The 53,912-nt window shown below is 66.0% G+C and carries 62 protein-coding genes (2 of these 62 cut by a window edge); 17 read left to right on the forward strand and 45 right to left on the reverse strand.

The features are described from left to right. Nucleotides 1-373, forward strand: partial view of a hypothetical protein gene (locus tag ACO2Q5_RS01950; protein WP_423287892.1) — the end only. It extends 413 nt beyond the left edge of the window; 373 of the gene's 786 nt are visible here — the last part of the coding sequence; its start codon lies off the left edge, out of view; it ends in the stop codon at nt 371-373. A gap of 3 nt (nt 374-376) precedes the next feature. Here the strand turns inward: ACO2Q5_RS01950 and ACO2Q5_RS01955 are convergent, their stop codons facing one another. Beyond that, nucleotides 377-1,225 (reverse strand): transglutaminase-like domain-containing protein, encoded by an 849-nt coding sequence (locus ACO2Q5_RS01955; RefSeq protein ID WP_423287893.1) that lies wholly within the window; start codon nt 1,223-1,225, stop codon nt 377-379. A 259-nt stretch (nt 1,226-1,484) separates the two neighbouring features. On the opposite strand from ACO2Q5_RS01955, the gene ACO2Q5_RS01960 reads away from it, so the two are divergent. Then, complete coding sequence (locus ACO2Q5_RS01960) at nt 1,485-3,077, forward strand: DEAD/DEAH box helicase (RefSeq protein ID WP_423287894.1); 1,593 nt, start codon at nt 1,485-1,487, stop codon at nt 3,075-3,077. Between the two features lie 78 nt (nt 3,078-3,155). Here ACO2Q5_RS01960 and ACO2Q5_RS01965 read toward each other — a convergent pair whose 3' ends face one another. From ACO2Q5_RS01965 to ACO2Q5_RS02095, 27 genes are all read right to left on the reverse strand, one after another. Then, nucleotides 3,156-4,832: a ribonuclease J gene (locus tag ACO2Q5_RS01965; RefSeq protein WP_423287895.1), complete on the reverse strand. Its 1,677-nt coding sequence runs from the start codon at nt 4,830-4,832 to the stop codon at nt 3,156-3,158. Continuing rightward, nucleotides 4,829-5,602, reverse strand: coding sequence for a type III pantothenate kinase (locus tag ACO2Q5_RS01970; RefSeq protein ID WP_423287896.1), 774 nt, complete (start codon nt 5,600-5,602; stop codon nt 4,829-4,831). Before ACO2Q5_RS01970 ends, ACO2Q5_RS01965 begins: the two co-directional genes overlap by 4 nt. Before the next feature lie 12 nt (nt 5,603-5,614). Next, on the reverse strand, nt 5,615-6,352 hold the full coding sequence (locus ACO2Q5_RS01975) for a biotin--[acetyl-CoA-carboxylase] ligase (RefSeq protein ID WP_423287897.1): 738 nt from the start codon (nt 6,350-6,352) through the stop codon (nt 5,615-5,617). After that, nucleotides 6,353-7,789, reverse strand: a complete 1,437-nt coding sequence (nuoN, locus tag ACO2Q5_RS01980) for an NADH-quinone oxidoreductase subunit NuoN (protein ID WP_423287898.1) — start codon at nt 7,787-7,789, stop codon at nt 6,353-6,355. It lies immediately after the preceding gene. A 10-nt stretch (nt 7,790-7,799) separates the two neighbouring features. After that, complete coding sequence (locus ACO2Q5_RS01985; protein WP_423287899.1) at nt 7,800-9,344, reverse strand: NADH-quinone oxidoreductase subunit M; 1,545 nt, start codon at nt 9,342-9,344, stop codon at nt 7,800-7,802. 15 nt (nt 9,345-9,359) lie between these two features. Then, complete coding sequence (gene nuoL, locus ACO2Q5_RS01990) at nt 9,360-11,699, reverse strand: NADH-quinone oxidoreductase subunit L (protein ID WP_423287900.1); 2,340 nt, start codon at nt 11,697-11,699, stop codon at nt 9,360-9,362. Between the two features lie 4 nt (nt 11,700-11,703). Further along, on the reverse strand, nt 11,704-12,009 hold the full coding sequence (gene nuoK, locus ACO2Q5_RS01995) for an NADH-quinone oxidoreductase subunit NuoK (protein ID WP_423287999.1): 306 nt from the start codon (nt 12,007-12,009) through the stop codon (nt 11,704-11,706). 79 nt (nt 12,010-12,088) lie between these two features. Continuing rightward, nucleotides 12,089-12,463, reverse strand: coding sequence for a hypothetical protein (locus tag ACO2Q5_RS02000; RefSeq protein ID WP_423287901.1), 375 nt, complete (start codon nt 12,461-12,463; stop codon nt 12,089-12,091). Nucleotides 12,464-12,466: 3 nt separating this feature from the next. Next, the gene (locus ACO2Q5_RS02005; protein ID WP_423287902.1) at nt 12,467-13,075 is read right to left on the reverse strand and encodes an NADH-quinone oxidoreductase subunit J; all 609 of its coding nucleotides are present in this window, start codon (nt 13,073-13,075) and stop codon (nt 12,467-12,469) included. After that, the gene (locus ACO2Q5_RS02010) at nt 13,072-13,482 is read right to left on the reverse strand and encodes a carboxymuconolactone decarboxylase family protein (RefSeq protein WP_423287903.1); all 411 of its coding nucleotides are present in this window, start codon (nt 13,480-13,482) and stop codon (nt 13,072-13,074) included. The genes ACO2Q5_RS02005 and ACO2Q5_RS02010 overlap by 4 nt, the downstream gene beginning before the upstream one ends. After that, nucleotides 13,479-13,997 carry a hypothetical protein gene (locus ACO2Q5_RS02015; protein WP_423287904.1) on the reverse strand — a complete coding sequence of 173 codons (519 nt, stop codon included), beginning with the start codon at nt 13,995-13,997 and terminating at the stop codon, nt 13,479-13,481. The genes ACO2Q5_RS02010 and ACO2Q5_RS02015 overlap by 4 nt, the downstream gene beginning before the upstream one ends. Nucleotides 13,998-14,021: 24 nt before the next feature. Beyond that, entirely contained in the window at nt 14,022-14,516 is a 495-nt protein-coding gene (nuoI, locus tag ACO2Q5_RS02020) for an NADH-quinone oxidoreductase subunit NuoI (RefSeq protein WP_423287905.1), read from the reverse strand. 2 nt (nt 14,517-14,518) lie between these two features. Further along, nucleotides 14,519-14,734 carry a hypothetical protein gene (locus ACO2Q5_RS02025; RefSeq protein ID WP_423287906.1) on the reverse strand — a complete coding sequence of 72 codons (216 nt, stop codon included), beginning with the start codon at nt 14,732-14,734 and terminating at the stop codon, nt 14,519-14,521. Between the two features lie 2 nt (nt 14,735-14,736). Further along, complete coding sequence (nuoH, locus tag ACO2Q5_RS02030; protein ID WP_423287907.1) at nt 14,737-15,774, reverse strand: NADH-quinone oxidoreductase subunit NuoH; 1,038 nt, start codon at nt 15,772-15,774, stop codon at nt 14,737-14,739. 15 nt (nt 15,775-15,789) lie between these two features. Continuing rightward, nucleotides 15,790-16,191, reverse strand: a complete 402-nt coding sequence (locus ACO2Q5_RS02035) for a hypothetical protein (protein WP_423287908.1) — start codon at nt 16,189-16,191, stop codon at nt 15,790-15,792. 5 nt (nt 16,192-16,196) lie between these two features. Further along, nucleotides 16,197-18,233 carry an NADH-quinone oxidoreductase subunit NuoG gene (nuoG, locus tag ACO2Q5_RS02040; RefSeq protein WP_423287909.1) on the reverse strand — a complete coding sequence of 679 codons (2,037 nt, stop codon included), beginning with the start codon at nt 18,231-18,233 and terminating at the stop codon, nt 16,197-16,199. After that, on the reverse strand, nt 18,230-18,481 hold the full coding sequence (locus tag ACO2Q5_RS02045) for a hypothetical protein (RefSeq protein WP_423287910.1): 252 nt from the start codon (nt 18,479-18,481) through the stop codon (nt 18,230-18,232). Before ACO2Q5_RS02045 ends, nuoG begins: the two co-directional genes overlap by 4 nt. 3 nt (nt 18,482-18,484) lie before the next feature. Beyond that, entirely contained in the window at nt 18,485-18,982 is a 498-nt protein-coding gene (locus ACO2Q5_RS02050) for a DUF3291 domain-containing protein (RefSeq protein ID WP_423287911.1), read from the reverse strand. Continuing rightward, nucleotides 18,979-19,380 (reverse strand): DUF5333 domain-containing protein, encoded by a 402-nt coding sequence (locus ACO2Q5_RS02055; protein ID WP_423287912.1) that lies wholly within the window; start codon nt 19,378-19,380, stop codon nt 18,979-18,981. Before ACO2Q5_RS02055 ends, ACO2Q5_RS02050 begins: the two co-directional genes overlap by 4 nt. Before the next feature lie 154 nt (nt 19,381-19,534). Continuing rightward, nucleotides 19,535-19,945, reverse strand: coding sequence for a hypothetical protein (locus tag ACO2Q5_RS02060; RefSeq protein WP_423287913.1), 411 nt, complete (start codon nt 19,943-19,945; stop codon nt 19,535-19,537). Between the two features lie 2 nt (nt 19,946-19,947). Then, complete coding sequence (gene nuoF, locus ACO2Q5_RS02065) at nt 19,948-21,246, reverse strand: NADH-quinone oxidoreductase subunit NuoF (protein WP_423287914.1); 1,299 nt, start codon at nt 21,244-21,246, stop codon at nt 19,948-19,950. Between the two features lie 12 nt (nt 21,247-21,258). Then, nucleotides 21,259-21,483, reverse strand: coding sequence for a DUF5337 domain-containing protein (locus ACO2Q5_RS02070; protein WP_423287915.1), 225 nt, complete (start codon nt 21,481-21,483; stop codon nt 21,259-21,261). A 9-nt stretch (nt 21,484-21,492) separates the two neighbouring features. Further along, nucleotides 21,493-22,767 carry an NADH-quinone oxidoreductase subunit E gene (locus ACO2Q5_RS02075; protein WP_423287916.1) on the reverse strand — a complete coding sequence of 425 codons (1,275 nt, stop codon included), beginning with the start codon at nt 22,765-22,767 and terminating at the stop codon, nt 21,493-21,495. An 80-nt stretch (nt 22,768-22,847) separates the two neighbouring features. After that, nucleotides 22,848-24,089, reverse strand: a complete 1,242-nt coding sequence (locus ACO2Q5_RS02080; RefSeq protein WP_423287917.1) for an NADH-quinone oxidoreductase subunit D — start codon at nt 24,087-24,089, stop codon at nt 22,848-22,850. A 28-nt stretch (nt 24,090-24,117) separates the two neighbouring features. Beyond that, a complete protein-coding gene (locus tag ACO2Q5_RS02085; protein WP_423287918.1) occupies nt 24,118-24,723 on the reverse strand; it encodes an NADH-quinone oxidoreductase subunit C in 606 nt (201 codons plus the stop codon). 2 nt (nt 24,724-24,725) lie between these two features. Then, nucleotides 24,726-25,274 (reverse strand): NuoB/complex I 20 kDa subunit family protein, encoded by a 549-nt coding sequence (locus tag ACO2Q5_RS02090; protein ID WP_423287919.1) that lies wholly within the window; start codon nt 25,272-25,274, stop codon nt 24,726-24,728. Then, nucleotides 25,265-25,630, reverse strand: a complete 366-nt coding sequence (locus tag ACO2Q5_RS02095) for an NADH-quinone oxidoreductase subunit A (RefSeq protein ID WP_423287920.1) — start codon at nt 25,628-25,630, stop codon at nt 25,265-25,267. Before ACO2Q5_RS02095 ends, ACO2Q5_RS02090 begins: the two co-directional genes overlap by 10 nt. A gap of 341 nt (nt 25,631-25,971) precedes the next feature. On the opposite strand from ACO2Q5_RS02095, the gene ACO2Q5_RS02100 reads away from it, so the two are divergent. Then, the gene (locus tag ACO2Q5_RS02100; RefSeq protein ID WP_423287921.1) at nt 25,972-26,391 is read left to right on the forward strand and encodes a hypothetical protein; all 420 of its coding nucleotides are present in this window, start codon (nt 25,972-25,974) and stop codon (nt 26,389-26,391) included. A gap of 3 nt (nt 26,392-26,394) precedes the next feature. On the opposite strand, the gene ACO2Q5_RS02105 is transcribed toward ACO2Q5_RS02100, so the two are convergent. The 3 genes from ACO2Q5_RS02105 to ACO2Q5_RS02115 are packed head-to-tail and all read right to left on the reverse strand — an operon-like array spanning nt 26,395 to nt 29,288. After that, nucleotides 26,395-26,856 (reverse strand): thermonuclease family protein, encoded by a 462-nt coding sequence (locus tag ACO2Q5_RS02105; RefSeq protein ID WP_423287922.1) that lies wholly within the window; start codon nt 26,854-26,856, stop codon nt 26,395-26,397. After that, nucleotides 26,825-28,060, reverse strand: coding sequence for a DegT/DnrJ/EryC1/StrS family aminotransferase (locus ACO2Q5_RS02110; protein WP_423287923.1), 1,236 nt, complete (start codon nt 28,058-28,060; stop codon nt 26,825-26,827). The genes ACO2Q5_RS02105 and ACO2Q5_RS02110 overlap by 32 nt, the downstream gene beginning before the upstream one ends. 1 nt (nt 28,061) lies before the next feature. After that, nucleotides 28,062-29,288, reverse strand: a complete 1,227-nt coding sequence (locus ACO2Q5_RS02115) for a TCR/Tet family MFS transporter (protein WP_423287924.1) — start codon at nt 29,286-29,288, stop codon at nt 28,062-28,064. A gap of 161 nt (nt 29,289-29,449) precedes the next feature. Here ACO2Q5_RS02115 and ACO2Q5_RS02120 point away from each other — a divergent pair, with 161 nt between their 5' ends. From ACO2Q5_RS02120 to ACO2Q5_RS02130, 3 genes are all read left to right on the forward strand, one after another. Continuing rightward, a complete protein-coding gene (locus tag ACO2Q5_RS02120; protein ID WP_423287925.1) occupies nt 29,450-29,590 on the forward strand; it encodes a hypothetical protein in 141 nt (46 codons plus the stop codon). A 29-nt stretch (nt 29,591-29,619) separates the two neighbouring features. Then, nucleotides 29,620-29,970 (forward strand): hypothetical protein, encoded by a 351-nt coding sequence (locus ACO2Q5_RS02125; protein ID WP_423287926.1) that lies wholly within the window; start codon nt 29,620-29,622, stop codon nt 29,968-29,970. Between the two features lie 133 nt (nt 29,971-30,103). Continuing rightward, nucleotides 30,104-30,466 (forward strand): hypothetical protein, encoded by a 363-nt coding sequence (locus ACO2Q5_RS02130; RefSeq protein WP_423287927.1) that lies wholly within the window; start codon nt 30,104-30,106, stop codon nt 30,464-30,466. A 3-nt stretch (nt 30,467-30,469) separates the two neighbouring features. Here the strand turns inward: ACO2Q5_RS02130 and ACO2Q5_RS02135 are convergent, their stop codons facing one another. Then, nucleotides 30,470-31,141 carry an HAD-IA family hydrolase gene (locus ACO2Q5_RS02135; RefSeq protein WP_423288000.1) on the reverse strand — a complete coding sequence of 224 codons (672 nt, stop codon included), beginning with the start codon at nt 31,139-31,141 and terminating at the stop codon, nt 30,470-30,472. Between the two features lie 88 nt (nt 31,142-31,229). On the opposite strand from ACO2Q5_RS02135, the gene glmU reads away from it, so the two are divergent. From glmU to ACO2Q5_RS02150, 3 genes are read left to right on the forward strand one after another with little or no spacing between them, the layout of a single operon-like run. Then, a complete protein-coding gene (gene glmU, locus ACO2Q5_RS02140) occupies nt 31,230-32,579 on the forward strand; it encodes a bifunctional UDP-N-acetylglucosamine diphosphorylase/glucosamine-1-phosphate N-acetyltransferase GlmU (protein WP_423287928.1) in 1,350 nt (449 codons plus the stop codon). Nucleotides 32,580-32,582: 3 nt separating this feature from the next. Beyond that, on the forward strand, nt 32,583-34,406 hold the full coding sequence (glmS, locus tag ACO2Q5_RS02145; protein WP_423287929.1) for a glutamine--fructose-6-phosphate transaminase (isomerizing): 1,824 nt from the start codon (nt 32,583-32,585) through the stop codon (nt 34,404-34,406). Continuing rightward, on the forward strand, nt 34,403-35,083 hold the full coding sequence (locus ACO2Q5_RS02150) for a DNA alkylation repair protein (protein ID WP_423287930.1): 681 nt from the start codon (nt 34,403-34,405) through the stop codon (nt 35,081-35,083). Before glmS ends, ACO2Q5_RS02150 begins: the two co-directional genes overlap by 4 nt. 137 nt (nt 35,084-35,220) lie before the next feature. On the opposite strand, the gene ACO2Q5_RS02155 is transcribed toward ACO2Q5_RS02150, so the two are convergent. Then, on the reverse strand, nt 35,221-35,682 hold the full coding sequence (locus tag ACO2Q5_RS02155; protein ID WP_423287931.1) for a hypothetical protein: 462 nt from the start codon (nt 35,680-35,682) through the stop codon (nt 35,221-35,223). A gap of 96 nt (nt 35,683-35,778) precedes the next feature. On the opposite strand from ACO2Q5_RS02155, the gene moaA reads away from it, so the two are divergent. Further along, nucleotides 35,779-36,798 (forward strand): GTP 3',8-cyclase MoaA, encoded by a 1,020-nt coding sequence (gene moaA / locus ACO2Q5_RS02160; protein WP_423287932.1) that lies wholly within the window; start codon nt 35,779-35,781, stop codon nt 36,796-36,798. A gap of 286 nt (nt 36,799-37,084) precedes the next feature. On the opposite strand, the gene ACO2Q5_RS02165 is transcribed toward moaA, so the two are convergent. The 4 genes from ACO2Q5_RS02165 to ACO2Q5_RS02180 all read right to left on the reverse strand — a co-directional run bounded on the left by ACO2Q5_RS02165 (nt 37,085) and on the right by ACO2Q5_RS02180 (nt 39,255). Beyond that, nucleotides 37,085-37,255: a hemin uptake protein HemP gene (locus tag ACO2Q5_RS02165; protein WP_423287933.1), complete on the reverse strand. Its 171-nt coding sequence runs from the start codon at nt 37,253-37,255 to the stop codon at nt 37,085-37,087. Next, on the reverse strand, nt 37,252-37,374 hold the full coding sequence (locus ACO2Q5_RS02170; protein ID WP_423287934.1) for a hypothetical protein: 123 nt from the start codon (nt 37,372-37,374) through the stop codon (nt 37,252-37,254). Before ACO2Q5_RS02170 ends, ACO2Q5_RS02165 begins: the two co-directional genes overlap by 4 nt. Before the next feature lie 108 nt (nt 37,375-37,482). Beyond that, complete coding sequence (locus tag ACO2Q5_RS02175) at nt 37,483-38,547, reverse strand: dipeptidase (RefSeq protein ID WP_423287935.1); 1,065 nt, start codon at nt 38,545-38,547, stop codon at nt 37,483-37,485. Between the two features lie 24 nt (nt 38,548-38,571). Continuing rightward, a complete protein-coding gene (locus ACO2Q5_RS02180; RefSeq protein WP_423287936.1) occupies nt 38,572-39,255 on the reverse strand; it encodes an NnrU family protein in 684 nt (227 codons plus the stop codon). A gap of 253 nt (nt 39,256-39,508) precedes the next feature. On the opposite strand from ACO2Q5_RS02180, the gene ACO2Q5_RS02185 reads away from it, so the two are divergent. Together ACO2Q5_RS02185 and ACO2Q5_RS02190 are read left to right on the forward strand one after the other, a co-directional pair. Then, nucleotides 39,509-40,552, forward strand: a complete 1,044-nt coding sequence (locus ACO2Q5_RS02185) for a phosphotransferase (RefSeq protein ID WP_423287937.1) — start codon at nt 39,509-39,511, stop codon at nt 40,550-40,552. A 10-nt stretch (nt 40,553-40,562) separates the two neighbouring features. After that, nucleotides 40,563-41,873, forward strand: a complete 1,311-nt coding sequence (locus ACO2Q5_RS02190) for an aspartate aminotransferase family protein (RefSeq protein ID WP_423287938.1) — start codon at nt 40,563-40,565, stop codon at nt 41,871-41,873. 171 nt (nt 41,874-42,044) lie between these two features. Here the strand turns inward: ACO2Q5_RS02190 and phoB are convergent, their stop codons facing one another. The 6 genes from phoB to ACO2Q5_RS02220 all read right to left on the reverse strand — a co-directional run bounded on the left by phoB (nt 42,045) and on the right by ACO2Q5_RS02220 (nt 48,159). Then, nucleotides 42,045-42,737, reverse strand: coding sequence for a phosphate regulon transcriptional regulator PhoB (phoB, locus tag ACO2Q5_RS02195; protein ID WP_423287939.1), 693 nt, complete (start codon nt 42,735-42,737; stop codon nt 42,045-42,047). Nucleotides 42,738-42,755: 18 nt separating this feature from the next. Beyond that, nucleotides 42,756-43,460, reverse strand: coding sequence for a phosphate signaling complex protein PhoU (gene phoU / locus ACO2Q5_RS02200; RefSeq protein ID WP_423287940.1), 705 nt, complete (start codon nt 43,458-43,460; stop codon nt 42,756-42,758). Between the two features lie 23 nt (nt 43,461-43,483). Continuing rightward, nucleotides 43,484-44,281: a phosphate ABC transporter ATP-binding protein PstB gene (pstB, locus tag ACO2Q5_RS02205; RefSeq protein WP_423288001.1), complete on the reverse strand. Its 798-nt coding sequence runs from the start codon at nt 44,279-44,281 to the stop codon at nt 43,484-43,486. 25 nt (nt 44,282-44,306) lie between these two features. Continuing rightward, nucleotides 44,307-45,656, reverse strand: a complete 1,350-nt coding sequence (gene pstA / locus ACO2Q5_RS02210; RefSeq protein WP_423287941.1) for a phosphate ABC transporter permease PstA — start codon at nt 45,654-45,656, stop codon at nt 44,307-44,309. After that, a complete protein-coding gene (pstC, locus tag ACO2Q5_RS02215; RefSeq protein ID WP_423287942.1) occupies nt 45,653-47,113 on the reverse strand; it encodes a phosphate ABC transporter permease subunit PstC in 1,461 nt (486 codons plus the stop codon). Before pstC ends, pstA begins: the two co-directional genes overlap by 4 nt. 110 nt (nt 47,114-47,223) lie before the next feature. Then, nucleotides 47,224-48,159, reverse strand: a complete 936-nt coding sequence (locus tag ACO2Q5_RS02220; RefSeq protein ID WP_423287943.1) for a ribokinase — start codon at nt 48,157-48,159, stop codon at nt 47,224-47,226. A 146-nt stretch (nt 48,160-48,305) separates the two neighbouring features. Here ACO2Q5_RS02220 and ACO2Q5_RS02225 point away from each other — a divergent pair, with 146 nt between their 5' ends. Next, on the forward strand, nt 48,306-48,662 hold the full coding sequence (locus ACO2Q5_RS02225) for a hypothetical protein (protein WP_423287944.1): 357 nt from the start codon (nt 48,306-48,308) through the stop codon (nt 48,660-48,662). Further along, nucleotides 48,659-48,982: an arsenate reductase family protein gene (locus tag ACO2Q5_RS02230; RefSeq protein WP_423287945.1), complete on the forward strand. Its 324-nt coding sequence runs from the start codon at nt 48,659-48,661 to the stop codon at nt 48,980-48,982. Before ACO2Q5_RS02225 ends, ACO2Q5_RS02230 begins: the two co-directional genes overlap by 4 nt. Before the next feature lie 95 nt (nt 48,983-49,077). Here the strand turns inward: ACO2Q5_RS02230 and ACO2Q5_RS02235 are convergent, their stop codons facing one another. Beyond that, on the reverse strand, nt 49,078-49,284 hold the full coding sequence (locus ACO2Q5_RS02235; RefSeq protein WP_423287946.1) for a cold-shock protein: 207 nt from the start codon (nt 49,282-49,284) through the stop codon (nt 49,078-49,080). Between the two features lie 226 nt (nt 49,285-49,510). Next, a complete protein-coding gene (gene thrS, locus ACO2Q5_RS02240; RefSeq protein ID WP_423287947.1) occupies nt 49,511-51,457 on the reverse strand; it encodes a threonine--tRNA ligase in 1,947 nt (648 codons plus the stop codon). Nucleotides 51,458-51,655: 198 nt separating this feature from the next. Here thrS and ACO2Q5_RS02245 point away from each other — a divergent pair, with 198 nt between their 5' ends. The 3 genes from ACO2Q5_RS02245 to ACO2Q5_RS02255 all read left to right on the forward strand — a co-directional run. Continuing rightward, nucleotides 51,656-52,315 carry a DNA-3-methyladenine glycosylase I gene (locus tag ACO2Q5_RS02245; RefSeq protein WP_423287948.1) on the forward strand — a complete coding sequence of 220 codons (660 nt, stop codon included), beginning with the start codon at nt 51,656-51,658 and terminating at the stop codon, nt 52,313-52,315. Between the two features lie 217 nt (nt 52,316-52,532). Further along, a complete protein-coding gene (locus ACO2Q5_RS02250; protein WP_423287949.1) occupies nt 52,533-53,291 on the forward strand; it encodes an alpha/beta hydrolase in 759 nt (252 codons plus the stop codon). Nucleotides 53,292-53,295: 4 nt separating this feature from the next. Then, nucleotides 53,296-53,912, forward strand: partial view of an alpha/beta hydrolase gene (locus ACO2Q5_RS02255; RefSeq protein ID WP_423287950.1) — the 5' portion only. 352 nt of this gene lie beyond the right edge of the window; only the first 617 of its 969 coding nucleotides appear in the window; its start codon is at nt 53,296-53,298; its stop codon lies beyond the right edge, outside the window.

Here is a 53,912-nt window from a genome sequence, read left to right on the forward strand (position 1 = left end):
GCGGCGCATCGGCCTGTCGATGAATGTGATGTTTTCACTGATGAAACTTTATGAGTTCGAGCGGCTTTATTCCGGCCAGCCCGCCGACCGCGCCTTCGGCCTGCGCCGCACCCGGGAGAACCGGCTGCCGCTGGACATGCCGAATTTCTCGCTCCTGTCGGGGGGGCTGGATGTGAACCTGCTGGCGCCCCTGTGGCAGATGGCGCAGGAGGAACCGGTGGCCGGACCGATCGCCCTGCATCTGCTGAACGCGCTGAACGAGGATCCGGGCAACCTGTTCCGCCGCATCGGCCAGATGCGGGGCGCCCTGACAGAGCGCCGCCGCAACCGGCGCGCCCGCGCCGGGGGAGCCAAAGCCGAGGCCGCCGAATAGCTGTCAGGCGCTTTTCCGCAGCGGGAACGGCACCAGACTGCCCGAGGGCGGGGTTTCCTCGGCAATCACCCGGAACGCGGTCAGCTCATGCGCGCCGAAGCTGGTCAGCATCGGCACATCGGCGGCATCCCGGCCATGCGCCACCACGATTCGCCCGATGCGCCGCGCATTGTTGCGCGGATCGAACGTGTGCCAGCGGCCGTCCATCCAGACCTCGACCCAAGCGGCATAATCCATCGGGTCGGGGTTGTAGGCCACGCCGATGTCGCCCAGATGGCCGTTGATATAGCGCGCGGGGATATTCAGCGCGCGGCACAGGCCAATCATGACGTGGGCAAAGTCGCGGCAGACGCCCTTGCGTTCCTCCAGCGCCTGAAGCGCGGTGCGGGTCGCGCAGGCCTCGCCATAGCCGAATTCGATATGGCCATGCACGAAATCGCAGATCGCCTGCACCGTCTCCCATCCCGGCTCCATCGCACCGAAGAGATCCCAAGCAATTTCGCCCATGGCATCGCTTTCCACATAGCGCGAGGCGCGCAGATACGGCAGCACCTCATGCGGCAAGCTCTCGACCGGGTCGGGGCGGGCGCCGGGGGCCACGGGATCCACTGCGCCGTCATTGCGGATCAGCCCCTCGCCGGCCAGCGTCAACTCTCCCTCCGGGGCCATGAAGCGACGGCAGATGTTGCCATGGTCGTCACGATAGACCGCGGCCGAGGTGACGGGGCTGGACCAGTGGCGTTCCGGCATGATGAGATCGCGCCCATGTTCGGGCCGGGCCGAAACCATGGTCACGACCGGCGCGGGCCGGGCAAAGTTCAGCGTGAAGACATAGCCGTAACGGATGATCATGGCGTTTTTTCCCTGATGGGTCCGCACAAGGCGGAAAAAGGGGGCCGGACGGCCTGAGCCATCGGCCTGTGCAGGGATAACGCGCGAAACCCGCCCCGGTTTCCGCCTGATCTGCCCCAAAACCGGGCAGCGACGTTGACCTTCCGTGAAATTCGCGCTATCGGCGGCCTTATGCCCGCAATCCGGCGGGTTTTCGCCAGGGGCGCCCGACATCGCGTCCCGTGACCCCGCGGCCTGCGGCCGCCACGACTGGACGCTGATGACCAAATTCTCTGACCTTGCCCTTGACCCCCGGGTCCTGCAGGCCATTTCCGAAGCCGGCTACGAGACCCCGACCCCCATTCAGGCCGAAGCCATCCCCGAGGCGCTGAAGGGCCGCGATGTTCTGGGAATCGCCCAGACCGGCACCGGCAAGACGGCCAGCTTTACCCTGCCGATGATCACGCTTCTGGGTCAGGGCCGCGCCCGCGCCCGGATGCCGCGCAGCCTTGTGCTGGCGCCGACGCGGGAACTGGCGGCGCAGGTCGCGGAAAACTTCGATGTCTATGCCAAGCACACCAAGCTGACCAAGGCGCTGCTGATCGGCGGCGTGGCCTTTGGCGAACAGGACAAGCTGATCGACCGCGGCGTCGATGTGCTGATCGCCACCCCCGGCCGCCTGCTGGACCATTTCGAGCGCGGCAAGCTTCTCCTGACCGGCGTTCAGATCATGGTGGTCGATGAGGCCGACCGGATGCTGGACATGGGCTTCATCCCCGATATCGAGCGCATCTTCCAGCTGACCCCGTTCAGCCGGCAGACCATGTTCTATTCGGCCACCATGGCACCCGAGATCGAGCGGATCACCAATACCTTCCTGACCAACCCCGCCCGGATCGAGGTGGCGCGTCAGGCGACGACCAACACCAATATCGAACAGAACCTCGTGTTCTTCACGCCCACGCGGAAGGACCGCACCTTCACCGAAAAGCGCGCTGTGCTGCGAGAGCTGATCCGGGCTGAGGGTGAGGCCTGCACCAATGGCATCGTGTTCTGCAACCGCAAGATGGACGTGGATGTCGTGGCCAAGTCGCTGAAGTCGCACGGCTTCAACGCGGCGCCGATCCATGGCGATCTGGAACAGTCGCAGCGGATGAAGACGCTGGACAGCTTCCGCGACGGCTCGCTCCATATCCTTGTCGCCTCGGATGTGGCGGCGCGCGGGCTGGACATTCCGGCGGTCAGCCATGTGTTCAACTTCGACGTGCCCAGCCATGCCGAAGATTACGTCCACCGCATCGGCCGCACCGGCCGCGCGGGCCGGTCGGGCAAGGCCTTCACCATCTCGACCCCGCATGACGCCAAGCTGCTGGCGGCGGTCGAGGCGCTGGTGAAGATGGAAATCCCCCGCGCCGAAGTGCCCGCAGGCCTGGATCTGGCCAACGCGGGCAGCGACCGGCCGCAGGGCGAACGCTCCGGCAGCTCGCGCAGCGGCAGCAGCAGCTCGCGGTCGCGCGGGCCGAAATCCGCGCCCTACCCGCGCGAGGACCGCAAGCCCCGCGCCGCGGCCGAGGCTGAGGCCCCCGCCCCGGCAGAGGTCCGCGAACGCCCCGAGCCCAAGGAACGGGTTGAGCCGGTCCGTGAACGGAATGAGCGCAGCGCGCCGCCGTCGCGCGAACGGCGCGACGATCACCGTCCGCATCACCATCACCACCGCCGCGATGATGGCCCTTCGGTGGTGGGAATGGGCGACCATGTGCCCGATTTCATGCTGCGCAGCTTCAAGCTGCCCGACCCGACGCCCGCCGACAGCGTCCGCGCCTTCGAAGAAGAGGCCCCGGCCGAACAGCCGGCCCACGCTGAAGAAGAATAAAGGCGCAGATACAGATATTGAAAACGCCGGCCCCGCAGAGGGCCGGCGTTTTGCTTTCCGGTTTGACGGGCCGGGGGTCTACTCGGCCACCAGCCGGCTGACCACCACGGTGACCTCGGGCTTCTTGCCGATCTCTTCGACGGCGACCTGACGGACGATGCGCTTGATCTCGTCCTCCATCTTGTCATCGTCGCGCAACAGCTTGCGGCCCGCGCGGTCCATCCATTCGGTCAGTTCGGTTTCCATGCTTTCGGCCAGCGGGCGCCCGCCAAGGCCGGTCTCGGTCAGGCCCATCATCTCGACCCAGGGCTCGCCCATCGGCTCGTCATTCTCGTCCAGAATGACGGTGGCCAGCACATGCCCGTTCAGCGCCATGCGGATGCGTTCGCGGATCACCCCGTCCAGCGCGCCGATCAGCACGGTGCCATCCAGATAGATGCGGCCGGTCTCCACATGCTCGGCCACCACCGGAACCTCTCCGGTCAGGTCCAGCATCATGCCATTGGTCGCCACCCGGGCGGCGATTCCGGCCTCGGTGGCGATGCGGGCATGTTCCGACAGGTGGCGGTGTTCGCCATGCATCGGGATCAGCATGTCGGGCAGCAAGAGGCGGTGGACATGTTCCAGATCCGGGCGGTTCGCATGGCCCGAGACGTGATAGAGCCCGTCGGTGTCATCCACCACGGTCACGCCCATCTCGGAAAACGAATTCCAGATCCGCAGCACGTCCTTTTCATTCCCCGGGATCACGCGCGAGGAGAACAGGAACGTATCGCCCTCCCGCATCTCGAACCCCAGGTATTTGCCGCGCGACAGCGCCGCCGCCGCCGCCCGGCGTTCGCCTTGCGATCCGGTCACCAGCAGCATCAGGTTGCGGCGCGGGATTTCCAGCGCCTCTTCGGGCGAGACGGTCTTCGGGAAGACTGTCAGCACGCCGGTTTCCTGCGCGACCGACAGCATCCGCTTCATCGACCGGCCCATGACGCAGACCGAACGGTCGGCCGCCACCGCCGCCTCGGCCAGCGTCTTCAGCCGCGCCACATTGGACCCGAAGGTCGTGGCGACGAACATCGACGGGGCGGACTGGATCAGCTGGGTCAGCGGCGCCTGCAATGTGCTTTCCGACCGGCCGGGATGGGTCGAATAGACATTGGTCGAATCGCAGGCCAGCACCTTCACCGGCGCCTCATCCGCCACGCCCTGCCACAAAGCATCATCCCAGCCCTCGCCCACCACCGGATCGCGGTCCAGCTTGAAATCGCCGGTATGGACGATGCGGCCCGCGGGCGTGTCGATGATCAGCGCGGCGCTTTCGGGGATGGAATGGGCCAGGGGCACGAACTGCACCTTGAAGGGCCCCGCCTCCACCACCGCAGGCCGCGCCTCGACCGTGGTGATGGTATCGGCGGGCTGGCCCGCCTCCTCCAGCTTCAGCCGGCCGATGGCGGCGGTGAAGCGGCGGGCATAGACCCGGGCCTTCAGCTTGGGCCAGAGATGGCCAAGGCCGCCGATATGGTCCTCATGCGCATGAGTGATGAAGATCGCGTCCAGCCGGTCGGCGCGTTCTTCCAGCCATGTCATGTCGGGCATGATCAGCTCGACCCCGGGGGCCGAATCCATGTCCGGGAAGGTCACGCCCATATCGACAAGGATCAGCCGTTCCTTCCCCGGCGCGCCATAGCCGTAGACATAGGCATTCATGCCCACCTCGCCCGCGCCGCCAAGGGGAAGATAGATCAGCCGGTCTTTCGTCATGCCAAGTCCTTGTTGAAATCGTTGATCAGGACCAGACCGTGCATGGTCAGATCGTCCTCGATGGAATCGAACAGTTCGGTGTCCTGCGCGAACAGCGGCGCCAGCCCGCCGGTGGCAATGACCTTCATCGGCTGGTTCCGTTCCCGGCGCACCTGACGCACGATCCCCTCGACCAGTCCGATGTACCCCCAATACACGCCGGATTGCATGCAGGCCACCGTATTCGTGCCGATCGCCCGCGCGGGCCGGGTCACATCCACATGCGGCAGAGCGGCCGCCGCCATATGCAGCGCCTCCAGCGACAGGTTCACGCCCGGCGCGATCACACCGCCCACATAGGCGCCGTCGGTGTCCACCACGTCAAAGGTGGTGGCGGTGCCGAAATCGACCACGATCAGATTGCCGCCATGCCGGTCGAAGGCCCCCGCCGCATTGACCAGCCGGTCCGGCCCGACATTCACGCCCTGATCCACCCGCGGCGGATGCGGCAGGCGGCATTCCGGCTTGCCCACCACCAGTGGGCGGCAGTCGAAATAGCGGTTGCAGAGGACACGCAGGTTGAACACCACCCGCGGCACGGTGGAGGAGATGATGGCTTCGGTGATCTCCCCCTCGATCCGCTTCAGCGTCTTCAGCGTGTGAAGCCAGACGAAATACTCATCCGCGGTGCGCTTGTGATCGGTGGCGATGCGCCAAGTTGCGACAAAGCGGTCGCCGTCCCAGATCGAGAACACCGTATTGGTGTTGCCGCAGTCGATGGCCAGAAGCATGGCCTCTCCCCCTCAGAAGAACACATCCGCCGCCGGAATGGCGATCCGGCCCGCCGCAGTGCGCAGGATCAGATTGCCCTCGGCGTCGATGGTTTCGAAAACACCGCTATGGGTTTCCGTACCGGTGCGGGCGCGGATCGTCTGCCCCAGCCGGGCCGCGCGGGTCAGAAAGGCCGAACGCAAGGGCGCGAACCCCTGCAGCCGGAACATCGCCTCCCATCCCGCCATGGCCGGCGCAAGGGCATCCAGAAACACCGCAGGCGGGATCCGCAGGCCGGTTTCGGACCAGAGCGCCACGGGACGCACCGCCCCGTCCTCCACCGCCTCGGCCGGCGGGGCAGAGAACAGGTTGACGCCGATGCCGATGGCCAGCATGTCACCCGTCGCCTCCAGCAGGACGCCCGAGATCTTGCCGCCGTTCATCAGCACGTCATTCGGCCATTTCAGCGCAAAGGCCATTGGCAGGCCGGTCACCGCGACCAAAGCGTCATGCAGCGCCAGCGCCGCCACAAAGCTGCGCAGACCCAGCCGTTGCGGCGGGTCCGCGATGCGTTGGACCAAGGTGCCGTAGAAATTGCCCTTCGGACTGGACCACGGGCGGGCGCGGCGGCCGCGGCCCGCGGTTTGTTCCTCAGCAACGATCCAAAGCGGGCCGGTCAGGTCCGGCGCGCGGCGGAAGGCCTCGGCATTGGTCGAATCCACCGCGGGCAGGAAGATCCGGCCCGCGGCTGTTGCGCCCGGCTCGCTCACTTACCGGACAAGCGCTTCGGCCGCGACCTTGGCCGCAGGTTCGATACCGAAGAGGTTGATCGAGCCGAGGAGCATGATCGCCGCCACCGCCACGAACAGCGCCCATTGCACCGGGGCCATGCGGCTTTGCACCGGCTCCCGCTCTTCACCGAAGTAGATGAAGTAGACGACGCGCAGGTAGTAGAAGGCGCCGATCACCGAAGCCACCGCCCCCGCCACTGCAAGCCAGACCATCCCGGCATCAACCGCGGCGCGCAGAACCGCGAACTTCCCGAAGAAGCCCACGAAGGGCGGCACACCCGCAAGGCTGAAGAACAGCATCAGAAGCGCCATCGCCTTCAGCGGTTCCGTTCGCGAGAACAGGTTCAGGCTGGCAATGTCGGTGACCGGGCGGCCGTCCCGCTCCATCGACAGGATGAAGGCGAAGGTGCCGACATTCATGGTGACGTAGATCGCCATGTAGATCAGCGTCGCCTGCACCCCTTCGGCGGTGCCGGTGGCCAGACCGATCAGCGCATAGCCCATATGGGCGATGGACGAAAACGCCATCAGCCGCTTGATGTCCTTCTGCCCGATCGCCGCCACGGCGCCCAGATACATCGACACCACGGCCAGCGCGGCCAGCACCTGCCCCCATTGCGACGGGATCGTTCCGAAGGCATCCAGCACGACCCGGCCGATCAGCGCCATGGCCGCCACCTTGGGCGCGGTGGCAAAGAAGGCGGTGACGGGCGTGGGGCTGCCTTCATAGACATCCGGCGTCCACATATGGAAGGGCGCGGCGGAAACCTTGAAGGCCAGACCGGCCAGCATGAACACCAGCCCGAACAGCAGGCCCAGAGGCACGCCATCGGTCAAAGTGGTGATGATGCCCGAGAAGAGCGTGGTGCCCGCATAGCCATAGACCAGCGACGCGCCGTAGAGGAGCAGGCCCGAGGACAGCGAGCCCAGCACGAAATACTTCAGACCGGCTTCCGACGACCGCACGCTGTCGCGCCGCATGGCGGCCACGACGTAAAGCGCCAGAGATTGCAGCTCCAGACCCAGATACAGCGCCATCAGATCGCCCGAGGACACCATCATATTCATGCCCAGCACGGCCAGCGTGACCAGAACCGGGAATTCAAAGCGCAGAAGCCCGTAGCGGGTCATGTAATCCTGGCTCATCACCAAAACGGCGGCGGCCGAGACAAGGATGGTCACCTTGCCGAAACGGGCGAACGGATCGTCGATGAACATCCCGCCGAAAGCGGCCCGCTCCCCCTGCCCGGCAAAGCCGATCCAGAGCGCCATGGCGACGAAGACGCCCGCGGTGGCCCACAGAAGCGGCACCGCCACCTTGTCCTTGCCGGTGTAGACGCCGAACATCAGCGCGGCCATCGCGTAAAGCGCAAGGATGACCTCGGGCAGGACGATGTTGAAATCAGCTGCGGTCATGGTCGGGTCCTCAGTGCGTCACGGCGGCAGTTTCCCCGATCACCTCGGGGATGCTGGCGTGGTAATCGGTGATCAGCTGGGCCACCGAAGGCCCGATGATGTCGGTCACAAGGCTGGGATAGACCCCCAGCAGCAGCGTCATGGCGACGAGCGGCGCGAAGATCGCCTTTTCCCGCGCGGTCATGTCGTCGATGGTCTTCAGGCTTTCCTTGATCAGGTCGCCGAAGACAACCCGGCGATAGAGCCACAGCGCATAGGCGGCCGAGAAGATCACGCCCGAGGCTGCGAAAAGCGCAACCCAGGTGTTGGCCTGGAAGATGCCCATGATCGTCAGGAATTCACCGACAAAGCCCGAGGTGCCCGGCAGGCCCACATTCGCCATGGTGAAGAACATGAAGACCAGCGCATAGCGCGGCATCCGGATGACAAGCCCGCCATAGGCGTCGATCTCACGCGTGTGCATCCGGTCGTAGATGACCCCCACGCAAAGGAACAGCGCGCCCGAGATGAAGCCGTGGCTGATCATCTGGAAGATCGCCCCGTCCATGCCCTGCTGGTTCATGGTGAAAAGGCCCATGGTGACATAGCCCATGTGCGCGACCGAGGAATAGGCGATCAGCTTCTTCATGTCGTTCTGCACCAGCGCCACCAGCGAGGTGTAGACGATGGCGATGGCCGACATCCACAGCACCAGCGGCGCCAGAATGTCGCTCGCCACCGGGAACATCGGGATCGAGAAGCGCAGGAAACCGTAGCCCCCCATCTTCAAAAGCACCGCCGCCAGCAGGACCGACCCCGCCGTAGGCGCCTGAACGTGGGCGTCGGGCAACCAGGTGTGCACCGGCCACATCGGCATCTTCACCGCGAAGGAGGCGAAGAAGGCCAGCCACAGCAGCGTCTGCATGCCGCCCAGCACATGGATGCCCAGGACCGAGAAGCTGTCCGAGCCGAAGTTGTGGTTCAGAAGCGCCACGATATCGGTGGTGCCCGCGTCCATATACATGGCGATCATGGCCACCAGCATCAGGACCGAGCCGAGGAAGGTGTAGAGGAAGAACTTGAACGCGGCATAGATCCGGTTCGCACCCCCCCAGATGCCGATGATCAGGAACATCGGGATCAGGCCGGCCTCGAAGAACAGGTAGAAGAGCACCAGATCCAGCGCGCAGAATACGCCGATCATCAGGCTTTCCAGCACGAGGAAGGCGATCATGTATTCCTTGACGCGGGTGTCCACCTCCCAGGTCGACCAGATGACCAAGGGCATCAGGAAGGTGGTCAGCATGACGAACAGGATCGAAATCCCGTCCACGCCCATCTTGTAGTTGAGCCCCATGATCCACGGGGTTTCCACGACGAACTGGAACCCGGTGTTCTGCGGGTCGAACTCGGCCAGCAGGAACAGCGAGGCAAGGAAGGTCGCCAGCGTGGCGAACATGGCCAGCCATTTGGCGCTGCGCTGCGCAGCGGCGTCATTGCCGCGCAGGAACAGGGCCAGAATGGCCGCCGCGACCAGCGGCAGGAAGGTGATGATGGAGAGAAGTTGTTGTGCCATGGATCTCGCGCCCCCTTACTTGGCGCCGCCGAAGAGCGTCATCCAGGTGACGAGGACAACGATCCCCAGCACCATGGCGAAGGCATAGTGGAACAGGTAGCCCGACTGCGCGCGGGCCGCGAGGCGGGTGAAGAAGGGGACAATCCCCATCGCCACCCCGTTTATGGTGCCGTCAATGACCTTTCCGTCGCCGTTCCGCCACAGGAAGCCGCCCAGCCATTTCGCCGGCCGCACGAACAGGAAGTCGTAGATCTCGTCGAAATACCACTTGTTCAGCAGGAAGAGGTAAAGCGGGCGCTGCTGTGCCGCCAGCCGCTTCGGCAGCGAGGGGTTCTTGATGTAGAACAGCCAGGACAGCGCAAAGCCCAGAACCATGGCGACGAAGGGCGAGACTTTCACCCATTTCGGCACCGCATGCGCCGCGGCGATGATGTTCACCGGGGCATGGTGGCCTTCCTCGGCATGGGCCGGGTCGTAATTCAGGCGTTCGTTGACCACGGCCTGCTCCTCGGCGCCATAAGGCAGGATCAGCACGGCGCCCTTGGGCGCGGTATGGGCAGTTTCCCCATGCGCCGCCGGGGCGGGTGCGGCATGACCTTCGGCCGGTGCAGCTTCGGTCGTCACGGCTTCAGCCGGAGCGGCTTCAGCCGGAGCGGCTTCGGCCGTGGCCGGGGCGGTCTCCGCGGTTGCAGGTGCAGCTTCAGTCGTGGCCGCCGCAGTTTCGGCGGGAGCGGCAGGCTCATGATGTTCGGCCGCAGCCTCCATCCCGAACCAGGCGCGCAGCTTGGCCTCATCCCCGAAGAACACATTATACCACAGCATGCCCGAGAACAGCGCGCCCATGGCCAGCACCCCCAGCGGGATCAGCATCACGACCGGGCTTTCATGCGGCTCATGGTGGCCATGGCCGTGATCGTCGTGGCCATGCCCGTGGGCATCGTGACCATGTGCGTCATGGCCGTGGTGATCGTCATGGCCATGCCCGCCCGCCCGGCTGGTGCCGTAGAAGGTCAGGAACATCAGCCGCCACGAATAGAACGAGGTCATCCCCGCGGCGATCACCAGCAGCACGAAGGCATAATTGGACCCGACATAGGCGCTTTCGATCACCGCATCCTTCGACAGGAAGCCGGCAAACCCATAATGCGTCAGCGGGATACCCACGCCGGTGATGGCCAGCGTGCCGATCATCATGGCCCAGAAGGTCAGCGGGATCTTCTTCCGCAGCCCGCCGTAGTTGCGCATGTCCTGTTCGTGGTGGGTGGCATGGATGACCGAGCCCGCGCCAAGGAACAGCATGGCCTTGAAGAAGGCATGCGTGAACAGGTGGAACATCGCCACCGGATAGGCGCCCACGCCCGCAGCCACGAACATGTAGCCCAGCTGCGAACAGGTGGAATAGGCGATCACCCGCTTGATGTCATTCTGCACCAGCCCGACGGTCGCGGCGAAGAAAGCGGTCGTGGCCCCCAGAATGGTGATGAAGGCGGTGGCCGTCGGCGCATATTCATAGATCGGCGACATCCGGCAGACGAGGAAGACGCCCGCGGTCACCATGGTCGCGGCGTGGATCAGCGCCGACACCGGGGTCGGGCCTTCCATCGCATCCGGCAGCCAGGTGTGCAGGATCAGCTGCGCCGATTTCCCCATGGCGCCGATGAACAGCAGGACGCCGATCAGGTTCGCGGCATTCCACTCGGTCCAGAGGAAGGTGACATTGGTCTCCGCCAACCCCGGCGCCGCGCCGAAGATCACGTCGAAATTGATCGAGTCTGTCAGGAAGAACAGCGCGGCGATGCCAAGGACAAAACCGAAGTCGCCCACCCGGTTGACGATGAAGGCCTTCATCGCGGCGGCATTCGCGCTTGGCTTGCGGTAGTAGAAGCCGATCAGCAGATAGGAGGCGACGCCCACGCCTTCCCAGCCGAAGAACATCTGGACGAGGTTGTCCGAGGTGATCAGCATCAGCATAGCGAAGGTGAAGAACGACAGATAGGCGAAGAAGCGTGCCTTGTAATGCTCGCCCTCGTGCCAGTTGTCGTCATGCGCCATGTAGCCGAAGGAATAGAGGTGGACGAGCGCGGAGACCGAGTTCACCACCACCAGCATGATCGCGGTCAGCCGGTCCAGACGGATCGCCCATTCCGTGTTCAGCGAGCCGGATTCGATCCAGCGCAGGATGGTGATGTGCTGCGTCTCGCCGTCGAAACCCAGAAAGATGACCCAGCTCAGCGCCGCGGCCAGAAACACCAGCGCCGTGGTCAAGACCTGCCCGGCCTTTTCGCCGAAGATCCGCCAGCCAAAGCCGCAGAGGATGGCGCCCACAAGGGGGGCAAAGAGGATGATCGTCGCCATCGTGTCAGCCCTTCATCACGTTCACGTCTTCCACGTCGATCGTTCCGCGGTTGCGGAAGAACACGACGAGGATCGCCAGACCGATGGCGGCTTCGGCCGCGGCCACGGTCAGCACGAAAAGGGTGAAGATCTGCCCCGTCAGATCGCCCGCATGGGTCGAAAAGGCGACGAGGTTGATGTTCACCGCAAGCAGCATGAGCTCGATCGACATCAGGATGACGATCACGTTCTTCCGGTTGAGGAAGATCCCGAAGATGCCGATGACGAAAAGGCACGCCGCCACCGTGATGTAATGTTCAATTCCTACCATCATCTGTCCCTCGGGGCCTTGTCGCCCGTTGTCTTTCTTCACCTCCGGGCCGGGGCCCGGACTGGTCATCCCTGCGGCCTCAGCCGCCGTATTTTTCGCAGGCACAGCTTTCATAGGCGGCCTGCCCCTGCGTGATCTTCGCGCCCGCCTCGCGGGCGATACCGGCGATCCGGCCCATCGTATAGCTCTGCCGGCCCTCCAGCGCGCGCCAGACCGGATCCAGCTTTGCGTGGTCGTCATAGGCGATGGTCATCATCAGCCGCTGCCCGCCTCCGCAATCGTCGAGGATGATCCGGTAGTCCTCACCCGCCCAGGGCGCATAGGCCACGAACCCGCCGCCCTGCCAGCCGATGTTGTAATCCCCCACGGCCGCATCATGGCATTCCGGCAGCGGGGTCAGCGCAACCGCCTGCCCCCCCGCAACAACCGAAATGGCCAGAACCGCCGCCCGCATGGATCAGAGCCCCTGCCCCGGTTTCACGTCCTTCAACTCCATCGTCTTGGCCGGGTCGCGCCACATCTGCTGCAGCACGTTCTGCCGCTTGATGTCCTTGCGGTGGCGCAGGGTCAGCAGGATCGCCCCGATCATGGCGACCAAGAGCACAAGACCCGAAGCCTGGAACAGGTAGATATACTTGTCATAGACCAGCATGCCGATGGCACGGGCATTCTCCATCCCCTCGGGCGAGGGCGAGGGGCGCAGGGCCGCCGCTTCGGGGGCCGTGGTCCAGGCGCCAAGGCCGATGGTGATCTGCATGATCAGGACGACCCCGATCAGAAGGCCCAAAGGCGCCGCACGCGCCAGTTCGCCCTTCAGCGCGGCGAAATCCACGTCCAGCATCATGACGACGAACAGGAACAGCACCGCCACCGCGCCGATATAGACGATCATCAAAAGCATGGCGACGAATTCCGCCCCCATCAGCACCATCAGCCCGGCGGCCGACAGGAAGGTCAGGATCAGCCACAGCACCGAATGCACCGGATTGCGGCTGACGGTCACCATCAGGCCCGCAGACACCGTGATGACGGCGAAGACATAGAATGCAAGATCGGCCAGGGTCATCCCTTCGCTTCCTTCTTTTCGTCGAAGACGGACTGGGCCAGTTCCAGCGCCTTCTGCATGGCGGGGAGCCCGCCGAACATGCTCATCTGCCAGATCACCTCGGCGATCTCGCGCTCGCTCGCCCCGGCTTCCAGCGCGTGGCGGACGGTCAGCTTCACCTGCGGCTCTGCCTGGGCGCCCAGGACGGTCAGCCCGGCCAGCGTCACCAGAAGCCGCGTTTTCGCATCCAGACCTTCGCGGTTGAAGGTCTTGCCGAACCACATCTCCATGATGTCGGCCGGCATGGTGGGGAACATCTTGTCGAAGCCCGCGACCTTCATCCCCTCCAGCGCAGGGTTGAAGGCGCGCAGCATCTCCTGCGAGCTTTCCATCATCTGGCTGAACATCCGGGCATAGGTCTCGTTCATTCGGCCCCCCGCAGGCAAAGGTAGAAATTGACATTCTGGAACCCGGCCGTGGCCGAGGTCATGACAAGCGTTTCGCTGCGCTCCTGCCCCGGGGCGGTCTGATACTCGGGCGAGGTGTTCAGAACCACCTCTCCGCCCGCGACCCAGCCCTGCGGACATCCCTCCGCCGCGCGCGCCAGAAGGACGACACCCTGCCCCAGATCGCCCGCACCCGCCACGCCCTGCGGACCCGCCGGGCCGATGGCACCCTGCGGCCCCACCTCACCCTGCGGTCCCTGCGGACCTTCGGGGCCCGCCGCGCCCTGCGGACCCGCGGGACCAATGGCCCCTTGCGGGCCAACGGGACCGGGCCCGCCCTGCGGAGCGGCAGGACCCGCCGGACCGACTGCGCCCACCGGGCCGACAGGACCTTCCGGCCCCGGACCGCCGCGCAGGAAGCCACCGGCAAACAGCGCGACAGACAGCGCAAGCGCGCCGCCCAATGCTCCGAATGCTGCTGACTGAACCTTGCTCATGGCGGGGTCTGATCCGTGCGGGGGTTAGCGGTAAGGCGCGTCGAGTTCGAGGTTGCGGGCGATTTCGGCCTCCCAGCGGGCGCCGTTGTCCAGCAGTTTTTCCTTGGTGTAGAACAACTCTTCCCGGGTTTCGGCCGAGAATTCGAAGTTCGGACCTTCGACGATGGCATCGACCGGGCAGGCCTCTTGGCAGAAGCCGCAATAGATGCATTTCGTCATGTCGATGTCATAGCGCGTGGTGCGGCGGCTGCCGTCTTCACGCGGTTCGGCGTCAATGGTGATGGCCTGCGCCGGGCAGATCGCCTCGCACAGCTTGCAGGCGATGCAGCGTTCCTCACCATTCGGATAGCGGCGCAGCGCATGCTCGCCGCGGAACCGGGGGCTGAGCGGCCCCTTTTCATGCGGATAGTTCACCGTGGGCTTCGGCTTGAAGAAATACTTCATGCCAAGGGCAAAACCCTTGATGAAATCCACCATCAGGAAATAGCGCGTCGCGCGGTTCCAGTCGACGTTGGCCATCATTAAATCCCCAGCTTCCGCTCGATGTGCTCGACGCGCTCATCAATCGAGCGGATGTAGCCGCCCAAGCCGAAAAGCACACCTTCCGTTGACTGGGCACGGGCACCCAGTTCATCGACCTTGGTTTCCAGATCATCAAAGCGCTTGTCGATGCGCCCGAAATCTTCACGGATCAGCCGAAGCTGCTCCAGAATGAGGTTGTCCACATTCTCTGCCACCCTCAGCCCCCCATCGTATAGCGGGCCCAGAAGGCGCCGAGGACTTCGAACTTGGCAAGGAAGGAGACGATAACCACCCAGCCGAGCGACAGCGGCAGGAACACCTTCCAGCCGATCCGCATCAGCTGGTCATAGCGGTAGCGGGGCACGATGGCCTTGACCATGGCGAACATGAAGAACCACGCCCACATCTTGGCGACCATCCACCACCAGCCGTCGGCGATGCCGGGGATGGGCGACAGCCAGCCGCCGAAGAAGAACAGGCTGATCAGCGCGCACATCAGGAAGATGGCGATGTATTCGCCCGCCATGAACAGCAGGTAGGGTGTGGACGAATATTCGACCATGAAGCCGGCGACGAGTTCGGATTCCGCTTCGGGCAGGTCGAAGGGCGGGCGGTTCGTTTCGGCCAAAGCCGAGATGAAGAACAGCACCAGAACCGGGAAATGCGGCAGCCAGTACCAGCCCAGAAGGCCCCAGCCGGTGTCCTGCGCATGGACGATCTGGCTCAGGTTCATCGAGCCGGTCGAAATGATCAGGCCGATGATGATCAGGCCGAGCGATACCTCATAGGAAATCATCTGCGCGGCCGACCGAAGCCCGCCGAGGAAGGCGTATTTCGAGTTCGACCCCCAACCGCCCATGATCACGCCGTAGACTTCCAGCGAGGAGACGGCAAAGACGAACAGGATCGCCACGTTGATGTCGGCCAGCACCCAGCCCTCATCGAAGGGGATCACCGCAAAGGCCAGAAGCGCCAGAACGAAAGACAGCACCGGGGCCAGGAAATAGACGAACTTGTCGACACCGGCCGGGACGACGATTTCCTTCAGCACATATTTCAGCGCATCCGCAAAGGTCTGCAGCAGCCCCCAGGGACCCACCACATTCGGTCCCCGGCGCATCTGCACCGCCGCCCAGATCTTCCGGTCGCCATAGACCATGAAGATCAGCGACCCCATGACGAAACCCGTCACTGCAAGTGTCTGCAGGATCAGGAGAACCGCCGTCCCGAGGCCCGTGCTGAAAAATCCGTCCATTCTCTTTCGTCCCTCTCAGACCGTCGGAATGCGCAGCTCGCCGCAGTCACGCACCGTCACTTCGGCGTCAATGGTCTGCACCCCCCGGGGCAGCGCTGCGGAAATCAGATAGACCGCATCGCCCCGCCAGGTATCGCCGGCCTTGGCCACCTGTGTCCTTACATGCCGCGCAAACCCGGCGCCCCGGATCAGCGCATATTGTGCGGCGGCGCAACGGCCATAGGCCTCGACATCCGCCTCATCCCCCGCGCCCTTCATGGCAACGCGGAAGCTCACCATATCCCCGTCCAGCAGAACCGTCTGGATCCCCAGATATTCGGCCCGTGCCGGTGCTGTTGTCACCTCTGCCTGCGGCGCGCAAGCCCCGACCGCCGCCGAAGCGGAGGCCAGAAGCGCAAGGGCCGCAAGGTGACGCATCCCGGTTACTCCGCCGCCAAGGGCGCGGTCAGCCGCGCCTTGGCCATGGCCGACAGTTCGGCCATCACGGAAGACGCCCGGGCAATCGGGTTGGTCATGTAGAAGTCCTTGATCGCATTGCGGAACGTGGCCTTGCCCGGCGCGCGCAGCTCCAGCGCGGACCAGTCGTTCGCGGCCACTTCGCCCACGGCACCCAGATGCGGATGCGCGGCCACCAGCGCGGCGCGCAGCCCGGGAAGGCTGTCCCACGGCAGCTTGGCCCCCACCTCGGCCGAAAGCGCGCGCAGGATCGCCCAGTTCTCCTTGGCCTCACCCGGGGCAAAGCCCGCGCGGAAGGCCAGTTGCGGGCGGCCTTCGGTGTTCACGAAGAGGCCGTTTTCCTCGGTATAGGCAGCAGCAGGCAGGATCACATCGGCCCGGTTCGCACCACGGTCGCCGTGGCTGCCCTGATAGATGACGAAGGGCGCGGCCACGCCGTCTCGGCTGATCTCAACCTCATCGGCGCCCAGATTGAAGACGACCTGCGCGCCTTCGGTGGCGACGGAAAGCCCACCCTCGGTCACCGCGCCCACATCCATTGCACCCACGCGGCCCGCGGCAGTGTGCAGGACCAGAAGCTTGGCCTGACGCGCTTCGGCAATCGCCATGGCATGGGCCAGAACCGCCTCGCCATCGGCTTCGTTCAGCGCGCCCTGCCCCACGATCACGACACCCGGCTTCTTGTCCGCCGGGGCAGAGCGGGCCAGATCCAGATGCGCCACCAGCGCGGCCCGGTCGGTGCCGAAATGGTGGTAATCATAGGTCAGATCCGCCGCCTCGCCGATCAGGCCGATCTGCGCACCCTGCGCCCAAGCCTTGCGGATGCGGGCGTTCAGAACCGGCGCCTCGACCCGCGGGTTGGTGCCGATCAGCAGGATGCCGCCCGCGCTGTCGATGTCTTCAATCGTCGCGGTGCCGACATAGGCGCTGCGGTTGCCGATGGGCAGACGCGCACCATCGGTGCGGCATTCAACCTTGCCGCCCAGCCCTTCGACCAACAGCTTCAGCGAATAGGCCGCCTCGACCGGGGCCAGATCGCCCACCAGACCGACGACCTTCTTCCCCTTCATGGCGGCGGCGGCCTTTTCCAGCGCCTCGGGCCAGGTCGCGGGACGCAGGCGGCCGTTTTCGCGAATATAGGGCTTGTCCAGCCGCTGGCGGCGCAGACCGTCCCAGATAAAGCGGGTCTTGTCACTGATCCACTCTTCGTTCACGCCGTCATTGTTGCGCGGGATGATCCGCATGACTTCGCGGCCCTTGGTATCGACCCGGATGTTCGAGCCCAAGGCATCCATCACGTCGATGGATTCGGTCTTGGTCAGCTCCCACGGGCGGGCGGTAAAGGCATAGGGCTTCGCCGTCAGGGCGCCCACCGGGCACAGGTCGATGATGTTGCCCTGCAGGTTCGAATCCAGCGTCATGTTCAGATAGCTGGTGATCTCGCTGTCTTCCCCGCGGCCGGTCTGGCCCATCTGGGTGATGCCGGCCACTTCGGTGGTGAAGCGCACACAGCGGGTGCAGGAGATGCAGCGCGTCATCTCGGTCTTGACCAGCGGGCCAAGGTTCAGGTTCTCCGACGCCCGCTTCGGCTCGCGGTAGCGGGAGAAGTCCACGCCATAGGCCATGGCCTGATCCTGCAGGTCGCATTCGCCGCCTTGGTCGCAGATCGGGCAATCCAGCGGGTGGTTGATCAGGAGGAACTCCATAACCCCTTCGCGGGCCTTCTTGACCATGGGCGACTTGGTCTTGACGACCGGCGCCTCACCGTTCGGGCCGGGGCGCAGATCGCGCACCTGCATCGCGCAGCTGGCCGCGGGCTTCGGCGGGCCGCCTACCACCTCGACCAGACACATCCGGCAGTTGCCCGCGATGGACAGGCGTTCGTGATAGCAGAAGCGCGGGATCTCGACCCCGGCGACCTCAGCCGCCTGGATGATCGTCATCGCGCCATCCACCTCGACCTCGATGCCGTCGATGCTGATTTTCTTGAGGTTGCTGCTCATTTCCGCGCCTCCAGTTCCGCAACCCGGCGTTTCAGCGCAAGGATCTCGTCGCGGATTTCGTCAATATCTTCGCCGTGCTTTTCCGTCGAAACCGAAGCCAGACCGGCTACGCCCATGGCCTGCACCATACCTTCGTGCAGTTCTTCCAGTTTGCGTTCGACCCGGGTCAGCCGGTGCCTTGTGTCCTGAGTGTCAGAGCGGATTTCCCGCAGCAGACGCAGCACGACATTGTCTTCGCTCTCGCCCATCCGCTACTCCGCCGCCAACCGGGTGCAGCCATGGGACTTCCACAGCTGCGCGTCTTTCAGATACGACCAGCCGAAGGCGTGATCGCTGTCTCCATTCGCTTCCAGATGCGCCAGCCGTTCCAGCGCCTCGTCCAGCGTCGGTTTGTGCCCCGCGGGCACCCACCACATCACGAAATGCATCCGGCCCAGAACCTGAAACCATTCGGCGCGCCGTTCGTAGAAGGCGCGATGAACGGTATTCCAGACGAAATGCTCCAGCGTTTCCACGCTTTCCCAAACCGTCAGATTAGAGACGAACTGCGGATCGCCGCCGATCTTCGCCTCGGTATTGCCGGTGCCGGGCTCGCCCGAGCCTTCCATCATCCAGACAAAGCCGGGCATGCGCTTGCCCAGACCGTTGACCCGGTCCAGCGCGGCCATGAATTCGGCCACGCGCGGATCGTCGGTCGGCGCCAGCAGGCGCCCGACATTCAGTTCGGCAAGATGGAACCCGGGCGTCATCCCTTGTCCCTCAGCAGATAGCCGATCAGGCTGTTCTTCGCGATTTCGGCCCGGCCCACCTTGCAATGCGCCGCGGCATCGCCTTCGGTCGCCCCGGCTTTCTTCAGCCATTCGGTGGCCTGAGCCTTACCGCGGGCCTTCTCGGTCTTGCTTTCCACGAAAGCGCGGACCTCATCGGCCTTGTAGCCCTTCTTCAGCGCATAATCGCGCAGCTTGATCAGCTCGTTCAGCGCGCGCAGCTTGCGCGGCTCCATCGCGGGGCAGGTATCGGCGATCTTGTCGGCGATGAAGCCCTGCAACAGCACCTGATTGATGTGCTTTTCGGTATTGATCGGTTCCAGCGCCAGCGCAGGCGCGGCCAGGAACATCGAAAGGGCGGCAATCTTCACGGTCTTCATGCGGTTCGCTCCACAGGCTGCTCTCTGCCCGCGCAGACGGGGGCGATCCCCCGTTCCGCCGGGCGTCCGCATCCTGACAGAGCGCGCCGCGCGCCAAAACGCACGGCTTCGTGCATTTCATGTGATCCGCCCGCCTTGTAACCTTTCGTGAGGGTCATGCGCAGGCCCCCGCAAAAACCCAGGCCCGTGCGGCGCGGTCATAGGCGCCAAGCGCCGTCTCGCTGAAACGCCCGCCCGCCGTGGCACAGCCCGCGCGCGCCGCCTTCTTGGCAACTGCGCCCTGATCCTGTGCCAGCGGCACCGCCGCGGTCACCAGAAGCGCCCGGCCCTGAACCGGAAGCGCGCCCTCGGCCGTCAGCCGGGTGCCGGTGCCGCGCGCGCCCATGGCTACACTGTAGGTCTGGCCATCCACCGTCACCACTTCGGGCGGCCGGGGCGCATCGCCCAGACCACTACTGCCGCCCTGCGGCGCCACGCAGCCCGCCAGCGCAAAGGCCGACAGCCCCGCAACCGCGCCAAGGCGCGAGCGGGGGCCACGGGCCGTTGCGGGACGGGCGGCGTGCATCATCACTCCGCCGCCAGCGCCGCCGAGATCCGGCCGGTCTTCTTGGCCTTGATCCGGTCCTCGATCTCATCCCGGAAGTTGCGGATCAGCCCTTGGATGGGCCAGGCCGCCGCATCGCCAAGCGCACAGATCGTGTGGCCCTCGACCTGCTTCGTCACTTCGAACAGCATGTCGATTTCCTCGATCTCGGCCTCACCGGTCACAAGGCGGCTCATCACCCGCATCATCCAGCCGGTGCCTTCGCGGCAGGGCGTGCACTGGCCACAGCTTTCGTGCTTGAAGAACTTGGACAGCCGCCAGATCGCCTTGATGATATCGGTGTTCTGATCCATCACGATCATGCAGGCGGTGCCGAACGAGGATTTCTTCTCGCGCATGCCATCATAGTCCATGATGGCATCTTCGCACATCTCGGCCGTCAGCACCGGGCAGGAGGCGCCGCCGGGAATGACCGCCTTCAGGTTCTTCCAGCCGCCACGCACGCCGCCGCCGTGCCGCTCGATCAGCTCTTTCACGCTGATCGACATGCTTTCCTCAATCACGCAGGGCGCATTCACATGGCCCGACATGGCGAACAGCTTCACGCCCGCGTTGTTCGGACGGCCAAAGCCCGCAAACCATTCCGCGCCGCGGCGCAGGATGGTGGGGGCAACGGCGATGGATTCCACGTTGTTGACCGTGGTCGGGCAGCCATAGAGGCCCGAGCCCGCCGGGAACGGCGGTTTCATCCGCGGCATGCCCTTCTTGCCCTCAAGGCTTTCCAGAAGCGCGGTTTCCTCGCCACAGATATACGCCCCGGCGCCGTGGTGCAGGAAGATGTCGAAATCATAGCCCGACTTGCAGGCGTTGCGGCCGATCAGCCCGGCGTCATAGGCCTCATCAATCGCGGCCTGCAGCGCCTCTTTCTCGCGGATATACTCGCCGCGGATGTAGATATAGGCCGCCACCGCATTCATGGCGAAACCGGCGATCAGGCAGCCTTCGATCAGCGTATGCGGATCGTGGCGCATGATCTCGCGGTCCTTGCAGGTCGCGGGTTCGGATTCGTCGGCGTTCACCACCAGATAGGCCGGGCGCCCGTCCGAGGCCTTGGGCATGAAGGACCATTTCATGCCGGTGGGGAAGCCCGCGCCGCCGCGGCCCCGCAGGCCCGACTTCTTCATCTCGTCGATGATCCAGTCGCGGCCCTTGGCCATGATGGTTGCGGTGCCGTCCCAATGGCCACGCTTCATCGCGCCCTTCAGGCTGCGGTCATGCATGCCATAGAGGTTGGTGAAGATGCGGTCCTGATCCTTCAGCATCCGTCCTGCTCCTTAACTCCGGCGCGCGCGCCAGATCTGAAATGTCACGACCAGCGCCCAGATCAGCGCGGCAATGGCGGCGAAATCGAAGAGAAAGACGTAGCGCACGTCCCAGCCCATCGTCCCGCCCAGCCATTGTGCGCCCATCCACAGCAGCATGGTGCCGGCCATGACAAGGGCCACAAGGCGCCCCTGCGCCCCTGTCCTGTCGCCGCCCTTGCCGCCGTTCGCGCCCATCGTCCGTCCTCAGTAGTCGTTGGTCTTGGCCCGCTGGCGGAACGCCTCCAGCCCCTCGGCCCCGATGATCCTGGCTTGCGCCACCCATTTGTCGCGGGTCACGCGGCCCTTGAACCCCTTCAGGTTCTGGTCGACCCAGGCGATTTCCGCCTCGGTCCAGTTGGCGATCTGGTCGAAGTGGAAGAAGCCCAGCTCATGGCACAGCTTTTCCAGCACCGGACCGATGCCTTCGATTTCCTTCAGATTGTCCGCCACACCGCCACGCGCCGCCGAAAGCCCCTCAGGTCGGCTGCCCTCGCCGGGTTCCTGCATGCCGGTCGCGGTCGGCTGGCCGGGCTGGGCCACGGCAGGCGCGGCCGGGGCGGGTTCCGCCTCGGGCTTGCCCTTGGCCAGCGCCTCGCCCAAGGCTTCGGGCAGACCCTTCGCGGCGGTCTTTTCGCTGGGCGAGGGTTCGGATTTCGCATCGGCACCCGGGGCCGGTTTCGCCGGTTCCGCCACAGCAGCAGGCGCCGCCGCCGGAGCGGCCACCGTCAATACACCCGGCGCGCCCGGCAACTGCGACACGGCCTTGCCGCCATCCTTCAGCCACGGCGTCAGCAGCGGAACCTCGGTCCCGTCGATGCGCTTCACCGTCTCGCCGATATCCACCGCCAGCTGGGCGCTGGCATTGTATTGGGTGCGGCCCGACTCGAATTCCTTCAGGCTGGTCAGGCCCGAGATCGGCTCAGAGGAATAGCGGCCGTTCTGCGGCCCGGGCACCGGCACCTCACCCGCGCGGAAGCGGGTAATCAGCTCACGCAGCTTCTCGGGCGTCAGATCCTCGTAATAATCCTTGCCGATCTGGGCCATGGGCGCATTGGCGCAGGCGCCCATGCATTCCACCTCTTCCCAGCTGAACCGGCCATCGGCCGACACCGTATGCGGATGGGGCGAGATCAGCTCTTTCGCCACGGCGAACAGGTCTTCGGCGCCGCAGATCATGCAGGACGTGGTGCCGCAGATCTGCACATGCGCGACAGACCCCACCGGCTGCAGCTGGAACATGAAGTAGAAGGTGGCCACTTCCAGCGCACGGATATAGGCCAGACCCAAGAGGTCGGCCACATATTCGATGGCCGGCTTCGTCAGCCAGCCTTCCTGTTCCTGCGCACGCCACAACAGCGGAATGATCGCGCTGGCCTGACGGCCCTCGGGGTATTTCGAGATCTGACCCTTGGCCCATTCAAGATTCGCCGGAGTGAAGGCGAAAGAGGCGGGCTGGTCCTTGTATAGGCGGCGAAGCATTCAGAGCCCCGTGACAGAAAGAAACAGGATCGGCGCCGCACAGGGCGGCACCGCTCGGGCAGTCCGGGGCGCGGCCGCGCTCACCGGTCCACCTCACCGAAGACGATGTCCATGGTGGCGATCAGCGCGGTCACATCGGCCAGCTGATGGCCTTTGGCCATGAAATCCATCGCCTGAAGATGGGCGAAGCCCGGGGCGCGGATCTTGGCGCGGTAGGGCCTGTTGGTGCCGTCTGCCACCAGATAGACCCCGAATTCGCCCTTCGGCGCCTCGACCGCGGCATAGACCTCGCCCGCGGGGACGTGGAAGCCTTCGGTGTAAAGCTTGAAGTGATGGATCAGCGCCTCCATCGAGGTCTTCATCTCACCACGCTTCGGCGGGGTCAGCTTGCCGCGGGCCAGAACGTCGGTCTTCGCGGCAGGCTCGCGCAGCTTCTGGCAGGCCTGACGGATGATCTTCACCGATTCCACCATTTCCGCCATGCGGATCAGGTAGCGGTCATAGCTGTCGCCATTCTTGCCGATCGGGATCTGGAAGTCGAATTCGTCATAGCATTCATAGGGTTGCGCGCGGCGCAGGTCCCAGGCCATGCCCGATCCGCGCACCATCACGCCCGAGAATCCCCAGTCCAGCGCGTCCTGCTGGCTGATGATGCCGATATCGACCAGCCGCTGCTTGAAGATGCGGTTTTCGGTGATCAGCGTGTGCAGGTCATCGACCTTGGGCAGGAACGTGTCGCACCACGCTTCGATATCGTCGATCAGCTGCGGCGGCAGGTCCTGATGCACCCCGCCCGGCCGGAAATAGGCCGAGTGCAGACGCGCCCCGCAGGCGCGTTCGTAGAACATCATCAGCTCTTCACGCGCGATGAAACCCCAGAGCGGCGGCGTCAGCGCGCCCACGTCCATCGCCCCGGTGGTGACGTTCATCAGGTGGTTCAGGATGCGGCCGATTTCCGAATAGAGCACCCGGATCAGGCTGGCGCGGCGCGGCACCACGGTGCCGGTCAGCTTTTCGATGGCCAGACACCAGGCATGTTCCTGGTTCATCGGCGCCACATAATCCAGCCGGTCGAAATACGGCAGGTTCTGCAAGTAGGTCCGGCTTTCCATCAGCTTTTCGGTGCCGCGGTGCAGCAGGCCGATATGCGGATCCGCGCGCTCGACGATCTCGCCGTCCAGCTCCAGCACCAGACGCAGCACACCGTGTGCCGCCGGGTGCTGCGGCCCGAAGTTGATGTTGAAATTGCGGATGCGCTGCTCGCCGGTTTCCTTGTCCATCGAGCCGTCGTCATAGACGTTCTGGCGGATATCTCCGTCCATCAGAATGCTCTCCTACGGTCGCAGGCCATCACTTGGCCCCCGCTTTCTGGTCGCCCGGAAGGATGTATTCGGCCCCTTCCCACGGGCTCATGAAGTCGAACTGGCGGTATTCCTGCACCAGCTTCACCGGCTCGTAGACGACGCGCTTCTGCTCTTCGTCATAGCGGACCTCGACATAGCCGGTGGTCGGAAAGTCCTTGCGCAGCGGATGGCCGCGGAAGCCGTAGTCGGTCAGGATGCGGCGCATGTCCGGGTGGCCCGCAAAGATGATCCCGAACATGTCGAAGACTTCCCGCTCGTACCAGTCGGCGGAGGGGAACAGGCCGGTGGCGGTCGGCGCCAGCTCCTCTTCGCGCAGCTGCGCCTTCACCCGGATGCGCTGGTTGCGGTGCATCGACAGCATGTGCCAGACCAGATCGAACCGCGCTGCCCGTTCGGGATGGTCCACGGCGGTCACGTCGATCAGCGTGCCGAAGCGGCAGGTCGTGTCGTCGCGCAGGAATTCCAGCAGCGACAGGGCCTGCGCCGGCGTGGTGGTCAGGGTCAGCTCGCCGAAGGCGATCTTGGCGGAAACGACGGCATCGGGCTTTTTCAGCTCGATCAGCGCGGCCAGTTCTTGCAGGGCTTCGGACATTGTTACCTCACCAGAGTGCCGGTGCGGCGGATCTTCCGCTGCAATTGCAACAGGCCGTACAGCAGCGCCTCGGCCGTGGGCGGGCAGCCCGGGACATAGACGTCGATCGGGACCACGCGGTCACAGCCGCGGACGACCGAATAGGAATAGTGGTAATAGCCGCCGCCATTGGCGCAGCTGCCCATCGACACGACATAGCGCGGCTCGGGCATCTGATCATAGACCTTGCGCAGAGCAGGCGCCATTTTGTTGGTCAGCGTGCCCGCCACGATCATCAGGTCCGATTGCCGGGGCGAGGCGCGGGGCGCCATGCCGAAGCGTTCCACGTCATAGTGGGGCATCGACATCTGGATCATCTCGACCGCGCAGCAGGCAAGACCGAAGGTCATCCAGTGCAGCGAACCGATGCGCGCCCAGTTGATGACATCCTCAGTCGAGGTCAGCAGAAAGCCCTTGTCCTGAAGGTCACGGCTGAAGGCCGCGACATCGGCATCCTTGTCGGCCGCGGCCGTATTGGCGCCGGTTTGAAGCGGATTTGGCATCACTCCCATTCGAGAGCTCCCTTCTTCCATTCATAGGCAAAGCCGATGGTCAGCACGGCCAGGAACACCATCATCGACCAGAAGGCCGTCATCGACAGATCGCCGAAGGCCACCGCCCAAGGGAACAGGAAGGCCACTTCCAGATCGAAGATGATGAACAGGATCGACACAAGGTAGAACCGCACGTCGAACTTCATCCGGGCGTCATCGAAGGCGTTGAATCCGCATTCGTAGGCACTGACCTTTTCCGGGTCGGGATTGCGCACTGCGATCACGGCGGCCGCAAGGATCAGCACAAGGCCAAGACCCACGGCGACCGCAAGCAGAATGAGAACAGGCAGATACTCTCGGAGAAGCGCGTCCACGAGATGCTCCTTCAGCTGGCGACAGCGAGCCTGCGGACCCTTTTTCGGCCCGCGCACACTCATGCTCCGCTTTACCCCCGCCCCCGCGCGCGGTCAACCAAGCGAGGGGGCAAAACCATGCCGGGGGGAACCGAATTCTGCTGTCTGCATACCATGGTATGCGAAAATCTTTCGCTTTCCCTGCCGCAATGCGGCAAAGCCGCTTTATCCCGCAGAAACCAATTAAAACACTCAACTTTTTTGGATTCGGGTGAGGACCTCCCGACCTTGACCCGGGACCATGCGAAGGTGAGTCTCGGCTGACGTTTTCCTCCGATCTGCCTGCCCGGGACCCCTGCCCCATGCCGCTCTTCTCGCTCCGCCGCGCCCTGTTCCTGATCCTGCCGGCTTTCGCCGCTCCGGCCTTTGCCGGGGCCGGAACCTGCGCCATCGACATTGCCGTGGTCGAGGCACGGATCACCGGGATGGAAACCGGATATGGCACGATCCTGTCCGATATCAGCTGCGAGGCACCGGTGATCCCCGCCCATGCGCTGATGTGCGACACGCCCGAATTGTGGCGGATGGGGCGGCTGGACGATATGGCCTTTGTCTATGCCTATGAAAATGCGACCGGAGTTGAAACGGACCGCGAAGACCCGCCGCGGGATGCCGAATTCATCGCCGCCCGCGATGCCTGCACCGATGCGGCCTGCCTGTGCGACGTGCTGACCCGGCATACGAACGACAGCCTCGGGGGCACCTCGCCCTATCCGCAATAGCGCCTAGCACCATCCCGCCCGCGCAGCGCCGTCATAGGCGCGGCCATGGCCTGCCCGCAGCATCAGCCTTGCGGCATCGGTGCCGTCCAGCCACAGCCGGATCAGCGGACGGCCATAGCGGTCGCGGCCTTCGATCCCGATTTCCACCCTTTGGGCGGCTGAAACCAGCCCCGCCAGCGCCCGTTTCGCCGCCAGAGCCGCCGCCGTTTCCGCGGCGCAGCGCCCGGCCAGTTCGGGCGTGTCCAGCCCGATCAGCCGCGCCGCCTGCGCGCTTGCGCCGCAGATCAGCTCCACCGTGTCGCCGTCATAGACATAGCCCAGCCGGCACGCGGCCCCTTGCGGCGGCACAGGGGCTGCCCAATCCGCCAGCCGCAACAACCCAAGCAGCGTCACCGCGACATAGACCGCCAGAAACGGATCGCGGAAGACGGACCTACTGGACCTGCGGGGCCAGCGCGGGGGCATCGGCTGCGATCTCGGCCTGCCCCGCGCGCAGCGCCTCCTCCCGCAGGATACGGGCGATCTGCGCGGCATCGTCGGGAGTAAAGGTCAGCGGCAGGCGCATGTCCACCAGCCCGGCAAGGATGCGGTCCGTTTCCGGACAGGACTGCACCCCCGCATAGCGCCAATGCGGATAGCGGCTGGTAAAGGCCACCGGATCGGCGGCGCCGAACCATTTCAGCTCTACCCCCCGCGCGATGGCGGCAGACAGGAACCCCACGATCCGCGCCGGTTCCCAGTCCGGCAGCAGGAACTGGAAGGATGAGCCCATATAGGCCTCCCCCTCGGGGCGCGGGATCAGCCGCAGGCCGGGGATGCCCTGCAACCCCGCCTCCATCATCTGGTACAGCGCGGCCCAGCGGGCGCGGCGGTCCGTCAGCAGCGGGATCTGCGGGCGCAGCACCGCGGCGCGCAGATTGTCCATCCGGCCCGAGACATTGGGCGTATCCAGCCGCAGATCCACGAACACCTCCGGCGCGGGCGCCGCAGGATGTTTGCCGTAAAGCATATAGCTGCCGGACAGCAGCACCATCTTCGCGGCCAATGCGTCGTCATCGGTGACGATCAGACCGCCCTCGCCCGAGTTCATGTGCTTGTAGGTCTGGGTCGAATAGCAGGCCACCGCGCCATGACGGCCCGAGGGAAGGCCGTTCCACTCCGCCCCCATCGTATGGGCGCAGTCCTCGATCACGGTCAGGCCCAGCCGGGCGCACAGCGCCATCAGCGCCTCCATATCACAGACATGGCCCCGCATATGGCTAAGCAGCAGCAGCCGCGCGCCGGTCTCCCGCGCCTTCGCCTCCAGATCGGCGAAATCCAGCACCAGATCGGCGGTAATCTCGACAAAGACCGGCTGGCCGCCCGCCGCGGCAATCGCCCCCGGTACCGGGGCCAGCGTGAAGGCATTGGTCAGCACCGGCTCTCCGCCCTGCAACCCGCAGGCCCGCAAGGCGCAGCCAAGCGCATAGCCGCCCGAGGCCACCGCCAGACAGAACCGCGCCCCGGTGAAGGCGGCAAACTCCTGCTCCAGCAGCGCGGTTTCCCCCGCCTCGCCCGCGGCGGTGTTGTAGCGGTGCAGCCGCCCGTGGCGCATCACCTCCAGCGCGGCGGCGATCCCCTCGTCCGGGATCGGCTCCTGCTGGGTAAAGCTTCCGGTGAAACGTTCCATCTCAGGCGTCCTGCGGGCTGTCCTTTTTCAGCCGCAGGTAAAGCACCAGCGTCAGGGCAAGGCAACCGGCCGCCAGCCAATAGGCCACGTCGGGCGACCGCCATTCCCGGTCATCGGCCCAGTAAAAGCCGAAGACCTGGCTGAAGGTGACGGTGCCCGCCAGCATGGCCACGCTCATGATGGCGGAAATCCCGCCCTGCAATTCACCCTGCGCATCCTCGGGCACCCGTTTCGTCAGCATCGAGGTCAGGAGCGGGTGGACAAACCCCTCGGGTCCGTGGACCAGCATCAGCACCACCACAAAGGCCAGCGAGCCCGCCACCCCGTAGCCCGCCGCCGCTATGATCGCGCAGACCAGACCGATGGCCACCGTCTGCGCCTCGCCGAAGCGTTTGACGAAGGGGCCGGTCAGACCGCCCTGAAACCCTGCCATGATCAGCCCGAAGATGGTCAGCGTCAGGCCCACCATCCCCTCGCCCCAGCCGAATTTCGCCATGCCCCAGAAGGTCCAGATCGCCTGATAGACGGAAGAGGCGAAGAAGAAGAGGCCCAGCACAAGGCACATCGGCAGGACGCCCGGATAGCTGCGGAAGACCCGGAAGGCCCCGAACGGATTGGCGCGGCGCCAATCGAAGGGGCGGCGGTTCTCGGGCGCCAGCGACTCGCGCAGGACGAACCAGCCATAGGCAAAGTTCAAGAGCGAGATGCAGGCCGCGGCGATGAAAGGCACCCGGGTGCCGAATTCCCCCAGCATGCCGCCGATCCCCGGCCCGATGACAAAGCCCAGGCCAAAGGCCGCGCCCATCATGCCAAAGGCTTTGGCGCGTTCGTCGGGCGTGGTGATGTCGGCGATATAGGCATTGGCGATCACCCAGCTGGCCCCGCAAACCCCGGTCAGCACCCGGCCCACGAACAGCCAGAACAACGTGGGCGCCCAGGCCGACAGCAGAAAATCGCAGCCCAGCCCGAAGATCGCCAGAAGAAGCATCGGGCGGCGGCCAAACCGGTCCGAGAGGTTGCCCGCCAGAGGCGCGCACAGGAAATGCGCCACCGAAAAGGCGGCGAACATCCAGCCCGCCATGACCGAGGCATCGGCCAGACCCATATGGCCGACCTCCTCGATCAGTTTGGGCAGCACGGGGATGATCAGGCCATAGCCCACCATGTCCAGAAACACGGTGATCAGCACAAACAGCACGCCATGGCGCGAGGCAGAGGAACCGATCACGACGCACACTCCGGTGGAACAGGCCAAGAAGCCGGGACACTAGGCGCCGCCCGGTGCCCTGTCAAATGACCGGATCATGACGGCCTTTGTCACGGGTGCCGCAGCGCAGGGCGCGGTATCAGGGGACAGACCGAAGACGCCGACACCGAAAGGACCCGCCGATGCGCCGCAGACCGAACCGCCCCGCCGCAAAGGCCCTGCGCCGCGCGCTGCGCCACCCCGAGGCGACCGTCTTCGCCGCCGCCGCCTTCGCGCTGGCGCTTGGCCTGTCGCTGCCCGTCAGCGCCGCCCTTCTGCCCTGATCCCGTTTCCCTGTCCGAAAGACATTTCCATGCGTATTCTTCCCCTTGCCGCCGCCACCCTTGCGCTTGGCCTGTCGGCTAGCCTGCCCGCCCGCGCCGATCTGGTGATCTCGGGCCGGGCCGCGCAGGCGCTGCATTGTTCCGCCCTGCTCTACATGGTTTCGGAAGAGCTGTATCAGGGCGGCTATATCAACCGGTCGGACTACAGCTGGGCACAGACCGCCGCGGTGAAGATGCTGGATTACGTCCCCGGCACCGATGACCAGAAGGTGCAGGCCATGGCGCAACGGTTCGAGAAGATCTTTGCCAGCCGCAGCCTGCCGCAGCTGATGAACGAATTCGACAAGACGGCACCCTGGTGCCAGCAGAATTTCCTTTAGGCCTTTCTTCCCGTCTCTTCCCTCCCTGTCCTCTGGCGGCCCTCCGGGGCCGCCTTTTTTCATCCGCGCCCGCCCCCGCCCCTTGGCGGCATCCCTTCCCCATGCAAGGCTGGCAGCACCTGGAAGCAGAGTCGTGGAAAGTATGCGTTTCAACCGTTTCGCGGCTGTGGCCGCACTGGCCCTGTCGCTGGGGGCCGCGGCCCCGGCCAAGGCTGACCTTGTGATCGAGGGCCGCGCCGCGCAGGCGCTGCATTGCGTGTCGATGCTGCTCGTCATCTCGGTGGTGCTGAACGAAGAGGGCTATCTCTCGCCCCGGGATGTCGAGGCGGCGATGACCGCCGCCGTCCTGATGCTGGAGCATGTGCCGGGCACCCAGAACCAGAAGATGCGTGCCGTCGAACAACGCAGCGAAAAGATCGTGCGGACCCGAAGCCTGTTGCAGCTGGCCAAGGAATTCGACAGCACCGCCCGGTTCTGCGAACGGAACTTTCTCTGACCCCTAGGCCAGCAGCCGGGCCGCCAGCGCCGGCAGATCTTCGTAGCGGTCCAGCAGCGCATCGGGCGCCAGCCGTGCGATGCCTGCGCCCTCCGGTCCGAAGCTGACCAGCGCACAGGGCACCCCCACGGCGCGGGCCGTCTTCAGATCCGTCTCGGTATCGCCCAGGATCATCGACCGCCCCACCTCGCCGCCCGCCCGGCTGACCGCCAAATGATAGGGCGCCGGATCGGGTTTGCGCAGCGGCAGCGTATCGGCGCCCACCAATGCGCCGAACAGGTCGCGCACGCCAAGGGCGCGCATCAGCATCTCGGCCAAAGCCTCGGGCTTGTTGGTGCAGATCGTCACGGCATGGCCCGCCCTGCGCAGGGCCTCCACCGCCTCGACCGCGCCAGGATACATCCGGGTATGGACGGCAATCGCCCCGCGATAGGCCTCCAGCAGACGCGGATACCACAGATCCACCGTCGCCTCCTCCGCCGGGCGCCCCAGCCGGGCGAAACCTGCGCGCAGCATGGCCCGTCCGCCGTGGAAGGCCACAAGACTGTCCTCCGGCCCCAGCAGATCCCCCTCGCCCATGGCGCGGAAACAGGCATTCGCGGCGGCCAGCAGATCGGCCGAGGTGTCGGCCAGCGTGCCGTCCAGATCGAAAACCACGCAAGACCCGCTCTGCAACATGCCGCAATCCTCTGTGACAGCCGCCCCCCTTGGCGGCACCGCCTGCCCCGCGTAGAACGGCGGGAATTGAAAAGAAAGGGGCAGAATGCAGGCGTCGGTTATCATCCTGGCGGCAGGTCAGGGCACGCGGATGAATTCGGACCTTCCCAAGGTCCTGCACCGGGTGGCGGCGGCGCCGCTTCTGCATCATGCCATGGCGGCGGCGGCCAGCCTGTCGCCCGACCGCACGGTCGTGGTGACCGGCCACGGCGCCGAGGAGGTCGCGCGCGCCGCCCGCAACTACGACGAGGACGCGCTGGTCGTGTTGCAGGAGGAGCAGAAAGGCACCGGCCATGCCGTGGATCAGGCCCGCGCCCTTCTGGCCGACGCGCCGGGCGAGGTGATCGTCCTTTACGGCGACACCCCCTTCATCCGCCCCGAGACGCTGGAGGCCATGCTGGCGGCCCGCGCCCGCCATGCCGTCGTGGTCCTTGGCTTCGAAGCCGCCGATCCCGGCCGCTATGGCAGGCTGCTGACCCAGGGCGACGACCTTCTGGCGATCCGCGAATGGAAAGATGCGAGCGAGACGGAACGCGCCGTCACCCTGTGCAATTCGGGCGTGATCTGCGCCAGCGCGCGCACGCTCTTTAACCTTATCGCCCGGATCGGCAACCAGAATGCCGCCGGCGAATACTATCTGACCGATGTGGTGGAAATCGCCCGCGCGCAGGGCCTGACCGCGGGCGTCGTCGTCTGCCCCGAAGCCGAGACGCTTGGCGTCAACACCCGCCAGCAGCTGGCCGCCGCCGAAGCCGCCTTCCAGACCCGCGCGCGGGCCGAGGCGCTGGAGAACGGCGTTACCCTGACCGCGCCGGAAACCGTGTTCTTCGCGCTGGATACCGTGGTGGGCCGCGATGCGATCATCGGGCCGAATGTCCTGTTCGGACCGGGCGTCACCATCGAATCCGGGGCCGAGATCAAGGGCTTCTGCCATCTGGAAGGCTGCCACGTCTCTCGCGGGGCCGATGTCGGCCCCTTCGCCCGCCTGCGCCCCGGCGCCGAACTGGCCGAGGACGTGCATGTGGGCAATTTCGTCGAGATCAAGAACGCCATTCTGGACGAAGGCGTGAAAGTGGGCCACCTGACCTATATCGGCGATGCCGATGTCGGCGAATTCACCAACATCGGCGCGGGCACCGTGACCTGCAACTATGACGGGGTGATGAAGCACCGCACGCGCATCGGCAAACGGGTCTTCATCGGCTCGGACACGATGCTGGTGGCCCCGGTCACCGTGGGTGACGGCGCGCTGACCGCCTCGGGCAGCGTGATCACCGAAGATGTGCCCGCCGAGGCCGTGGCCATCGGCCGCGCGCGGCAGGTGGTGAAGCCGGGCCTTGCAACCCGGATGTTTGAAAAACTGCGCGCCCTCAAGGCCGCCAAGGCAAAGGTCTGAACCATGTGCGGCATCATCGGCGTTCTGGGCAATCACGAAGCCGCCCCCCTGATGGTCGAGGCGCTGAAGCGCCTTGAATACCGCGGCTACGACAGCGCGGGCATCGCCACGGTGAACGGCGGGCGGCTGGACCGCCGCCGCGCCGTGGGCAAGCTGGTCAACCTGTCGGACCTTCTGGTGCATGAGCCGCTGGCCGGCAAATCCGGGATCGGCCATACCCGCTGGGCCACCCATGGCGGGCCGGTGGTCAAGAACGCCCACCCCCACCGGGCCGGTCCCGTGGCGGTGGTCCACAACGGCATCATCGAGAATTTCCGCGAGCTGCGGGCCGATCTGGCCTCGGACGGCTATCATCAGGAATCCGACACCGACACCGAAGCCGTGGCCCTGCTGGTCAAGCGCGAGATGGACCGGGGCGCCACCCCGGTCGATGCGGCGCGGATCACGCTGGGGCAGCTGCACGGCGCTTTTGCGCTGTGCTTCCTGTTCGACGGGCAGGAAGACCTGATCGTCTGCGCCCGCAAGGGCAGCCCGCTTGCCATCGGCCGAGGCGAGGGCGAGATGTTCGTGGGTTCCGACGCCATCGCGCTGGCCCCGCTGACCGACCGCATCACCTATCTGGAAGAAGGCGACTGGGCCGTCGTCACCCGTCAGGGCGCCGAGATCTATGACGCCGCAGGCCGCCGCGCCAACCGGGCCGAGACGCGGGTGCAGCTGGACAGCACCCGCATCGAAAAGGCGGGCTACAAGCATTTCATGGCCAAGGAAATCGCCGAACAGCCGGTGGTCATGGCCGATGCGCTGAAGCATTACACCGGCGGCGGCGCGGCCCCCGCACTGAACCTGCCCGAGGGGCTGGACTTCACCCGCATCGACCGGGTGGTTCTGGTCGCCTGTGGCACCGCCAGCTATGCCTGCCATGTGGCGAAATACTGGTTCGAACAGATCGCGGGCCTTCCGGCCGAGGTCGATGTCGCCAGCGAATTCCGCTACCGCAACCCGGTGCTGTCGCCCGCCTCGATGGCGGTTTTCGTCAGCCAGTCGGGCGAGACGGCGGATACCCTGGCCGCACTGCGCCATGTGAAGGAGAAGGTGGCGCAGGTCGTGTCCGTGGTGAACGTGCCCACCTCCTCCATCGCGCGGGAAAGCGATCTGACATTGCCCATCCTTGCCGGGGTGGAGGTCGGCGTCGCCTCGACCAAGGCCTTCACCTGCCAGCTGACCGTTCTGGCGCTGATGGCGCTGAAGGCGGCAGCGGACCGCGGCAGGATCGACGCACAAACCCTTGGCACACAACTGCAATCTTTGCGCGGCCTGCCCGGCCTTCTGAATGCGGCACTTGGCCTGTCCGATGCGGTGGCCGCGGTGGCGGCGGACCTGTCCAAGGCGCGGGACATCCTGTTCCTGGGCCGTGGGGCGATGTTCCCGCTGGCACTGGAAGGTGCGCTGAAATTGAAGGAAATCAGCTACATCCACGCCGAAGGTTATGCATCGGGTGAACTGAAGCATGGTCCCATCGCCCTGATCGACGCAGCCGTCCCCGTCATCGTGCTGGCGCCCACCGATCCCTTATTCGACAAGACCGTGTCGAACATGCAGGAGGTGATGGCCCGGTCCGGCAAGGTGCTGCTCCTGACCGATGCGCAGGGCGTGGCGACCGCCGCGCAAGGAACGTGGAAAACGCTGACCCTGCCCGCAGTCGACCCGCTCTGGGCGCCGATCCTTTATGCGGTGCCCGCGCAGCTTCTGGCCTATCACACCGCCATCGCCAAGGGCACCGATGTGGACCAGCCGCGCAACCTTGCGAAATCGGTGACGGTGGAATGACCCCTGACGCCGCCCTTGCCGCCCTGCGGGCCGAGGCCGATCCGGTCCATGCCGCGCAGGAAGCCGCCTATCACAAGACCAGCCGCGAGGTTCTGGGCCTGCGCGTTCCCCGCATCACCGAACTGGCCACCGCATGGCGGCAGGAGATGAGCGTGGAGGACCGCGTGGCGCTGGCCGCGGCACTGTGGGACATGGACATCCACGAAACCCGGGTGGCGGCGGCAAAGCTGCTGACGCAGGCCCGCATCCGCCCGGATGACGGCGTGTGGCGGCTGATCGCCTCCTGGGTGCCGCAGTTCGATGGCTGGGCGCTGGCCGACCATGCCGCCGATGCGGGCGGGCGCCGCCTTGTGGCCGATCCGTCCCGGCTGGATGAGGTCGAGGGCTGGACCACGGCGCCCCTGATGTGGCAGCGCCGCGCCGCGCTGGTCTTCACTCTGCCCTGGGCGCGGATGAACAATCTGAAACCGGCGGATCAGGCCGCGCGCAGCCGCATTCTGGGCTGGGCCGCGGGCTATGTGGACGACCGCGACTGGTTCATCCAGAAGGCGGTGGCTTGGTGGCTGCGCGACCTGTCCAAACATGACGCCGAAGCGACCCGCGGCTTTCTGGACGAATACGGCGCGCGGATGAAGGCCTTCGCCCGCAAGGAAGCCGGGAAATACCTTTCAGTCTGAGAGAGCCCCGCCGGTCTGACGCATGCCTCCGGCGGGGATATTTGGACAAAGTGGAAAGGCTGTTCCGGTTTGCCCGAAGAGGTCGGGGGCCGTCCATTTCGCGATTGGTTCAAGCCCCCCGGCCATGCCGCCGAGGGTCAGGGCGCGAAAATGGTGATCTCGGGCAGTTCGGTCAGCCCGACGCCAAGCGCCTGATAGGCCGACAGCGACATCAGCGCCGCGCCTGAGGTCGGCCGCAGCTCCACCGCCAGCGACTTGCCGTTGGGCGCGGTCACCCGGCCTTGCACTGGCGCCTTGACCAGCGCGGTCTGCACCCAGAGCCCGGTCTCAGCAGGCGGCCCGAGCGCCACTACAGCCTTGCCCAGCTGCCGCTCCCCGCCGGCCGCAGGGGCGGCAAGGGCGGCCTGCTTTTCCGCATCAGAAGTCTTGTCCAGCGACTCGGGCGCATAGCCCGCCGCGCCCAGGGGCTGCACCGAGACCGGGGGCGCGAATTCGGTCGCCAGATCCGAAGGCGGCGGCGCACTTTTGCGCCCCCCGCCCAGACGATCCACCACGGCGCAGCCCGACAGGGCCAGCGCCAGCGAAGACAAAAGAACCATGCGCATCATCATGGGCAGACGATAGCTGCCGCGGTCTGCCCCCGCAATCGGCGTTTGAACCTTGTGGCAAGGCTCCGCCCGGCCTAGATTCAGCGGATGACCGTGCCCCTGACCCCTGTCCCCCTGATCGACCCGTTTGCCCGGGCGATCCGCTATCTGCGGGTCTCGGTCACCGACCGCTGTGATTTCCGCTGCACCTATTGCATGGCGGAGCATATGACCTTCCTGCCCAAGGCCGACCTGCTGACGCTGGAGGAGCTGGACCGGCTCTGCAGCGCCTTTGTCCGCATGGGGGTGGAGAAGCTGCGGATCACCGGGGGGGAGCCTCTGGTCCGCCGCGGCATCCTGACCTTTTTCGAAGCGATGGCCCGGCATCTGCAGACCGGCGCGTTGAAGGAACTGACGCTGACCACCAACGGCAGCCAGCTGGCGCGGTTCGCGCAGCCGCTGGCCGATCTGGGGGTGCGGCGGATCAATGTCTCGCTGGATACGCTGGACCCGGCGAAATTCGCCGCCATCACCCGCTGGGGCCGGTTGCCGCAGGTGCTGGACGGGATCGCCGCCGCACAGGCCGCCGGTCTGCGGGTCAAGATCAACGCGGTCGCGCTGAAGGGCTTCAACGAGGAGGAGCAGTTCACCCTGACCGACTGGTGCGCCCGCGAAGGCCATGACCTGACCTGGATCGAGGTCATGCCGATGGGCGATCTGGGCGAGGAAGACCGCCTGCACCAGTATTGGCCGCTGAGCGACCTGCGCCGCCGCTATGCCGAACGGTTTACCCTGACCGATCTGGACGAGCGCACGGGTGGCCCCGCCCGCTATGTGCGGCTGGAGGAGACCGGGCAGAAGATCGGCTTCATCACGCCGCTGACGCATAATTTCTGCGAAAGCTGCAACCGGGTGCGGCTGACCTGCACGGGCGAACTTTATATGTGCCTTGGGCAAGAGGACATGGCTGACCTGCGCGCGCCCCTGCGGGCCGGTCCGGAGGATGCGGCGCTGGAGCGGGCGATCCGCGCGGCCATCGCGCGCAAACCAAAGGGGCATGATTTCGACTACTCGCGCGCGGCAATCCGCGGCCAGATGTCCCGCCACATGAGCCATACCGGCGGTTGAGCCTGCCGTGGGCCGCGTTTCGCTGGCGCCAGACGGAACGGCTGGGTGCACTTTCCCCGATTCCGCAGCGGGCGGGCTATCCGCCACCGCGGCGCCCGGCCTGCCACGCGCCTGAACCGCTGCCCACAGGCAGGGCGCCCCGGGCGGTTGTGCCAGAAAACACGCGGGAGAAATCACACGAGAGAAATCACACGGGCGGCTGACGGCCTGTCGCCGAGCCGCCCGTATTCGGCCCCGGAGGAACTGAGGGGAAACGCCCGGGCCGGTCTGTGCAAACCCTTGCGGATTATTTTGTCAGGATCAGCTTGCCCTGCCGGGTGATCCGCAGGGTATAGACCTGCCCGTCCAGCACGATCTTTGCCAAGGATCCGCCCTCGGTCAGGACGCGGGCCTCATGCACGGGGGTGGCATCCGCGGTCAGCCACGGGGTCAGCACGGGTTCGGCGCGCGCGTTCATGCCGGCCTCCCCATGCGGTCGATCAGAGCCTCCAGCACCGGGGCCGGAAACATCCCGGCCGCCGCCTGCCGCAGCGCCTCGGCCAAAGGGAGCCGGTCCTCCCGGTCCTGTCGGGTCATCGCATTCTCCATCGCGGGTCGGATCGTGCTGGCTGGCCCGCGAAGGGCTTGGCTGCGTTGTGTCAATTCCTGACTGATTTAGTTGGCTACGTCAAGACTCAACTTTCATCAACCGCCCCATATCCGCTCCAGCGCGGCCAGCCAGTTGCCATGCGCCAGCTTTGCGATCAGCGGCGCGTCATAGCCATGTGCCCGCAGCGCCCCGATCAGTGCGGGAAGGCCTGTCACATCGCCAATTCCCTTGGGCACGGTCGCCCCGTCGAAATCTGACCCGAAGCCGACACGATCCTCGCCCAGCCGGGCGATCAGATGGTCCAGATGGCGCACCACCGGCTCCCACCCCATATCCGGGCTTTCGCGGCCGTCCGGACGCAGGAAGACGGTGGCAAAGTTCAGCCCGACGATGCCGTCCGTCTCGGCAATCGCGTCCAGCTGCCAGTCCGTCAGGTTGCGGGTCGAGGGTGTCACCGCCCAGGCGTTGGAATGGGTCGCCACCAGCGGACGGTCCGAGAGGGCCATCGTATCTCGGAACCCCGCCGCGTTCAGATGGCTCATGTCAAAAACCATGCGCAGGGCGGCGCATTCGCGGGCAAGCGCCTTTCCCGCCGCGGTCAGGCCCGGCCCGGTGTCCGGATCGCCCGGAAAGCGGAACGGCACGCCATGACCGAAGATCGTCGGTCGGCTCCACACAGGTCCCAGAGAGCGCAGACCTGCGGCATGGAACACATGCAGCGCATCCAGATCGGCGCCGATCGCCTCGGCCCCCTCCATATGCAAGACGCCCGCCACCGCCCCCGCCGCCATGGCCGCGCGGATCTGCGCCACGCTGCGACAGCCGCGGAAGGCCCCGTCCGAGGCGCGCTCCATCCAGGAAAATAGCCCCGCCTGCCCCAGTGCCACCGCCGCCGCCTCGGGCTGGCCGATCATCGCGGGCAGCGGGATATCATAGGGCGGATTGTTCATCATCGCCATGAAGCCACCGGCATCACCCACATGGGGCGACGGCACATAGATCGCGAACATCCCGCCCGCGAATCCGCCCGCCCGCATCCGCGGCAAGTCAAGGTGCCAGACCCCCTCGCCGGTCAGGAAGATCTCCTCCCGCCGCCCCGGCGCCTTCCACAACCGCAAGAGAAGGTCGTTATGTCCGTCGAAAACCGGAACCTGCGTCATGCCCTGCCCCTTTGCCTGTGGCGGTCAGACCCCCGGCCAGACGCCGATCACCGCCGGATGAAGGTGCCAGACCACAGCCCAGAGGGCCAGAGCCAGCGCAAACCGCCAGAGCGACGGCAGGCGCCGCGGCTGCCATTTGCCACGGATCAGGGCGGCCAGCGGCAGAAGGCCTGTCCGTGCGGCAAGATGCGGCCAGTCCGCACCCAGACGGCGCCGCGCGGCGCGTTCCGCCAGCGCAATGCCCGCCAGCGCGAAGATCAGCATCGGCGCGAACAGCAACGCATGCGCCAGATCCCCGTTCATCAGCAGATGCGCCCCGGCCCACAGCACCATGGCCCAGAGCAGCGGCTGCCGGGTGATACCCGCAATCCCGGGCCGGTCGGGGTCAAACCCGTCCCGCCGCCCCTCAAAGGCAAAGGGGTTGGGTGCGGCCACACCGAAGGTCCCAAGAAGAAAGGCCAGCGGCATCACCAGATTGACCGCGACACGGTGCCAGACCTGCGGCTCCCACAGCGGGACGAAGGGCGCCCGCCCCGCCGCCGCGATCATCCAGCCGAAGAGCAGAAGCGACACTGCGGAATAGAGGATCAGCCAGGCCGGGCGCCCGATCCGCGCCACCGCCGCCCTGCGCAGCCCGGTGGCCTGCGGCAGCGGGTGCGAGACCAGAAACAGCCCCGAGGCCAGCAGAAATTCGGTCCAGTCGCCCATGCACCCGGCATAGACCCGGGCACAAGCCGGAGCAAGCCGCCTCGCTGCCGCAGGGCATCCAGCGCGGCCGGACAGCGGGTCCTCCGGCGGAACCCGGACACCGGCCCGCGCTGGCCTGTGCAACGGGCTGGTTCTGGGGCACTGCCTGTCACGCACCCGCCCCGGGCGCTCCGGCTCTGGCTGCAAGGGCACGGGCGAACTGGCGCCATGGCCGCTCTGGCCTTGGAACGGGGGATGTGGTCACAATGCCCGCATGACCGCATCCGATGCCCCCGACAGCGCGCTTGGCGCCCTTCTCTCCGTCCCGCCGCCGGTTCTGGCGCCCGACGTGCTGCTGCGCCATCTGCAACAGGGCTGGGGGCTTGCCGGCCAGCTTTCTCCGCTGACCTCGGAACGCGACCTGAACCACCGGCTGACCACGGATCAGGGCACCTATCTGGTGAAGCTGACCAACCCGGCCGAGCCGGAGGCGATGACCGATTTCCAGACCCGCGCCTTTCTGCATGTCGCCGCAGCCGATCCCGGAGTGCCGGTGGCGCGGCTGATCCCGCCCTCGGGCAGCGGGCTGTGGCGGGTGCTGCCCGAGGGGCGGCTGCGGGTGTTTTCCTGGCTGGAGGGCACGCCCGTCCATGCCCTGCCGCGCAGCGATACGCTCTCGGCCAATGCAGGCGCCGCGCTGGCGCGGCTGACCCGGGCGCTTGCGGATTTCTCGCATCCGGCATCGGATCATGTGCTCTTGTGGGACATCAAGCAGGCGCCGCGGCTGGCGCCCCTGCTGCCCGCGCTGACCGACCCTGCGCTGCGGGCCGAGGCGCGGGCCTTCGTGGCCGATTTCACCGCCCGGATCAGCCCGCAACTGCGCCACATGCCCACACAGGTCTGCCATTCCGACCTGAACCCGCACAACGTGCTGGCATCGGCAGCGGACCCTGCGCAAATCTCCGGAATCCTCGATTTCGGCGATATGGTACTGACCCCGCGGATCTGCGATCTGGCGGTGGCGCTGGCCTATCAGGTGGACCCGGCCCGCCCGCAGGACAGCCTTTGCGCCTTCCTGTCGGGCTATGCCCGGCATCAGACCGTAACCGCGGCAGAGGTTGCGCTTCTCTTCGACCTGATCACCGCGCGGATGTTCACCACTTTGGCCATCGCGGGATGGCGCGCGGCGCGCCAGCCGGAAAATGCCGCCTATATCCTGCGCAACGCCCCCTCGGCCCGGGCCGGGCTGGCCGCCTTCCGCGCGCTTGGCGCCGGACCCGCGACCGAAGCCTTCGCCCGTGCGCTGCATCTTACCTGAAGGACCTGCGATGACCCAAGCTGCGCCCATGCTGAACGCCTACCGTCCCGGCGCCGGCAACCTGTCGCCCGGTGATGCGGCTCTGGTCGAACGCCGGCAGCGCCTTCTGGGGCCGGCCTACCGGCTGTTCTATGAAACCCCCTTCCACCCCGTCCGGGCCGAGGGCGTCTGGCTTTATGACGCCGCAGGCCGCCGCTATCTGGACACCTACAACAACGTGGCCTCGGTCGGGCATTGCCACCCCCGCGTGGTCGAGGCGATCGCCCGGCAAGCCGCCACGCTGGCCACGCACACCCGCTATCTGCAGGACAACATTCTGGACTATGCCGAGCGGCTGCTGGCCCATTTCCCGGCGGAGCTGGGCCATGTGATGTTCACCTGCACCGGGTCCGAGGCGAATGATCTGGCCATCCGCATGGCGCGGGTGGCCACTGGCGGCACCGGGATCATCGTCACCGGCAACGCCTATCATGGCGTGACGCTGGCCACTGCGGAACTGTCGATGTCGCTCGGCCCCGCGGTGGCGCCCGGCCCGGCCGTCTTTCCGGTGCCCGCGCCCACGGCGGCAAACTATCCCGCGGGCATCGCGCAGGGCCTTGCCACAGCCGTGCGCGACGCCTGCGCCCGGATGCGGGAACAGGGCCTCCGCCCCGCCCTCCTGATCGTCGACACGATCTTCTCCTCGGACGGTGTGCTGCCCGACCCCAAAGGTTTTCTCGCCCCCGCCGCCGCGGCGATCCGGGCCGAAGGCGGGCTCGTCCTCGCCGATGAGGTGCAGCCGGGCTTCGGCCGCTGCGGCAGCACGATGTGGGGCTTCCAGCGGCACGGCGTGGTGCCCGACATGGTCTCTCTGGGCAAGCCGATGGGCAACGGCTATCCGGTCGCAGGCCTCGTCATCCGGCCGGAGGTCGCCGCCGAATTCGGCAACACCGCCCGGTATTTCAACACCTTCGGCGGCAATGCCGTGGCCGTGGCCGCAGCCGGCGCGGTCCTGTCGGTGATCGAGGACGAAGGGCTGATGCAGAATGCCGCCGAGACCGGAGCGACCTTCGCAGACCGGCTGCGGCAGATGTCGCAAAAGCACGAAGCCTTGGGCGAAACCCGGGCCGCGGGCCTGTTCCTGGGCACCGACCTTCTGGAAGACGGCCACCCCTCGCCCGCGCTGGCGGGCCGGGTGGTCAACCGCCTGCGCGACGAAGGCATCCTGATCTCGGCCACCGGCCCGGAGGGGCATACGCTGAAGATCCGGCCGCCGCTGCCCTTCGGCCCTGAACATGTGGAGCTTTTCTGCCAGACGCTGGACCGCGTGCTGGCCGGGTAAGGGGGCGCTGCCCCCGTCCCTTTCAGGGACTCCCCCGGGATATTTGGGCAAACTGGAATGGGCTTTCCACTTTGTCCAAATATCCCCGCCGGAGGCAAACCTGAGGAGGAGCGCGTAAGCGCGACGACGAGGCAAAAGGCGGGCGGGCGCCGCGGCGCCCGCTCCATGTGATCAGCCGAGGGCGTAGCCCGCGCCGCGGACGGTGCGGACGGGGTCCTCGCCGCCATGCTGCATCAGGCTCTTGCGCAACCGGCCCACATGCACATCCACCGTCCGGGTATCGACATAAATATCGCGACCCCAGACCCGGTCCAGAAGCTGCTCGCGGCTCCAGACCCGGCCGGGTTTTTCCATCAACGTGGTCAGCAGACGGAATTCGGTCGGCCCCAGCTTCAGCACCTTGTCGGCGCGGAAGACGCGGTGCGTCTCTGGGTCCAGCCGGATATCGTCGAATTCCAGCACCACCCCGGCGGTCGAAGGCCGCACGCGGCGCAGCTGTGCCCGCGCCCGCGCCATCAGCTCCAGCACGGAATAGGGCTTGATCACATAATCGTCGGCCCCCGTCTCAAGGCCCCGGATGCGGTCCACCTCCTCGGCCCGGGCCGAGAGCATGATGATCGGGATCGCCCGCGTTTCCGGCCGCATCTTCAGCCGCCGGCAGACCTCGATCCCGGAAAGCCGGGGCATCATCCAGTCCAGGATGATGATATCGGGGCTTTCCTCCTCGACCAGCATCATCGCATCCTCGCCATTGTCGGCGGGGACGACCCGAAACCCCTCGGCATCGAGGTTGTAGGAGAGGACTTCGCGCTGTGCGGGCTCATCCTCGACCAGAAGCACGGTCGGCCGTCCGTCCTGTGCCATATGCGTTCCCTCCGGGGCTTATTCCGCCGTCTCTGACACGGCGTCGTGCTTGGGGCGGTCGTCCTGCGGCATCTGGCCTTCGACCAGATAGATCACCTGCTCGGCAATGCCGGTGGCGTGATCGCCCACCCGTTCGATGTTCTTGGCGATGAAATGCAGATGCATGCAGGCGGTGATCGTCCGCGGATCTTCCATCATATAGGTCAGGAACTGCCGGAACATGCCGGAATACATCTGGTCGATTTCCTGATCGCGGCGGCGCACTTCCCAGGCCTTGGCGGCATCGCGGGCGATATAGGCGTCCAGCGCGTCCGAAAGCTGCTGCACGACCAGCTTCGACATCCGCCGGATCGAGCCGGGGGCGCCGTTGATCGGCGGCGCATTCATCAGCACCAGCGACCGCTTGGCCAGGTTCTTGGCATAATCGCCCGAGCGTTCCAGCGCGCTGGCGATGCGCATCACCGTCAGCACCGTGCGCAGGTCACTGGCCGTGGGCGCGCGCAGCGCGATGATCCGGGCACAATCGGTCTGGATCAGCTCTTCCAGCCCGTCCACGGCCTTGTCGCCCGCGCGGATCTTTTCGGCCAGCGCCTCGTCGCGCAGGTCCAGCGCCTCGGCCGCGTCCAGCAGGGCCTTCTCGACCAGCCCGCCCATTTTCATGACCTGGGCCTGCACGGCCTCCAGATCATGGTCGAAGGCGGAACGGATATGGGGTTCCATCATGTCTTGTCCTCCTCGCGCGGGCGTCAGCCGATGCGGCCGGTGATGTAGGATTCCGTGCGGGGATCCCTGGGGTTGGTGAAGATGTCCGGGGTGTCGCCATATTCCACCAGATTGCCCAGGTGGAAGAAGGCGGTCTTCTGGCTGACCCGGGCGGCCTGCTGCATCGAATGGGTGACGATCACCACCGAGAAGTTCGAGCGCAGCTCGTCGATGAGTTCCTCGACCTGCGCGGTGGCGATCGGGTCAAGGGCCGAGCAGGGCTCGTCCATCAGGAGGACTTCGGGCGAGGTCGCCACGGCGCGGGCGATGCAAAGCCGCTGCTGCTGGCCGCCGGACAGGCCGGTGCCGGGGGCGTGCAGGCGGTCCTTCACCTCGTTCCAGAGCGCGGCCTTCTTCAGACTCTGCTCCACCACCTCATCCAGTTCCGCCTTGCCGCGGACCAGACCGTGGATGCGGGGGCCATAGGCGACATTGTCGTAGATCGACTTCGGGAAGGGGTTCGGCTTCTGGAACACCATACCGACCTTGGCGCGCAGCTGCACCGGATCGACGCGGCGGTCGTAGATATCCTCGCCTTCCAGCAGGATGGTGCCGGTGACTCGGGCGATGGCCACCGTGTCGTTCATCCGGTTCAGACAGCGCAGGAAGGTGGACTTCCCGCAGCCCGACGGCCCGATGAAGGCGGTGACGGCGCGGTCATGGATTTCGATGGAAACCCCCTTCAGCGCGTGGCTTTCCCCGTAATGGACGTTCACGTCCCGGGCCGAGATCTTGGCCGCATTCGCATCGACAGAGCGATCGGCAATCCGCATGTCGTTCATGTTCATCTCGCTTTCCGCCCTTTGTTTACCAGCGGCGTTCGAACCGGCGGCGCAGCAGGATGGCCGACACGTTCATGATCAGAAGGAAGACCAGAAGGACGATGATCGCCCCGTTGGACCGTTCGATAAAGGCGGGGTCGGACCGGCTGGCCCAGCTGTAGACCTGCACCGGCAGCGCGGTGGCGGGGTCCGAGAACCCTTCGACCGGGGCCGCCGGATAGTTGGACACGAAGGCCACCATGCCGATGAGGAGAAGCGGCGCCGTCTCGCCCAGAGCGGAGGCCAGCCCGAGGATGGTGCCCGTCAGGATGCCCGGCATGGCAAGCGGCAGCACATGGTGGAACATCGTCTGCATCTTCGACGCGCCGATCCCAAGCGCGGCATCGCGGATCGAAGGCGGCACCGCGCGGATGGAGGACCGGGTGGCGATGATGATCGTGGGCAGGGTCATCAGGCTGAGGACCAGCGCACCGACCAGCGACGAGGATTGCGGAAACTCCATGAAGTTGATGAAGACCGCTAGGCCGAGGATCCCGAAGACGATGGAGGGAACGGCCGCAAGATTGGCAATGTTCACCTCGACCAGATCGGTCCAGCGGTTTTTCGGGGCGAATTCCTCAAGATAGATCGAGGCGGCCACGCCGACCGGCACGCACATCACAAGGACCAGCAGCATCATATAGGCCGAGCCGAGGATCGCCACGCCCAGACCCGCCGATTCCGGCCGGGTGTCCGAGGCGTCGGGTGCGGTCAGGAAATCCCAGTTCCATTCCAGCCCCAGCATATCCGCCGCGATCAGACGGTCGGCCAGCACCAGCTGCTCGACCGAGGTATTGCTGTCGCGTGCGGCGGTTTCGCGGGTCACGCGGCCCTTCAGATAGCCGTCGATCCGGCCCGAGGTCATCAGATGCACCTCGACCGTCTGGCCCAGAAGCGACGGATCGGCCAGCACCATGTTGCGCAGGGGGGCGGCGGCGGATTTGGACAGCATGCCGTCCACATCCTTTTCGGGGATATCGTCGGTCTGCACCCCTTCCGCCCGCAATGCGGCGGCGAAGGCCGTGGCGATCACCTTGTTGTAGGTGACAGTCGTCTGCTTGGCCATCTCAGCGGGGTCGCGGTTGCCGTTGGGGTCCAGCGCCGCGGCATCCAGCGTGACCGGCACGGTCAGCTTGGCCTGCCAGAAGGCGCTGTGCCCGTCGCGGAAGATGGTGAACAGCATCAGCGCCAGCACGGCAAGGCTTGCGGCAATGGCGGCCAGACCCAGCCAGCGGAACATCCGTTCGGTCCGGTTGCGGCGGGCCATCCGGGCATCGGGCACCAACAGGCTAGCCGAGTGCCGCTTGGCAGGCCCGTTTGCGGTAAAGTCGGTCATTCGTATTGCTCCCGGTATTTCCGCACGATCCAGACGGCCAGCACGTTCAGGCACAGGGTGATGACGAAGAGGGTCATGCCAAGCGCGAAGGCCACCAGCGTCTCGGGGCTGTTGAAATCGGTGTCGCCGGTCAGCTGGCCGACGATCTTCACCGTCATCGTCGTCATCGCCTCGAAGGGATTCAGGCTCAGCTTGGCGGCCGCCCCTGCCCCCATGACCACGATCATCGTCTCGCCGATGGCGCGGCTGGCGGCCATCAGGACAGCGCCCGCAATCCCGGGCAGCGCCGCGGGCAGCACGACCAGACGCACCGTCTCGGACCGGGTGGCGCCGATGCCGAAGCTGCCGTCGCGCAGGCTTTGCGGCACCGAGTTGATGATGTCATCCGACAGGGACGAGATGAAGGGGATGTTCAGGATGCCGATGACGATGCCCGCGGTCATGACCGAGGAGCCGGAATTCCCCAGACCCAGCGGCTGGGCAAAGTAATCGCGCAGGAACGGGCCCACGGTGATCAGCGCGAAAAGACCAAAGACCACGGTCGGGATGCCGGCGATCACCTCGATCAGCGGCTTCACCCAGGCGCGGACCTTGGGTCCGGCATATTCGGCCAGATAGATCGCAGCGAAGAGACCAAGAGGCACCGCCACGATCATCGAGATCACGGTGATGTAAAGCGTGCCCCACAGAAGCGGCAGGAAGCCCAGTTCCGACCCGCCGCGGAACTGCGGGTTCCAGGTCAGGCCCAGGAAGAAATCGGCCATCGGATACTGGCGGAAGAAGTTCACCGATTCCGACAGCATCGACCAGATGATGCCGACCGTGGTCAGGATGGCGATGGTCGAGGCCGCGATGAGGAGGCCGAGGACGACCTTCTCCACCCGGTTGCGCGCCCAAAGGTCCGGGCCGGTGATCTTCAGCGCCCAGGCCAGACCGGCGATGGCGACCGCAATGACCACAACCGTCCGCCACAGCGCCGCGGTCGCGGTCGTCACGCGGTAGTCGCGCGCCGCATTCAGGATTTCCGGCGTCACGGCCGAGCCGAGCGCCACGCCCACCTTGCCCAAAGTGGCCCGGACATCGGTGGTTGCGGCATCCATGGCGGACACCTCCGCCTCGGTCAGCGCGCCGGCACCGACAGCGGTTTCCAGACCGGCAGCCACGCGGCGCACATCGGCCAGGGCAAGTTCGGTCGCGGCCGGATCGGCCAGCGTGGCGGCAGGCAGATGGCCCGCCAGATCACGCTCGATCAGCAGGGGCTGCACGATCAGCCAAAGGATCAGCACCAGGAAAGACGGCACCAGCGCCATCAGCGCCGCATGCCAGCCGTAATAGCCCGGCAGCGAATGGAGTTTCTTGGGGTCTCCCCCGGTCATCGCCAGCGACCGCTGGCGGCCAAGGACGAATCCGGCGGCCGCAAGGACCAGCAGGATTGTCAGAAGAAGCAGGACCGTCATGTTTACGCCCGTTCGGGTTGCGGAAAGCCCGAATCCGGGCCATTCCCTTCTGCGGCCGCTATGCTTCTTCTTTGTAACCCCTCTGTGACAGTTTTCTAAAAACCGGGGGTTCAGCCGCCCGCGCGCGCCAGAAGCGCCTCGATCTCGGCCCGCGACGGCATGGCACCCGCGGTGCCGCGGCGGGTGACGCTGATCCCGGCGGTGGCACAGCCGAAGCGCACCGCCGCCTCCATCTCCTGCCCCTCGGCCAGCGCAACGGCGAAACCGCCGTTGAAGGCGTCGCCTGCGCCGGTGGTCTCCAGCACCGGGCCTGCGCTGATCACCGGCACATGGAAGCTGCGCGCCCGGTCGCGGTAAAGCGCGCCGTTTTCACCCAGGGTGATGACCACCGCCCCCACCCCGCGCGACAGGAGCGCATCGGCCGCGGCCTCCGCCTCGGCCACGGATGTCACCGGCAGGCCGGTCAGGGCCTCCGCCTCGGACTCGTTCGGTGTCAGATAATCGCAGAGCGCCAGCAGCGCATCGTCCAGCTCGGCCGCCGGGGCGGGGTTCAGGATCGTGGTCACCCCCGCAGCCCGCGCGATCTCCAGCCCCCGCCGCGCCGCCGCAACCGGCTGCTCCAGCTGGGTGACAAAGACCGAGGCGCCGCCGATCAGGTCGGCCCGCGCCGCGGCATCTTCGGCCCCGATCCGCGCGGCGGCCCCCTGCGCCACGATGATCGCATTGTTGCCGCTGGCGGCCTCAAGGAAGATGAAGGCCGCGCCGGTGTAGCTTTCGGGATCTTCGGTCACCTCGGGCACCACCCCCGCCCGCGCCCATGTGCTGCGCGCGATGGCGGCGAAATCGTCCTGCCCCAGACGGGTGATGAAATGCACGGGCCTGCTGCCCCCCGCGGCCATCGCCGCCGCGACCGACTGGTTCGACCCCTTGCCCCCCGGCCCAAGCGCAAAGCTTTCGCCCAGAATCGTCTCGCCCAGTTTCGGCTGCCGCGCGGCACGATAGGCGGTATCGGCGACGAATATCCCAAGGATCACGATAGGTTTCATGACTATCCTCCCTGTCCTGCACAGGGATAGCGCCCCGCCCGGCCTGCGCGCAATGCCCCGCCTTCTGCGGCAGCGGGGCCGCAGGCCCTTTGCAACGGCCCGCCCCGCGGCCTATATCTGGTCCGGACCCAAGCCCCGGAGGCCCCATGCCGCGCCTGTCGCCGAAACTTGCCGCCCTTGCCATGCCGCTGGCCCTGATCCTTGCCGGACCCGCCGCCGCGCAGGCCCTGCTGGAGCCGTTTGCGCCCACGGGAGAGACGACCCGCGCGAGCGGCCCCTATTCCCGGTATCTTGAGCATATCATGAAGCTGTCTCCCAACCGCTATGCCGTGCTGTTCCGCCCGGGCTATGTGGATGCGGCAACCGCGATCCGCGCGGTCGCCCCCCTTTGTGCGGCACAGGGGCGCAGCGCCACCGGCATCGGAACGGTCGCCCCGGTGGATGTGGTGCTGGACGACACCGGCATGCGGGCGCTTCTGGGCTATCGGGTGGACTGCAAATGATCCTTTACGGCATCCCCACCTGCGACACCTGCAAGAAGGCGCTGAAGGCTCTGCAGTCCGCCGGGCGCGAGGTCACCTTCCGCGACATCCGTGCCGAACCGCTGAGCGATGCGGAAATCGCCGATATCGTGACCCAGTTCGGCGACCGGGCCGTGAACAAGCAATCCACCACCTACCGCAGCTTCAGCGATTTCCTGCGGGAATCCGAGGCGGAGGCCCAGATCAAGGCGCAGCCCACGGTGATGAAGCGCCCGGTGATCCGGGACGGCGACACCTGGCATCTGGGTTGGGATGGGGCGGTGCAGGACGCACTGCTCTGATCCGGATCGCAGGATCAGAGGAAAGGCCGGGCCGCCGCCGCAGCCCGGCTTGGCCGATTTAAGACGCGGCGCGGCCAAAGCGCGCCGCCCGAGGGTCAGAGCAGTTTCAGATCGCCCGCCGAAGACCGGCCGTCGCGGCCCGAGCTCAGCTCATAGGCGATCTTCTGATTGTCGTTCAGGCCCTTCAGCCCGGCGCGTTCCACCGCCGAGATATGGACAAAGACATCCTTGCCCCCGTCATCGGGCGCAATGAAGCCGTAACCCTTCGTTGCGTTGAACCATTTCACGGTGCCGGTCGGCATTCCCGTCTCTCCCTTCGAACCCCCCGAGGGCGGAATTGCCACCGGGCGTAGCCGCCAGGTCTTTCGGCCTTTCGTCAGAGAGAGGCGGTCAGAAAGTCTGTCGTTACTGCCGGGCAGGATGACACGGCTTTATCGAAAATCAAGGCATATGGCGCTTTCCCGCACAAAGCTGCGGGAAAACGCCATGCCAGGCCCGGGGTCGCGCGGAGGAGTGCCGCAGGATCGGTCAGCCTGCCGCAGGAGGCAGCGCATCAAAGGCAAAGCTGCGCACGGCTTCGGCAAAATCCATGCCCTCGGTCCGGTTCTCGCCCAGACGGCGGACGGACACCGTGCGCTCTTCAACCTCTTTCATGCCGATGGCCAAGATGACCGGCACCTTGCCCACCGAATGCTCGCGCACCTTGTAGTTGATCTTCTCATTGCGGGTATCGGCCTCGGCCCGGACGCCTGCTGCCTTCAGCGCCTCGACCACTTCCCGCACGTAATCATCGGCATCCGACACGATGGACGCCACCACCACCTGCCGCGGCGCCAGCCAGAACGGCAGCTTGCCGGCATAGTTTTCGATCAGAATGCCGATGAACCGCTCGAACGAGCCCAGAATCGCCCGGTGCAGCATGACGGGCCGGTGTTTCATCCCATCCTCGGCCACATATTCCGCATCCAGCCGGTCCGGCAGGTTGAAATCGCACTGGAAGGTGCCGCACTGCCATTCGCGGCCGATGGCATCGGTCAGCTTGAAATCCAGCTTCGGCCCGTAGAACGCCCCGTCGCCGGGGTTGATCTCATAGGGCAGGCCCAGCTTTTCGATCCCGTTCTTCAGCGCGGCCTCGGCCTTGTCCCAGACCTCATCCGAGCCGACCCGCACGTCGGGGCGGGTGGACAGTTTGATGTCGAACTTCTGGAAGCCAAGGTCGCGGTAGACACCCGACAGCAGCGCGATGAAGCCCGCGCATTCGGATTCGATCTGATCCTCGGTGCAGAAGATATGGGCATCATCCTGCGTGAATCCGCGCACCCGCATCAGCCCGTGCATCGAGCCCGACGATTCGTAACGGTGGCACGATCCGAATTCCGCCAGACGCAGCGGCAGGTCACGGTAGGATTTCAGGCCTTGATTGAACACCTGCACATGGCACGGGCAGTTCATCGGCTTCAGCGCGTTGATGCGTTTTTCCTTGGCGCCTTCCTCGTCGACCTCCACGATGAACATGTTCTCGCGGTAGGCCTCCCAGTGGCCGGACTTCTCCCACAACACGCGGTCCACCACCTGCGGCGTGCGGATTTCCTGATAGCCCGCCCGGCGCAGACGGCCGCGCATGAAATCCTCCAGCCCCCGCCAGATCTGCCAGCCGTTCGGGTGCCAGAACACCATGCCCGGCGCCTCTTCCTGCAGATGGAACAGGTCCATCTCGCGGCCCAGCTTGCGATGGTCGCGCTTGGCGGCCTCTTCCAGCATGGTCAGATGGGCCTTCAGGTCGTCGCGGCTCTTGAACGCCAGACCGTAGATGCGTTGCAGCATCGGGCGCGAGGCATCGCCCAGCCAATAGGCACCCGCCACATGCGTCAGCTTGAAGGCATCGGCGGGCACCTGCCCCGTATGTTGCAGATGCGGGCCGCGGCACAGATCCTGCCAGTGCCCGTGCCAATACATCCGCAGATCCTCGCCTTCGGGGATCCGGTTGATCAGCTCGACCTTGAAGGGCTCACCCTTCTCTTCGTAGAATTTGATCGCATCGGCGCGGGACCAGACTTCGGTCCGGATCGGATCGCGCGCGTTGATGATCTGCTTCATCCGCGCTTCGATCGCGCCCAGATCTTCGGGCGTGAAGGGTTCGGCCCGGTCGAAATCGTAGAACCAGCCCTGATCGCGGACCGGACCGATGGTGACCTTCACATCCGGCCAGATTTCCTGCACGGCGCGGGCCATGATATGGGCCAGATCGTGGCGGATCAGCTCCAGCGCCGGGCCGTCATCCTTCATCGTATTGATGGAAATGGCGGCGTCTGCGTGCAGCGGCCATTGCAGGTCCCAATGCGCGCCGTTCACCTGCGCGGAGATCGCGGCCTTGGCCAGCGAGGGCGCAATGGCGGCGGCCACCTGCGCGGGCGTCACGCCTGCGTCGAACTGACGGATATTGCCATCGGGGAAAGTCAGGGAAATCTGGGCCATTGGCCTGATCCTCGTCGGTTTGGCGCCCACGGAACGCCCGGTTGCGGGTTATGATGGCGGGGGTTTTGAACGCCGGAGGGCGCGAAGTCAACATCTTGCACTTGATGCTCCTCCAGCCCTTCGGGCAGTCTTCACAGGACCGCCTGCGCAAGGAGTGCCCGAAGGGCCCCGTCGCCCGGGCGTGAGGAGGAGCACCTGATGCGCAGCTTTGCCGAAATTCTTGAAATCGCCGTTGCCCGCAAGGGCAGCGAGGCCGCGGTGCTGGAAGGTGCGCCTCGCCCCCTGCCGCCCGAGGAACTGGCCGCCATCCCGGACGCGCGCTGGCTGGCGCAGATGGCCAAGGGCATCTTTCAGGCCGGGATCAGCTGGCAGGTGGTCGAGGCGAAATGGGAGGGGATCACCGCCGCCTTCCACGGTTTCGACCCCGGGCGCGTTTCCCTGATGAGTGAGGATGAGGTCGAGGCGCTGCTCAGCGATCCCCGCGTCATCCGCTCCGGCCCGAAGATCCTGGCCGTCCGCGACAATGCCACCCTGATCCGCAGCGTGCCCGAAGGCTTTGGCCGCCGCGTCGCCGACTGGCCCGGGCAGGATTTCACCGGGCTTCTGGCCTGGCTTGCAACCGAAGGCAGCCGGCTGGGCGGCACCACCGGGCAATACATGCTGCGGTTCATGGGCAAGGACAGCTTCATCCTGACCCGCGACGTGCTGGCCCGGCTGACCGAAGAAGGCGTGATCGCCGGATCGGCAGGCTCGGCCAAGGCCATGCAGGCGATCCAGAGCGCGTTCAGCCAGTGGCAAGCCGAAAGCGGACGCAGTTTCAATGAAATCAGCCGCGTTCTGGCGCGCAGCTCCGGCTGAAGCCCCCTGCCGCACGCCCGGAGGGGTTTTGCACCCCTCCGGACCTCCCCGCAGGATATTTGTGCCAAGATAAAGGGGGGGAGAGTGGGCCGGGACAACGGCTTGCGGGGTCGTGATCGGCGGGCGTCGGGGTTCTGCTGGCGGGCCGGGCACGGCTCTGCTAGGCTTTGCAGGTGCAGCGAGAAGCGGCCCGCCAGAGGCCCGCGAAGGAGAGCAGATGACCGAATTCCTCACCTCGCCCGCGGGGCGCCGTCTGGCCTATGTCCGCACGCCCGCCACGGGGCCGGGGGCGGAACCGGGGATCGTGTTCCTTGGCGGCTTCCGGTCCGACATGACCGGGACCAAGGCGGTGTTTCTGGAGGACTGGGCCAAAGCCCGGGGCCGCGCCTTCCTGCGCTTCGATTACTCCGGTCACGGCCAGTCTTCCGGCGCGTTCGAGGACGGCTCGATCGGCGACTGGGCCGCGGATGCCCGCGCCGTGATCGAGGCGTTGACCGAAGGGCCGCAGGTGCTGATCGGGTCTTCGATGGGCGGCTGGATCGCGCTTCTGCTGGCCCGGGCGATGCCGGAGCGGGTGGCCGGGCTGGTGGGCATCGCTGCCGCGCCGGATTTCACCCGGCGGACCTGGACTGAGGAGCTGACCGAGGCGCAGCGCGCCGAGGTCGGGACGACGGGGCGGTTGGAACTGCCCTCGGGTTATTCCGACACGCCCTATGTTTTCACCCGGCGCCTGTTCGAGGATGGTGCGCAGAACCTCGTGCTGGAAAGCCCGCTCGCCCTGCCCTTTCCCGCCCGCTTTCTTCAGGGCACCGCCGACACCGATGTGCCCCCCGCGGTGGCCTTGCGGATTCTGGACCATGCGACCGGGCCGGACATCCGGCTGACGCTGGTCAAGGGCGCGGATCACCGGTTTTCCACCCCGGACTGTCTGGCCCTGATCGCGGCCTCTGTCGCCAACCTTTCCCGCGGGGTCTGAGCGGATGCGCCGCGCCCTCTGGATCGCGCTGGCGGGCATGGGGGCGCTGGCGGCGCTGCTGGTCTTGGGCCCGCGCGAAGGGGTGGACCGCAAGATCGCCTTTGATGCCAAGGTGCTGGGTGACGATCCCGACCTCTGGCTGGAGATCAGCGAACAGCAGTTCCCTGACATTCGCCCCGGCGCGGCAAAGCGCATCCTCTGGGCAAAGGGCAAGGGGGTGCGGACGCCGCTTTCCATCGTCTATATCCACGGTTTTTCGGCCACGGCCGAGGAAATCCGCCCCGTCCCCGATGAGGTGGCCCGCGCGCTTGGCGCCAATCTCTATTTCACCCGGTTGGCCGGGCATGGCCGCACGCCCGAGGCGATGGCCGAGCCCGCCGCCGGCGACTGGATCGAGGATATGGCCGAGGCCATGGCCGTGGGCCGCGCCATCGGCGACCGGGTGCTGGTGATCGGCACCTCGACCGGGGGTACGCTGGCCGCGATTGCCGCCACCGATCCGGAGCTGTCGCGCGCCATGGCGGGGGTGGTCCTGCTCTCGCCCAGTTTCCGGCTGCGCCCTATGATGGGGCGGCTGCTTGACCTGCCCTTCGTCCGGCTCTGGGGGCCGCTTCTGGTGGG

The sequence above is a fragment of the Neotabrizicola sp. VNH66 genome (assembly GCF_049445895.1).
In the GTDB taxonomy this organism is placed as follows: domain Bacteria; phylum Pseudomonadota; class Alphaproteobacteria; order Rhodobacterales; family Rhodobacteraceae; genus Pseudogemmobacter.

Coding starts and splice junctions, on each gene's coding strand:
- ACO2Q5_RS01955 (WP_423287893.1), bottom strand. CDS start 1,225: ATGATCATCCGTTACGGCTATGTCTTCACGCTGAACTTTGCCCGGCCC.
- ACO2Q5_RS01960 (WP_423287894.1), top strand. CDS start 1,485: ATGACCAAATTCTCTGACCTTGCCCTTGACCCCCGGGTCCTGCAGGCC.
- ACO2Q5_RS01965 (WP_423287895.1), bottom strand. CDS start 4,832: ATGACGAAAGACCGGCTGATCTATCTTCCCCTTGGCGGCGCGGGCGAG.
- ACO2Q5_RS01970 (WP_423287896.1), bottom strand. CDS start 5,602: ATGCTTCTGGCCATCGACTGCGGCAACACCAATACGGTGTTCTCGATC.
- nuoN (WP_423287898.1), bottom strand. CDS start 7,789: ATGACCGCAGCTGATTTCAACATCGTCCTGCCCGAGGTCATCCTTGCG.
- ACO2Q5_RS01985 (WP_423287899.1), bottom strand. CDS start 9,344: ATGGCACAACAACTTCTCTCCATCATCACCTTCCTGCCGCTGGTCGCG.
- nuoL (WP_423287900.1), bottom strand. CDS start 11,699: ATGGCGACGATCATCCTCTTTGCCCCCCTTGTGGGCGCCATCCTCTGC.
- nuoK (WP_423287999.1), bottom strand. CDS start 12,009: ATGGTAGGAATTGAACATTACATCACGGTGGCGGCGTGCCTTTTCGTC.
- ACO2Q5_RS02000 (WP_423287901.1), bottom strand. CDS start 12,463: ATGCGGGCGGCGGTTCTGGCCATTTCGGTTGTTGCGGGGGGGCAGGCG.
- ACO2Q5_RS02005 (WP_423287902.1), bottom strand. CDS start 13,075: ATGACCCTGGCCGATCTTGCATTCTATGTCTTCGCCGTCATCACGGTG.
- ACO2Q5_RS02010 (WP_423287903.1), bottom strand. CDS start 13,482: ATGAACGAGACCTATGCCCGGATGTTCAGCCAGATGATGGAAAGCTCG.
- ACO2Q5_RS02015 (WP_423287904.1), bottom strand. CDS start 13,997: ATGAGCAAGGTTCAGTCAGCAGCATTCGGAGCATTGGGCGGCGCGCTT.
- nuoI (WP_423287905.1), bottom strand. CDS start 14,516: ATGGCCAACGTCGACTGGAACCGCGCGACGCGCTATTTCCTGATGGTG.
- nuoH (WP_423287907.1), bottom strand. CDS start 15,774: ATGGACGGATTTTTCAGCACGGGCCTCGGGACGGCGGTTCTCCTGATC.
- ACO2Q5_RS02035 (WP_423287908.1), bottom strand. CDS start 16,191: ATGCGTCACCTTGCGGCCCTTGCGCTTCTGGCCTCCGCTTCGGCGGCG.
- nuoG (WP_423287909.1), bottom strand. CDS start 18,233: ATGAGCAGCAACCTCAAGAAAATCAGCATCGACGGCATCGAGGTCGAG.
- ACO2Q5_RS02045 (WP_423287910.1), bottom strand. CDS start 18,481: ATGGGCGAGAGCGAAGACAATGTCGTGCTGCGTCTGCTGCGGGAAATC.
- ACO2Q5_RS02050 (WP_423287911.1), bottom strand. CDS start 18,982: ATGACGCCCGGGTTCCATCTTGCCGAACTGAATGTCGGGCGCCTGCTG.
- ACO2Q5_RS02055 (WP_423287912.1), bottom strand. CDS start 19,380: ATGAAGACCGTGAAGATTGCCGCCCTTTCGATGTTCCTGGCCGCGCCT.
- ACO2Q5_RS02060 (WP_423287913.1), bottom strand. CDS start 19,945: ATGCACGCCGCCCGTCCCGCAACGGCCCGTGGCCCCCGCTCGCGCCTT.
- nuoF (WP_423287914.1), bottom strand. CDS start 21,246: ATGCTGAAGGATCAGGACCGCATCTTCACCAACCTCTATGGCATGCAT.
- ACO2Q5_RS02070 (WP_423287915.1), bottom strand. CDS start 21,483: ATGGGCGCGAACGGCGGCAAGGGCGGCGACAGGACAGGGGCGCAGGGG.
- ACO2Q5_RS02075 (WP_423287916.1), bottom strand. CDS start 22,767: ATGCTTCGCCGCCTATACAAGGACCAGCCCGCCTCTTTCGCCTTCACT.
- ACO2Q5_RS02080 (WP_423287917.1), bottom strand. CDS start 24,089: ATGGACGGAGATATCCGCCAGAACGTCTATGACGACGGCTCGATGGAC.
- ACO2Q5_RS02085 (WP_423287918.1), bottom strand. CDS start 24,723: ATGTCCGAAGCCCTGCAAGAACTGGCCGCGCTGATCGAGCTGAAAAAG.
- ACO2Q5_RS02090 (WP_423287919.1), bottom strand. CDS start 25,274: ATGGGAGTGATGCCAAATCCGCTTCAAACCGGCGCCAATACGGCCGCG.
- ACO2Q5_RS02100 (WP_423287921.1), top strand. CDS start 25,972: ATGCCGCTCTTCTCGCTCCGCCGCGCCCTGTTCCTGATCCTGCCGGCT.
- ACO2Q5_RS02105 (WP_423287922.1), bottom strand. CDS start 26,856: ATGCCCCCGCGCTGGCCCCGCAGGTCCAGTAGGTCCGTCTTCCGCGAT.
- ACO2Q5_RS02110 (WP_423287923.1), bottom strand. CDS start 28,060: ATGGAACGTTTCACCGGAAGCTTTACCCAGCAGGAGCCGATCCCGGAC.
- ACO2Q5_RS02120 (WP_423287925.1), top strand. CDS start 29,450: ATGCGCCGCAGACCGAACCGCCCCGCCGCAAAGGCCCTGCGCCGCGCG.
- ACO2Q5_RS02125 (WP_423287926.1), top strand. CDS start 29,620: ATGCGTATTCTTCCCCTTGCCGCCGCCACCCTTGCGCTTGGCCTGTCG.
- glmU (WP_423287928.1), top strand. CDS start 31,230: ATGCAGGCGTCGGTTATCATCCTGGCGGCAGGTCAGGGCACGCGGATG.
- glmS (WP_423287929.1), top strand. CDS start 32,583: ATGTGCGGCATCATCGGCGTTCTGGGCAATCACGAAGCCGCCCCCCTG.
- ACO2Q5_RS02150 (WP_423287930.1), top strand. CDS start 34,403: ATGACCCCTGACGCCGCCCTTGCCGCCCTGCGGGCCGAGGCCGATCCG.
- ACO2Q5_RS02155 (WP_423287931.1), bottom strand. CDS start 35,682: ATGGTTCTTTTGTCTTCGCTGGCGCTGGCCCTGTCGGGCTGCGCCGTG.
- moaA (WP_423287932.1), top strand. CDS start 35,779: ATGACCGTGCCCCTGACCCCTGTCCCCCTGATCGACCCGTTTGCCCGG.
- ACO2Q5_RS02165 (WP_423287933.1), bottom strand. CDS start 37,255: ATGAACGCGCGCGCCGAACCCGTGCTGACCCCGTGGCTGACCGCGGAT.
- ACO2Q5_RS02170 (WP_423287934.1), bottom strand. CDS start 37,374: ATGACCCGACAGGACCGGGAGGACCGGCTCCCTTTGGCCGAGGCGCTG.
- ACO2Q5_RS02175 (WP_423287935.1), bottom strand. CDS start 38,547: ATGACGCAGGTTCCGGTTTTCGACGGACATAACGACCTTCTCTTGCGG.
- ACO2Q5_RS02180 (WP_423287936.1), bottom strand. CDS start 39,255: ATGGGCGACTGGACCGAATTTCTGCTGGCCTCGGGGCTGTTTCTGGTC.
- ACO2Q5_RS02185 (WP_423287937.1), top strand. CDS start 39,509: ATGACCGCATCCGATGCCCCCGACAGCGCGCTTGGCGCCCTTCTCTCC.
- ACO2Q5_RS02190 (WP_423287938.1), top strand. CDS start 40,563: ATGACCCAAGCTGCGCCCATGCTGAACGCCTACCGTCCCGGCGCCGGC.
- phoB (WP_423287939.1), bottom strand. CDS start 42,737: ATGGCACAGGACGGACGGCCGACCGTGCTTCTGGTCGAGGATGAGCCC.
- phoU (WP_423287940.1), bottom strand. CDS start 43,460: ATGATGGAACCCCATATCCGTTCCGCCTTCGACCATGATCTGGAGGCC.
- pstB (WP_423288001.1), bottom strand. CDS start 44,281: ATGAACGACATGCGGATTGCCGATCGCTCTGTCGATGCGAATGCGGCC.
- pstA (WP_423287941.1), bottom strand. CDS start 45,656: ATGACCGACTTTACCGCAAACGGGCCTGCCAAGCGGCACTCGGCTAGC.
- pstC (WP_423287942.1), bottom strand. CDS start 47,113: ATGACGGTCCTGCTTCTTCTGACAATCCTGCTGGTCCTTGCGGCCGCC.
- ACO2Q5_RS02220 (WP_423287943.1), bottom strand. CDS start 48,159: ATGAAACCTATCGTGATCCTTGGGATATTCGTCGCCGATACCGCCTAT.
- ACO2Q5_RS02225 (WP_423287944.1), top strand. CDS start 48,306: ATGCCGCGCCTGTCGCCGAAACTTGCCGCCCTTGCCATGCCGCTGGCC.
- ACO2Q5_RS02230 (WP_423287945.1), top strand. CDS start 48,659: ATGATCCTTTACGGCATCCCCACCTGCGACACCTGCAAGAAGGCGCTG.
- ACO2Q5_RS02235 (WP_423287946.1), bottom strand. CDS start 49,284: ATGCCGACCGGCACCGTGAAATGGTTCAACGCAACGAAGGGTTACGGC.
- thrS (WP_423287947.1), bottom strand. CDS start 51,457: ATGGCCCAGATTTCCCTGACTTTCCCCGATGGCAATATCCGTCAGTTC.
- ACO2Q5_RS02245 (WP_423287948.1), top strand. CDS start 51,656: ATGCGCAGCTTTGCCGAAATTCTTGAAATCGCCGTTGCCCGCAAGGGC.
- ACO2Q5_RS02250 (WP_423287949.1), top strand. CDS start 52,533: ATGACCGAATTCCTCACCTCGCCCGCGGGGCGCCGTCTGGCCTATGTC.